This is a genomic window from Cellulosimicrobium composti, assembly GCF_009711085.1.
Lineage (GTDB): Bacteria > Actinomycetota > Actinomycetes > Actinomycetales > Cellulomonadaceae > Cellulosimicrobium > Cellulosimicrobium composti.
The window spans coordinates 57,672-115,342 of the sequence record NZ_WMKA01000003.1; the positions used below are offsets into that span (position 1 = coordinate 57,672).

At 74.2% G+C, this 57,671-nt stretch carries 45 protein-coding genes (2 of these 45 cut by a window edge); 20 read left to right on the top strand and 25 right to left on the bottom strand.

Annotated features, from left to right (window positions below):
* From araA to GJV82_RS02025, 8 genes are all read right to left on the bottom strand, one after another.
* Window positions 1-1,093: the 5' portion of an L-arabinose isomerase gene (araA, locus tag GJV82_RS01990; protein ID WP_024838817.1), read on the bottom strand. Its footprint begins 416 nt before the window's first position; only the first 1,093 of its 1,509 coding nucleotides appear in the window; the start codon lies at window positions 1,091-1,093; its stop codon lies off the left edge, out of view.
* Window positions 1,094-1,217: 124 nt separating this feature from the next.
* Window positions 1,218-1,958, bottom strand: a complete 741-nt coding sequence (locus GJV82_RS01995) for an L-ribulose-5-phosphate 4-epimerase (RefSeq protein ID WP_024838818.1) — start codon at window positions 1,956-1,958, stop codon at window positions 1,218-1,220.
* Window positions 1,955-3,607 carry a xylulokinase gene (locus GJV82_RS02000; RefSeq protein ID WP_155098060.1) on the bottom strand — a complete coding sequence of 551 codons (1,653 nt, stop codon included), beginning with the start codon at window positions 3,605-3,607 and terminating at the stop codon, window positions 1,955-1,957. The genes GJV82_RS01995 and GJV82_RS02000 overlap by 4 nt, the downstream gene beginning before the upstream one ends.
* Before the next feature lie 124 nt (window positions 3,608-3,731).
* On the bottom strand, window positions 3,732-4,784 hold the full coding sequence (locus GJV82_RS02005; RefSeq protein WP_155098120.1) for a LacI family DNA-binding transcriptional regulator: 1,053 nt from the start codon (window positions 4,782-4,784) through the stop codon (window positions 3,732-3,734).
* A gap of 35 nt (window positions 4,785-4,819) precedes the next feature.
* The gene (gene proC / locus GJV82_RS02010) at window positions 4,820-5,710 is read right to left on the bottom strand and encodes a pyrroline-5-carboxylate reductase (protein ID WP_155098061.1); all 891 of its coding nucleotides are present in this window, start codon (window positions 5,708-5,710) and stop codon (window positions 4,820-4,822) included.
* A 161-nt stretch (window positions 5,711-5,871) separates the two neighbouring features.
* The gene (locus tag GJV82_RS02015; protein ID WP_155098062.1) at window positions 5,872-6,645 is read right to left on the bottom strand and encodes a hypothetical protein; all 774 of its coding nucleotides are present in this window, start codon (window positions 6,643-6,645) and stop codon (window positions 5,872-5,874) included.
* Between the two features lie 164 nt (window positions 6,646-6,809).
* Entirely contained in the window at window positions 6,810-9,971 is a 3,162-nt protein-coding gene (locus tag GJV82_RS02020) for a family 43 glycosylhydrolase (protein WP_155098063.1), read from the bottom strand.
* A gap of 479 nt (window positions 9,972-10,450) precedes the next feature.
* The gene (locus GJV82_RS02025; RefSeq protein WP_155098064.1) at window positions 10,451-10,972 is read right to left on the bottom strand and encodes a potassium channel family protein; all 522 of its coding nucleotides are present in this window, start codon (window positions 10,970-10,972) and stop codon (window positions 10,451-10,453) included.
* Between the two features lie 87 nt (window positions 10,973-11,059).
* Here GJV82_RS02025 and GJV82_RS02030 point away from each other — a divergent pair, with 87 nt between their 5' ends.
* From GJV82_RS02030 to GJV82_RS02040, 3 genes are all read left to right on the top strand, one after another.
* Complete coding sequence (locus GJV82_RS02030; protein ID WP_318657178.1) at window positions 11,060-12,523, top strand: DNA repair protein RadA; 1,464 nt, start codon at window positions 11,060-11,062, stop codon at window positions 12,521-12,523.
* 160 nt (window positions 12,524-12,683) lie between these two features.
* A complete protein-coding gene (disA, locus tag GJV82_RS02035) occupies window positions 12,684-13,769 on the top strand; it encodes a DNA integrity scanning diadenylate cyclase DisA (protein WP_024838825.1) in 1,086 nt (361 codons plus the stop codon).
* 43 nt (window positions 13,770-13,812) lie between these two features.
* Entirely contained in the window at window positions 13,813-14,535 is a 723-nt protein-coding gene (locus GJV82_RS02040) for a class I SAM-dependent methyltransferase (RefSeq protein ID WP_318657179.1), read from the top strand.
* A 128-nt stretch (window positions 14,536-14,663) separates the two neighbouring features.
* On the opposite strand, the gene GJV82_RS02045 is transcribed toward GJV82_RS02040, so the two are convergent.
* Complete coding sequence (locus GJV82_RS02045; RefSeq protein ID WP_225873017.1) at window positions 14,664-19,319, bottom strand: galactose-binding domain-containing protein; 4,656 nt, start codon at window positions 19,317-19,319, stop codon at window positions 14,664-14,666.
* Between the two features lie 624 nt (window positions 19,320-19,943).
* Window positions 19,944-20,702: a hypothetical protein gene (locus GJV82_RS02050; protein WP_155098066.1), complete on the bottom strand. Its 759-nt coding sequence runs from the start codon at window positions 20,700-20,702 to the stop codon at window positions 19,944-19,946.
* 171 nt (window positions 20,703-20,873) lie between these two features.
* Between GJV82_RS02050 and GJV82_RS02055 the strand changes: the two genes are divergently transcribed.
* The gene (locus tag GJV82_RS02055; RefSeq protein WP_155098067.1) at window positions 20,874-21,881 is read left to right on the top strand and encodes an HhH-GPD family protein; all 1,008 of its coding nucleotides are present in this window, start codon (window positions 20,874-20,876) and stop codon (window positions 21,879-21,881) included.
* A 6-nt stretch (window positions 21,882-21,887) separates the two neighbouring features.
* Here GJV82_RS02055 and GJV82_RS02060 read toward each other — a convergent pair whose 3' ends face one another.
* The 4 genes from GJV82_RS02060 to GJV82_RS02075 all read right to left on the bottom strand — a co-directional run bounded on the left by GJV82_RS02060 (window position 21,888) and on the right by GJV82_RS02075 (window position 27,324).
* A complete protein-coding gene (locus GJV82_RS02060) occupies window positions 21,888-23,855 on the bottom strand; it encodes a glycoside hydrolase family 127 protein (protein ID WP_155098068.1) in 1,968 nt (655 codons plus the stop codon).
* Between the two features lie 107 nt (window positions 23,856-23,962).
* Window positions 23,963-24,856, bottom strand: a complete 894-nt coding sequence (locus GJV82_RS02065) for a carbohydrate ABC transporter permease (protein ID WP_081772128.1) — start codon at window positions 24,854-24,856, stop codon at window positions 23,963-23,965.
* Between the two features lies 1 nt (window position 24,857).
* Complete coding sequence (locus tag GJV82_RS02070; RefSeq protein ID WP_155098069.1) at window positions 24,858-25,871, bottom strand: carbohydrate ABC transporter permease; 1,014 nt, start codon at window positions 25,869-25,871, stop codon at window positions 24,858-24,860.
* Window positions 25,872-26,007: 136 nt separating this feature from the next.
* Entirely contained in the window at window positions 26,008-27,324 is a 1,317-nt protein-coding gene (locus GJV82_RS02075) for an ABC transporter substrate-binding protein (protein ID WP_155098070.1), read from the bottom strand.
* A 324-nt stretch (window positions 27,325-27,648) separates the two neighbouring features.
* Here GJV82_RS02075 and GJV82_RS02080 point away from each other — a divergent pair, with 324 nt between their 5' ends.
* Entirely contained in the window at window positions 27,649-28,680 is a 1,032-nt protein-coding gene (locus tag GJV82_RS02080) for a LacI family DNA-binding transcriptional regulator (RefSeq protein ID WP_115941996.1), read from the top strand.
* Here the strand turns inward: GJV82_RS02080 and GJV82_RS02085 are convergent.
* Entirely contained in the window at window positions 28,673-29,263 is a 591-nt protein-coding gene (locus GJV82_RS02085) for an amino-acid N-acetyltransferase (RefSeq protein WP_318657180.1), read from the bottom strand. The two genes, GJV82_RS02080 and GJV82_RS02085, sit on opposite strands and share 8 nt — an antisense overlap.
* Window positions 29,264-29,335: 72 nt before the next feature.
* The gene (locus GJV82_RS02090) at window positions 29,336-30,286 is read right to left on the bottom strand and encodes a sugar-binding transcriptional regulator (RefSeq protein ID WP_024838837.1); all 951 of its coding nucleotides are present in this window, start codon (window positions 30,284-30,286) and stop codon (window positions 29,336-29,338) included.
* 230 nt (window positions 30,287-30,516) lie between these two features.
* Here GJV82_RS02090 and GJV82_RS02095 point away from each other — a divergent pair, with 230 nt between their 5' ends.
* The 3 genes from GJV82_RS02095 to glpK all read left to right on the top strand — a co-directional run bounded on the left by GJV82_RS02095 (window position 30,517) and on the right by glpK (window position 34,863).
* Window positions 30,517-32,265 carry a glycerol-3-phosphate dehydrogenase/oxidase gene (locus tag GJV82_RS02095; protein ID WP_155098072.1) on the top strand — a complete coding sequence of 583 codons (1,749 nt, stop codon included), beginning with the start codon at window positions 30,517-30,519 and terminating at the stop codon, window positions 32,263-32,265.
* A 187-nt stretch (window positions 32,266-32,452) separates the two neighbouring features.
* Window positions 32,453-33,199: an MIP/aquaporin family protein gene (locus tag GJV82_RS02100; protein ID WP_155098073.1), complete on the top strand. Its 747-nt coding sequence runs from the start codon at window positions 32,453-32,455 to the stop codon at window positions 33,197-33,199.
* A 146-nt stretch (window positions 33,200-33,345) separates the two neighbouring features.
* Window positions 33,346-34,863, top strand: a complete 1,518-nt coding sequence (gene glpK, locus GJV82_RS02105; protein ID WP_024838840.1) for a glycerol kinase GlpK — start codon at window positions 33,346-33,348, stop codon at window positions 34,861-34,863.
* Window positions 34,864-34,960: 97 nt separating this feature from the next.
* On the opposite strand, the gene GJV82_RS02110 is transcribed toward glpK, so the two are convergent.
* Window positions 34,961-35,545, bottom strand: coding sequence for a hypothetical protein (locus GJV82_RS02110; RefSeq protein WP_155098074.1), 585 nt, complete (start codon window positions 35,543-35,545; stop codon window positions 34,961-34,963).
* A gap of 11 nt (window positions 35,546-35,556) precedes the next feature.
* Entirely contained in the window at window positions 35,557-36,705 is a 1,149-nt protein-coding gene (locus GJV82_RS02115; protein WP_155098075.1) for a zinc-dependent alcohol dehydrogenase, read from the bottom strand.
* 169 nt (window positions 36,706-36,874) lie between these two features.
* Here GJV82_RS02115 and GJV82_RS02120 point away from each other — a divergent pair, with 169 nt between their 5' ends.
* On the top strand, window positions 36,875-37,384 hold the full coding sequence (locus GJV82_RS02120) for a pyridoxamine 5'-phosphate oxidase family protein (RefSeq protein ID WP_024838843.1): 510 nt from the start codon (window positions 36,875-36,877) through the stop codon (window positions 37,382-37,384).
* A 46-nt stretch (window positions 37,385-37,430) separates the two neighbouring features.
* Window positions 37,431-38,744: an alpha/beta fold hydrolase gene (locus GJV82_RS02125; protein WP_404812912.1), complete on the top strand. Its 1,314-nt coding sequence runs from the start codon at window positions 37,431-37,433 to the stop codon at window positions 38,742-38,744.
* A gap of 42 nt (window positions 38,745-38,786) precedes the next feature.
* Here the strand turns inward: GJV82_RS02125 and GJV82_RS02130 are convergent, their stop codons facing one another.
* Window positions 38,787-40,304 carry an XRE family transcriptional regulator gene (locus GJV82_RS02130; protein WP_155098076.1) on the bottom strand — a complete coding sequence of 506 codons (1,518 nt, stop codon included), beginning with the start codon at window positions 40,302-40,304 and terminating at the stop codon, window positions 38,787-38,789.
* A 115-nt stretch (window positions 40,305-40,419) separates the two neighbouring features.
* On the opposite strand from GJV82_RS02130, the gene GJV82_RS02135 reads away from it, so the two are divergent.
* The 3 genes from GJV82_RS02135 to GJV82_RS02145 all read left to right on the top strand — a co-directional run bounded on the left by GJV82_RS02135 (window position 40,420) and on the right by GJV82_RS02145 (window position 43,846).
* The gene (locus GJV82_RS02135; RefSeq protein ID WP_155098077.1) at window positions 40,420-42,357 is read left to right on the top strand and encodes a phosphoenolpyruvate carboxykinase (GTP); all 1,938 of its coding nucleotides are present in this window, start codon (window positions 40,420-40,422) and stop codon (window positions 42,355-42,357) included.
* A gap of 149 nt (window positions 42,358-42,506) precedes the next feature.
* Entirely contained in the window at window positions 42,507-43,142 is a 636-nt protein-coding gene (locus tag GJV82_RS02140) for a PRC-barrel domain-containing protein (protein WP_024838847.1), read from the top strand.
* A complete protein-coding gene (locus GJV82_RS02145; RefSeq protein WP_024838848.1) occupies window positions 43,139-43,846 on the top strand; it encodes a hypothetical protein in 708 nt (235 codons plus the stop codon). The genes GJV82_RS02140 and GJV82_RS02145 overlap by 4 nt, the downstream gene beginning before the upstream one ends.
* A gap of 192 nt (window positions 43,847-44,038) precedes the next feature.
* On the opposite strand, the gene GJV82_RS20600 is transcribed toward GJV82_RS02145, so the two are convergent.
* The gene (locus GJV82_RS20600) at window positions 44,039-45,061 is read right to left on the bottom strand and encodes a DMT family transporter (protein ID WP_318657181.1); all 1,023 of its coding nucleotides are present in this window, start codon (window positions 45,059-45,061) and stop codon (window positions 44,039-44,041) included.
* A gap of 82 nt (window positions 45,062-45,143) precedes the next feature.
* Here GJV82_RS20600 and GJV82_RS02155 point away from each other — a divergent pair, with 82 nt between their 5' ends.
* From GJV82_RS02155 to GJV82_RS02165, 3 genes are read left to right on the top strand one after another with little or no spacing between them, the layout of a single operon-like run.
* Entirely contained in the window at window positions 45,144-46,061 is a 918-nt protein-coding gene (locus GJV82_RS02155) for a LysR family transcriptional regulator (RefSeq protein ID WP_155098078.1), read from the top strand.
* Window positions 46,062-46,108: 47 nt separating this feature from the next.
* The gene (locus tag GJV82_RS02160; RefSeq protein ID WP_024838851.1) at window positions 46,109-46,528 is read left to right on the top strand and encodes a YciI family protein; all 420 of its coding nucleotides are present in this window, start codon (window positions 46,109-46,111) and stop codon (window positions 46,526-46,528) included.
* Window positions 46,525-47,871 carry an RNA polymerase sigma factor gene (locus tag GJV82_RS02165; protein WP_404812913.1) on the top strand — a complete coding sequence of 449 codons (1,347 nt, stop codon included), beginning with the start codon at window positions 46,525-46,527 and terminating at the stop codon, window positions 47,869-47,871. The genes GJV82_RS02160 and GJV82_RS02165 overlap by 4 nt, the downstream gene beginning before the upstream one ends.
* A gap of 4 nt (window positions 47,872-47,875) precedes the next feature.
* Here GJV82_RS02165 and GJV82_RS02170 read toward each other — a convergent pair whose 3' ends face one another.
* A complete protein-coding gene (locus GJV82_RS02170; RefSeq protein WP_318657182.1) occupies window positions 47,876-48,271 on the bottom strand; it encodes a YybH family protein in 396 nt (131 codons plus the stop codon).
* Window positions 48,272-48,418: 147 nt separating this feature from the next.
* Here GJV82_RS02170 and GJV82_RS02175 point away from each other — a divergent pair, with 147 nt between their 5' ends.
* Complete coding sequence (locus GJV82_RS02175) at window positions 48,419-48,880, top strand: tRNA (cytidine(34)-2'-O)-methyltransferase (RefSeq protein WP_155098125.1); 462 nt, start codon at window positions 48,419-48,421, stop codon at window positions 48,878-48,880.
* A gap of 68 nt (window positions 48,881-48,948) precedes the next feature.
* Here GJV82_RS02175 and GJV82_RS02180 read toward each other — a convergent pair whose 3' ends face one another.
* Together GJV82_RS02180 and xylA are read right to left on the bottom strand one after the other, a co-directional pair.
* Window positions 48,949-50,553, bottom strand: a complete 1,605-nt coding sequence (locus GJV82_RS02180; protein WP_024838855.1) for a xylulokinase — start codon at window positions 50,551-50,553, stop codon at window positions 48,949-48,951.
* Between the two features lies 1 nt (window position 50,554).
* The gene (gene xylA / locus GJV82_RS02185) at window positions 50,555-51,736 is read right to left on the bottom strand and encodes a xylose isomerase (protein ID WP_318657183.1); all 1,182 of its coding nucleotides are present in this window, start codon (window positions 51,734-51,736) and stop codon (window positions 50,555-50,557) included.
* A gap of 98 nt (window positions 51,737-51,834) precedes the next feature.
* On the opposite strand from xylA, the gene GJV82_RS02190 reads away from it, so the two are divergent.
* Window positions 51,835-53,064, top strand: coding sequence for an ROK family transcriptional regulator (locus GJV82_RS02190; protein ID WP_115941984.1), 1,230 nt, complete (start codon window positions 51,835-51,837; stop codon window positions 53,062-53,064).
* A gap of 3 nt (window positions 53,065-53,067) precedes the next feature.
* Here the strand turns inward: GJV82_RS02190 and GJV82_RS02195 are convergent, their stop codons facing one another.
* Together GJV82_RS02195 and GJV82_RS02200 are read right to left on the bottom strand one after the other, a co-directional pair.
* On the bottom strand, window positions 53,068-54,594 hold the full coding sequence (locus GJV82_RS02195; protein WP_155098080.1) for an alpha-N-arabinofuranosidase: 1,527 nt from the start codon (window positions 54,592-54,594) through the stop codon (window positions 53,068-53,070).
* A gap of 94 nt (window positions 54,595-54,688) precedes the next feature.
* Window positions 54,689-55,768: a LacI family DNA-binding transcriptional regulator gene (locus GJV82_RS02200; RefSeq protein WP_318657184.1), complete on the bottom strand. Its 1,080-nt coding sequence runs from the start codon at window positions 55,766-55,768 to the stop codon at window positions 54,689-54,691.
* Window positions 55,769-55,945: 177 nt separating this feature from the next.
* Between GJV82_RS02200 and GJV82_RS02205 the strand changes: the two genes are divergently transcribed.
* Window positions 55,946-56,884, top strand: coding sequence for a carbohydrate ABC transporter permease (locus tag GJV82_RS02205; RefSeq protein WP_155098081.1), 939 nt, complete (start codon window positions 55,946-55,948; stop codon window positions 56,882-56,884).
* 4 nt (window positions 56,885-56,888) lie between these two features.
* Window positions 56,889-57,671: the 5' portion of a carbohydrate ABC transporter permease gene (locus tag GJV82_RS02210; RefSeq protein WP_155098082.1), read on the top strand. Its footprint extends 159 nt past the window's final position; 783 of the gene's 942 nt are visible here — the first part of the coding sequence; it begins with the start codon at window positions 56,889-56,891; its stop codon lies beyond the right edge, outside the window.

Sequence of the window (57,671 nt, forward strand, 5' to 3'; positions counted from 1 at the left end):
GGGGCGTCGAGGTCGTCAGCGACGGGCAGACCTCGAGCATGTGCGCCCCGAGGATCTTCTCGCTCCCCGGCGTGAGGTCGTACGTGTAGTCCTCCATGAGGGACGCGCCGCCGGGCAGGCCCGCGCCCATGACCTTCGCCGCGCGCACGAGGACGGCCGTCTTCCAGTCCCCCTCGGCGCCGAACCCGTAGCCCTTGGCCATGAGGCGCTGCACCGCGAGGCCCGGCAGCTGGCGCAGGTCGCCCAGGTCCTCGAAGTTCGTCGTGAACGCCTTGGCGCCCACCGACGCGAGGAACGTCTCGAGCGCGATCTCCTGGCGTGCGGCGTAGCGCAGCGACGCGTGCCGCTCCCCGTCCTTGCGCAGCTCCGGGGCCACGTCGTAGAGGTCCTCGTACTCCGCGACGAGCGCGTCGACGTCGGCCTCGGACACCTCGTCCACGGCCCGCACGAGGTCGTTCACGCCCCACGTGTTCACGCTCACACCGAAGCGCAGCTCCGCCTCGGTCTTGTCGCCCTCCGTCACCGCGACGTTGCGCATGTTGTCGCCGAAGCGGACGAGGCGCAGCTCGTGCGTCGCGGCCCAGCCCGCGGCGCCACGCACCCACGACCCGACGCGCGCCGTGACCGCCGGGTTCGTCACGTGCCCGACGACGGTCGTGCGCGCGACCCCGAGGCGCGTCGCGACGTACGCGTACTCCCGGTCGCCGTGCGCCGCCTGGTTGAGGTTCATGAAGTCGAAGTCGATCGTGTCCCACGGCAGCTCGACGTTCGCCTGCGTGTGCAGGTGCAGGAGCGGCTTGCGGAGCTGGTCGAGGCCCGCGATCCACATCTTCGCGGGGCTGAACGTGTGCATCCACGTCACGACGCCCAGCACGCGGTCGTCCGCGTTGGCGTCGAGCATCGCGCGCCGGATCGCGTCGGCGTCCTTGAGCACGGGCTTCCAGACCACGGTCGCCGGGACGTCCGGCGACGCGTCGAGGAGGCGCGCGACCTCCTGCGACTGCTCGGCGACCTGCCGCAGCGTCTCCTCTCCGTACAGGTCCTGGCTGCCGGTGAGGAACCAGATCTCGCGGTCCGCGTAGGGCTTGCTCATGTCAGGTCCATCTCTCGTGTCGTGGGCGGGGTCCGCACCGCTGCGGGCCCGTCCGGGCTGGTCGTGCTGCGGTCGTGCCGTGCGCGTCGGTCCCGGTCGGCCGGCGGGCCGGACCCGGCCGGGGTCAGTGCTGGTCGGGCACCGTGTGCTGCCCGTAGACGTTCTGGTACCGCTCGTACAGCGCGTCGACGTCGTGCTGCGCGATGCGCGTGGGCTCGCCGAGCTGACGGCTCACGTGCACGGTGCGCGCGACCTCCTCGCACATCACGGCCGCCTTCACCGCCGCGCGCGCGTCGGCGCCGATCGTGAACGGGCCGTGGTTGCGCATGAGGACGGCGGGGCTGCGGGACTCGCGGAGCGTCTCCACGATCCCGCGACCGATCGAGTCGTCGCCGATGAGCGCGAACGGCCCCACGGGGATGTCGCCGCCGAACTCGTCGGCCATCATCGTCAGCACGCACGGGACGGGCTCGCCGCGCGCCGCCCACGCCGTCGCGTACGTCGAGTGCGTGTGCACGACGCCGCCCACCTCGGGCATGTGCCGGTACACGTAGGCGTGCGCGGCCGTGTCCGACGACGGCGACCGGTCGCCCTCGACGAGCGTGGCGTCGAGGTCGCACACGACCATCGCGCCCGGGGTGATGTCGTCGTACGCGACGCCGGACGGCTTGATGACGAGCAGGTCGCCCGAGCCGTCGGGCCGCGTCGTGTCGCGGACCCGCTCGGAGACGTTGCCCGCGGTCCACACGACGAGCTCCCAGCGCGGGAGCTCCGCGTGCAGCGCGGCGACGCGCTCCTTGGCGGCGTCGACGGCGTCGCGCAGGTGGGCCGGGACGGCCGGCGCGGCGGTGGTCGGGGTGGTCATACGAGGTCCTCTCCGTCGGTCCGGGTCGGCAGCGCCGCCACGGCGGCGCGCTCGACGGCGAGCCCCGCGGCGTACCGCTCGAGGTAGGTCGTGAACCCCGCGACGTCGGCGGGGTCGGGGTCGACGGTCACGGTCTCGGCGGACGCGAAGACGTGCTCGCGCAGGTACGTCCCCAGGTCGGCCGTCGCGTGCGGGGCACCGGCGGCGCGGTCGCGCGCGTAGCCCGCGAGGACCGCGATGCCCCAGGCGCCCCCTTCGCCCGCCGACCGGCCGACGCTCACGGGCGCCCCGATCGCTGCGGCGAGGAGACGCTGGGCGACGCCCGCGGTGCGGAACATGCCGCCGTGGGCGAGCATCCCGTCGATGCCCACGCCCTCGTCGGCGAGCACGCGCATGCCCAGCGCCAGCGTGCCGAACGCGCCGTAGACCTGCGTGCGCGCGAAGTTGGCGAGGGTGAGGCGGCTCCCGGGGGTGCGCACCACGAGCGGACGACCCTCGTCGAGGCCCGTGATGGGCTCGCCGGCCAGGTAGTTGTACGCGAGCAGGCCGCCGCCGTCGGTGTCGCCGTCGAGCGCGGCGCGGAAGATCGCGCCGAACACGTCGTCCGGCGTCGCGGTGGCGCCGACCGCCGCGGCGAGCTCGCCGAGCAGCCCGGCCCATGCGTCGAGCTCGCTCGCCCCGTTGTTGCAGTGGACCATCGCGACGAGGTCGCCCGCGGGCGTCGTCACGAGGTCGAGCTCGTGGTGCACGGCGGCGAGCGGTCGCTCGAGCACGACCATCGCGAAGATGCTCGTCCCCGCGCTGACGTTGCCCGTGCGCGGCGCCACGGCGTTGGTGGCGACCATGCCCGTGCCCGCGTCGCCCTCGGGCGGGCACAGCAGGACGCCGGGCTCCAGCGACCCCGTGGGGTCGAGCCAGGCCGCACCCTCGGCCGTCAGGCGACCCGCGTCCTCACCCGCGACGAGCACGTCGGGCAGCAGCTCGGCGAGCTTGGGCCCGTCGCGGTGCGTGGCGGCGCGCTCGTCGACGAGCGCGAGGCGCGCGTGGTCGTAGTCGCGCGTCCCCGGGTCGACGGGGAACATGCCGGACGCGTCGCCCACGCCGAGCACGTGCCGCCCGGTGAGGCGCCGGTGCACGTACCCCGCGAGCGTGGTGAGGGACGCGACGCGGTCCGCGTGCGGCTCGCGGTCGAGGATCGCCTGGTACCAGTGCGCGACCGACCACCGCAGCGGCACGTTGTACCCGAGGAGCTCGGTGAGCTCGGCCGCGGCCGGGCCGGTCGAGGTGTTGCGCCACGTGCGGAACGGGACGAGCAGCTCGCCGTCGGCGTCGAACGCGAGGTAGCCGTGCATCATCGCGGAGACGCCGAGCGCCCCGTACGTCGTGGGCCGCACGCCGTACTGCGCCTCGACGTCGTCCACGAGGCGCGCGTAGCAGTCGCGGAGCCCCGCCTCGACGGCCTCGAGCGAGTACGTCCACGTGCCGTCCTCGAACTGGTTCTCCCAGGCGTGGCTCCCGCTCGCGAGCGGCGTGCCGTCCTCGTCCACGAGGCACGCCTTGATCCGCGTCGAGCCGAGCTCGATCCCGAGCGCGGTCGTTCCTGCCACGACGGCCGCGCGCCGGCGGCCCACCTCGTCCTGCTGCACCATCGCTGCTACTCCTCGTCGCGGCATCGCGCCTCGGTAGGTCGGTCTGTCCCTGGAATGGAATGTTAGCGCTCACAACCGACGAGGCCAACTCCCCCCCGCGCGTGCCGTCGCCCAGGTGGCCCGATCAGCCCCGCGGGGTCGTCGTGCTCTCGCGCACCATGAGCTCGGGCGGGATCGACACGGGCCGGACGGTCGCGCCGGAGAGGGCGTCGATCATCATCGCCATGCAGCGCCGGCCGAGCGACCCGAACGGCTGGCGCACCGTCGTCAGGGGCGGGATGAAGTGCCCCGCGCCCGCGACGTCGTCGAACCCGACGACCGACACGTCGGTCGGCACGCGCACGCCCTGCTCCCAGAAGGCCCGGAGCAGGCCCAGCGCGAGCTGGTCGTTCCCCGCGAACACGGCCGTCGGCCCGTCGCCCGCGCGCAGGCCGTCCGCGAGCTCGCGCCCCACGGCGTACCCGCGGTCCGACGACCAGTCGCCGCGCACGGGGTCGGGCACGGGCGCGCCGTGCTCCTCGAGCGCCGCGCGCCAGCCGGTCTCGCGCTCGCGGGCGTCGAACCAGTCGAGCGGCCCGGACACGTGCAGCACCGTGCGGTGACCGAGGCCGAGCAGGTGCTCGGTCGCCAGGCGCGCGCCGAGTCGCTGGTCGACCGCGATGGGCAGGATCGCGCCCGGGGCGCCGAGCGCGCCGGTGCTCGGCAGCACCCGGTCCGCCGGGTCGCCGTCGCCGGGCCGGTCGCGCGCCGCGATCATGATGACCGGCACGGGGGCCCGGAACGAGTCGACCGCCGCCGCGACGTCCGTCTGCGGCGCGATGACGACGATGCCCTCGACGCTCTGGTCCATGAAGTGCTCGAGCACGCGGTGCATCGTGTCCGCGTCGTAGCGCCGGATCGTCGCGACGCTCACGAAGTAGCCCTGCTCGCGCGCGGCCTCCTCGACGGCGATGAGGGTCGACGTCGGGCCGTACAGCGCCGAGCCCGTGGTGACCACGCCGATCGTCCCCGACCGCATGGTCACGAGCGCGCGCGCCGCGCTGTTGCGGCGGTAGCCGAGCGTCGCGATCGCGTCGAGCACGCGGTCGCGCGTCTCGGGGCGCACGCTCGGGTGGTCGTTGAGCACGCGCGAGACCGTCTGGTGCGAGACCCCGGCGAGCCGCGCGACGTCGGACATCGCGGGCGGGCGCGTGCGCGCCGAGGGGCCGTCGCTCACCGGTCGGCCCCCCGGGCCTCGTCGCCGGTCGCCCCGGGCGGCGCCGGCGGGCCCGCGAGCGCCGCCGCGAGCTCGACCGACCGGTCGCGCGCGGCCTCGAGCGCGTCGAGGAACGCGGCGCGCACCCCGCCGGCGTCGAGGCGTCGCAGCGCCGCGACGGTCGTGCCGCCCGGGGAGGACACGCGCTCGCGCGCGATCGCGGGGTGCTCGCCGGTCTCGCGCAGCATGGTCGCGGCGCCGTGCACCGTGGCCGTCGCGAGCTCCAGCGCCGTCGCCCGCGTGAGCCCGAGCAGCACGCCCGCCTCGGCGAGCGCGTCGATCACGTAGAACACGTACGCCGGCCCGGAGCCGGAGAGCGCGCCGACCGCGTCCTGGTCCTTCTCGGCGACCCGCACGACGAGGCCGGTCGCGGCGAGCAACCGCTCGACGAGCGCGACGTCGGCGTCGTCCGCGGCGCTGCCGCCGCTCACCGCGCTCACGCCCGCGCCCACGACGGACGGGGTGTTGGGCATGACCCGCACGACCGCGGTGCCCGCCGGGAGCCGCTCCTCGTAGAACGACGTGGGGAGACCGACGACGACGCTCACCACGACCGTCCCCGCCCCCACGGCGCCGGACACCTCGTCGAGCAGCGCCGCGACGTCCTTCGGCTTGACCGCGACCACCACCACGCCGGCCCCGCGCACGGCCTCGACGTTGTCCTGCGTCGTGGCGACGCCGTGGCGCGCCGCGAGCTCGTCGCCGCGCTCGGCGCGGCGCACGGTCGCGACGACGTCGGCGGGTCGCCACCCGGACGCGAGGGCGCCGGCGAGGACGGTCTCGCCCATGACGCCTGCGCCGAGCACGGCGAGCCTGGGCACGGTCGACGAGGTCGACGGGTCGGTCATGGACGATCAGCTCCCGGTGGTCGGTGAGGGCATTCTTGCGCACCTGGGTGCCCGGCGGCGCCGCGGGGTCGCAGGCGTCTCGCCCTGCGTCGCACGCGGGGCGTCCCGGACGCGTCCCGGTGGCGTCGGAGAGGGGCGTCGCAGGGGCGTCGCAGGGGGCGTCAGAGGGGGTACGCGGCGTAGACGTCGGTGACGACGTCGGCGGGGCCCGTCGCCTGGAGCACGGCGGTGCCGTTGCGCCACGTGACCGTGGCCAGGCCGTCGCCCGCGGGGGTCACGGCGTACGTGCCGGCGCGCTCGCCGGCGACCTCGACGTCGCCCGTGTCGGTCGGCTCGCCCGCCGCGGCGACGAGGTCGGCCGCGGCCGTCTCGGCCTCGGCCACCGTCGCCCACTGGCCCGCGACGACGGTGACCGTCGTCGCGTCGTCGCCCTCGCCGTCGGCGTACACGAGCTCGTACGCCTCGAGCGCGCGCGCCGGCGTCCACGCCTCGGTGGCCGGGTCGGCGCGGAGCACGAGGTCGAGCACGGTGTCGGGGAGCGCCGTCGCGAACGCCGACGTCCCGGTGCGGGCGACGGGCTCGAGGGTCGGCGTGGGCGCCTCGGCCGTCACGGTCACGGTCGGCGCGGGCTGCGGTGCCGCGTCCGCTCGCGCGAAGCCCGGCCACACCCACGCGAGGAGCGCGGCCACGAGCCCGACCACGAGGAGCAGCCCGACGAGGACGACGAGGCGCCGCCGCCGGTAGACCGCGGCCGACGCGGGCCGGGAGTGCCGACGGTCGCTCGCGCCGACGGCGTCGGTCGGACGGCGGGGGCCGGGCGGGGTCGCGCCCCGGCCCGCCCGCGCCCGGTCCGCCGCGCTCGCACGGTCCGTCGCGCTCGGGCGCGCAGGTGCGGGCGCACGTCCCGCGGGGCTCGGCCCGGGCGGCTGGCTCATCGCGCGCACCTCCAGTGCTGTCGGTCCTGCGGGCCCGCTGCCACGGCCCGGGCCTGCGGCCAAGCGTAGGACGCGCGCGTGCCCGACACCCCGCGCCGGCGCGGGGTGTCGGGCACGCGCCGTGCGGCTTCACCCGCCCTGCGTCCCGGTGCCCGGCGGACCGGTCACCCGCAGGCGACCGCGCCGTGCTCCGCCGAGACCTGCGTCGTCACCTCCGCCCCGTCGGCCGTGCCCGTCGCGCGGACGGTGACGGTGCCCGCCGCGACGTCCGCGGCCCGGACCGCGAACGACTGGTAGGCGTTCTTCCCCGGCGCCACGCCCGCGACCTCGCGCGTGCCCCACGGCGTGTCGAGCACCACGTCGACGGGTGCGTCGTGGCCGTTGGCGGCGACCACGGCGACGTACGCCTTCCCCGCGAGGCAGCGCGCCTGCGCAGTGGCCGTGACGGGGAGCCCCGGCCCGCCGGTGCCCGGGTCGTCGGCGAAGACGCGCCACTCCGTGACCGCCACGGCGGAGTACGTGGTGCCGTTGCCGTTCGCCGTGAACGTCGCGCGCAGGCGCGACGTCGTGACGGGCTCGAACGTCACGGTGTTGAACGCGGTCGTGCTGGTCCCGTAGCCGGACGGGTCCGCCACGGGCTCCCACGCCTGCGCCGCGTCGTCCCAGTACTCGAGCAGCCAGGAGTCCGGGCGCACGACGCCGTCGCCGCTGCCCGGGTTCGAGTCCCGCCAGAACTTCAGCTCGGCACCCGTGAGGCGGACCGGGCGGGACCAGTCGTACCGGACCCACTGGGTGGCCGGGCGGCTGCCCGACCACGTGCCCCAGATCTGGGCCTGGCTCGGGTCGGCCGGGTCCGCGCCGTCGTTGAGCGCGCCCAGGCTGTTCCAGCCGGCGGTGTACGACGCGCTCGCGGTGGCGATCGGCGCGACGTTGCCCGTGAGCGGGCCGGAGATGTCGGCGGGGATCGTCACGGACCGCGGCGTCTCGGCGTTCCCCGCCACGTCGACGGCCCGGAACGACACGCGGTGCTGGTTCGTGTCGGGTGCCGCGACCGGCCCCTCGTACGCCTGCCACGCGCCCGTGCCGATCGCGTACTCGACGCGCGCGACGCCGGACGTCGCGTCCGTCGCGGTGACCGTCACCGTCCGGGCCGCCTCGTCGAGCGTCCCGCTGCTCACGGGGGCGACGCGGTCGATCCGGACGTCGAGCGCCGACTCCGCGGAGACGTTGCCCGCGCGGTCGGTCGCCGTCGCGAGCACCCGGTGCTCGCCGTCGCCGGCCACCGCGACCTCGGTCGTGCGCGTCGGCTCGGTGGTGACCGGGGCGCCGTCGTCCACCGTGGTGGCGAGGACCACGCGGCCGCCCGAGTCGTCGACGGCGTCGACCCGCACGCGCACGTCCGAGCGGAACCAGCCGGCGCTGCCCGCGCTGCCCAGCGGCGTGAGCGTGAGGGTCGGCGCGGTCCCGTCGCCCTCGGCCGCCCCCGCCGGGATCACCGTGACGTCGACGCTCACGCGCCCGCCCGCGTAGCCGAGCACCGAGCCCTCGACCGCGAACGTGCCCGGCGCGGCGACGTCGTCGGCCCTGACCTCGTCCCAGAACGCGGGGGCCTGGAGGGTCTCGCCGCCCGGGAACGTCACCGGGACGGTGCCCGGCAGGTCGGTCTCGCCGACCTCGACCGTGACGCCGGGCGGGTCGACGGCGGCGGGCTGCTCCGCGAGGACCTTCCACTCCTCGACCGCGACGGCCGAGTACGTGCTGCCGTTCGTCGAGGCGTCGAGGACCGCGCGCAGCTGCGTCGTCGTGACCGGGTCGAACGTCGTCGTCTGGAAGCCGCTCGTGCCGGTGCCGTACCCGCTGGGGTTCGACACGTCGACCCACGTGCCGCCGCCGGACGCGTCCCAGTACTGGATGCGCCACGAGGCGGGCGCCGCGACGCCGACCCCCGTGCCCTGCGGCTGGTCGTTCCAGAACTCGATCTGCGAGCCCGCGAGACGCATCGGCTGGTCCCACGTGTACTGGACCCACTGCTGCGGCGGGTTGCTCCCCGTCCACGTGCCCCACATGTCCGGGGGCAGCGGGTTGGGCCGCACGATCTCGTCGTTGAGCGCCTTCTTCCAGTACTGCGTGGGCACGGGCTCGTTCGACACCGTGACCGTCGCCTCCTGCGCGACGTTCGCCCGCGGGGTCGCGTCCTTGGCCTTCGGCGGCGTCGTGACGACCTGCTTCATGCGCGGGGGCGACTGGGTGTCGTCCCACTCGACGCGGTCGATCGCGACCGAGCGGCGGAAGTGGTTGCCGCCCTCGGCGTCGGCCGTGTGGTACGCGATCCACCACTCGCCGTCGAGCTCGACGATGCCGGGGTGGCTCGTCGTCGACGACACCGGCGCGAGGATCGTCCCCCGGTACGTCCACGGGCCCTGCGGCGACGTCGCCGTGCCGTACGCGATGCACGCGTGGTAGTTCGCGGGCGTGCACGACGACGTCGGCCCGGCGTTGTTGCCGGCGTACGCCAGGTAGTAGGTCCCGTCGCGCTCGAACGCCCACGCCGCCTCGAAGAAGCCGGTGAGACCGGTGACCGTGCGGACCTGCCCGACCGGGGTCTTCATGTCCTGCGCGAGCTCGAGCATGCGCAGGTTCGAGAAGCTGCCCCACCAGACGTAGACGCGGGCGTCGTCGCCCTCGCCGTCGACGAGCACCGTCGGGTCGATGTTGTGGATCGTGTTCGGCGTCGGCACGCGCTGGGAGATGATCGGTCCGCCCACGTGGTCGGTCCACGGACCGGTCGGGGTGTCCGAGACCGCGACGCCGATGCCGAACGCGTCGCTCGCGGGGCTGTCCGCCTCGTTGACCGGCACGTACCAGTAGTAGCGGCCGTCCACGCCCCGGACGACCTGGCCCGCGTACGCGCGGCCCGGCGTGGCCCAGTCGAAGACCTGCTCGGGCCGCATGAGCGACGGGTGGTGGGTCCACTCGCCCGCGTCGACGTCGCTCGTCACGAACGCGCCCCACTCGTTCATGACGAAGTCGTTGCGCGTCGGGCCGGCCTCGTCGTGCCCGGTGTAGACGTACAGCTGGTCGGTCGCGGTGTCGTTGCCGGGAGCGCCCGCTGGGACGACGAGCGGCGCCGGGTCGGCCGAGTAGTAGCTGCCGTCGCCGAGGATCGGGTTCTGCGTGCTCGTGAACGTGTACGGGTCGGCCGCGGCCGCCGGCTCGGCGGTCGCCGCGAGCCCGGTGAGCGCGAGCGCCGCGCTCAGCGCGGTCGCGACCGGTCGCCGGGCGGGGCTGCGCCCGCGCGACGGCCGGGTGGTGGGTCTGTCGGTCATGGCCTGGTCTCCTGACGGTCGGGGCCGCGCACGGCGCGGGCCGGCGGGTCGTGCGGGGAGGTCGTGCGCCCCGGGAGTTCCCTCGGCTCCCGGGGCGCACGGTCGTGGGGCCCGTGCCGGCGGGCGTCCGACCGCGTGCGGTGCGGTCGGGGACGGCGGCGACGCCCCCGCCGGGCGGGGGTCGGACGCGTCACCGCCGTCGCGTCACCGCCGTCGTGGCGGCACCGCGGGTACGTCGGGGGGCCGTGGTCGCGCTCGCGTCGTCACGGGCGTGCACCTCTCGTCGTCGAGCCGGTCGTCCGCTGCCGACCATGCCATATCCGGAAACATGATCGCAATGGTTTTCGGTGAGGCTGGCGGAGGTTTCGGCGCCCGCGGCCGCAGACGGCTCGGTGACTCGCCGGAGAACCGCAGGACGGCGCGCCGCGTCGGCCGTGACGGGGCGCCGGGCCCGCGCGCGCCGCGGAAACGTCGAGCCGCTACTTTTCGGGATGCGGCGACCCCTCGCGCCGCCCGACGCGAGCCTGCGCGCGCGACGTCGCGATGGAGACGAGCACGCCGACGACGACGAGGTCGAGCGCGATCTGCACCATCGTGACGATCTTCGCCGCCTCGCCCGTCGGGTGGACGTCGCCGAACCCGACGGTCCCGAGCGTCACGACCGCGAAGTACAGCGCGTCCGTCCGGTTCTCGATCCCGACGAACTGGTCGGCCATGAGGTAGTAGGCGAGCGCGAAGAACGTGACGACCGGCAGGAGCAGGCCCATCACGGATTGCACGCGCACGCTCGGCGTCGTCCATGCGCGCAGCTGGCGGCGCACCTGGACCACGAGCAGCGCGCACAGCAGGCCGAGCCCCGCCGCGAAGACGACGACCTGCACGACCTCGGGGGCCGCGTCGCGCGGGAGCGGGACGCCGTAGTACACGGTGAGGCACGCCGTCGTCGACGCGACCGTGAGGACGAGCGTCCACCACGGGCTGTCGTGCGGGAGCCGGCGCATGGCTCCAGCATCCCGCGCGGCCGTGCGCCCGGCGCGGCGGGCGCGGCGGGCGCGGGCGGTGTCGGGGGTCGTGGCTAGGTTGGGCGCGTGACCTCCTCGACCGCCCAGGCCCGCTCCGCGGCCGGCAAGCGCGCCCGCCCCGCCTACCGCTGCAGCGAGTGCGGGTGGACCACCGCCAAGTGGGTGGGCCGCTGCGGCGAGTGCCAGGAGTGGGGCACGGTGACGGAGGACGCGCCGGCCGCTTCCGGGCCGCGCACGACGGCCGTGACGCCGAGCCGCTCCCCCGCGCGCCCCATCGGCGAGATCAGCGTCGAGGCGGCCCGCGCCACCCCGACCGGCGTCTCCGAGTTCGACCGTGTCCTCGGTGGCGGCATCGTCCCGGGCGCCGTCGTGCTCCTCGCCGGGGAGCCCGGCGTCGGCAAGTCGACGCTCCTGCTCGCGGTCGCGAGCAACGTCGCCGCGGGCGGCTCGGACCTGCCGACGGTGCGGCCCGCCGGCGAGCGCGCGCCCGCCGAGGCCCGCCGCCCGACGCCGTCCCCGCGCCGCGTCCTGTACGTCACGGGCGAGGAGTCGGCCGGGCAGGTCCGGCTCCGGGCGGAGCGCGTCGGGGCGCTCGCGCCCGGACTGCTCCTCGCCGCGGAGACGGACCTCGCCACCGTCCTCGGCCACATCGAGGCGACGGAGCCCGACCTGCTCGTCGTGGACTCGGTGCAGACGATCGCGTCCGCGCTCGTCGAGGGCGCGCCCGGCGGCGTGAGCCAGGTGCGCGAGGTCGCCGCGTCGCTCATCGCCGCGGCGAAGGCGCGCGACCTCCCGGTGATCCTCGTGGGCCACGTGACCAAGGACGGCTCGGTCGCCGGGCCGCGCACGCTCGAGCACCTCGTCGACGTCGTGTGCCAGTTCGAGGGCGACCGCCACTCGCGCCTGCGGCTCGTGCGCGCCGTGAAGAACCGCTACGGGCCCACGGACGAGGTCGGCTGCTTCGACCTCACCGAGAACGGCATCGTCGGGCTCGCCGACCCGAGCGGCCTGTTCCTCTCGCACACGGGTGCCGGCGTGCCCGGCACGTGCGTGACCGTCACGCTCGAGGGCCGGCGGCCGCTCGCCCTGGAGATCCAGTCGCTCGTCGTGCCGAGCTCGCTGACGAACCCGCGCCGCACCACGAGCGGCGTGGACTCCAGCCGCCTCGCGATGATCCTCGCCGTCATGCACCGGCACGCGGGCGTCCGGCTCGTCGACCAGGACGTGTACGCGTCGACCGTCGGCGGGGCCAAGGTGACCGAGCCCGCCGCCGACCTCTCGATCGCGCTCGCCGTGCTCTCCGCGCGCGAGGACGAGGCCCTGCCGCAGGGCACGGTCGCGTTCGGCGAGGTCGGGCTCGCGGGGGACATCCGGCCCGTCACCGGCCTGGACCGCAGGCTGGCGGAGGCCGCGCGGCTCGGCTTCACGCGCGCCGTCGTGCCGCGCGGGTCGTTCCCCCGCCCCGTCGAGGGCATGACGATCCTGCCGGCGCGGCACCTGGGCGAGGCCGTCGAGCTCGCCCGCACCTGACCCGTCCGCCCGTCGGGACGATCGCGCGCGAGCGCCCCGACGGGCGCCCGGGTCGGCGAACGGAGCACACAGACGACGCCGTGACCGGATCGTGACCTGTTTGTGACGCAACCCCGCGGGTTCCCGCGGCTGGGACGACCGCGCAGCGTAGGATTCCTCCGTGGCCAACTCCCCCGCGCACCCCGACGAGATGCTCCGGGAGACCCTTGCCGCCGTGGCACCCGGGACCGAGCTCCGCGACGGCCTCGAACGGATCCTGCGCGGCCGGACGGGCGCGCTCATCGTGCTCGGGCTGGACAAGGTCGTCGAGGAGATGTGCTCGGGCGGGTTCCAGCTCGACGTCGGCTTCTCGGCGACGCGCCTGCGCGAGCTGTCGAAGATGGACGGCGCCGTCGTGCTCGACCGCGACGCCAACCGCATCCTGCGCGCCGCCGTCCAGCTCCTGCCGGACCCGACGATCGAGACGACCGAGTCCGGCACGCGGCACCGCACCGCGGAGCGCGTGGCCAAGCAGAGCGGGTTCCCCGTCATCTCCGTGAGCCAGTCGATGCGGATCGTCGCGCTCTACGTCGGCGGTCAGCGCCACGTCCTGGAGGACTCCGACACGATCCTGTCGCGCGCCAACCAGGCGCTCGCGACGCTCGAGCGCTACCGCGCGCGCCTCGACGAGGTGTCCGGGACGCTCTCCGCGCTCGAGATCGAGGACCTCGTCACGGTGCGCGACGTGTGCGCGGTGGTGCAGCGGCTCGAGATGGTCGCCCGCATCTCCGAGGAGATCGCGGGGTACGTCATCGAGCTCGGCACGGACGGGCGCCTCCTCGCGCTCCAGCTCGACGAGCTCATCGGCGGCATCGGCTCCGACCGCGAGTTCGTCATCCGCGACTACGTGGACCTCGGGCGCAAGGACCGCTCGCTCGCGGACGTCCAGAAGGCCCTCGGGGGCCTGGACTCGACGCAGCTCCTCGACCTCGGCCAGATCGGCCGCGTGCTCGACCTCCCCGGGGGCGGCGACGCGCTCGACGCGGCCGTCGCGCCGCACGGCTACCGGCTCCTGTCGAAGGTGCCGCGCCTGCCGGCGACGATCATCGACCGGCTCGTGGCGCACTTCGGCGGGCTCCAGAAGCTCCTCGCCGCGAGCATCGACGACCTCATGACGGTCGACGGCGTCGGCGAGCAGCGCGCCCGCGCCGTGCGCGAGGGCCTGTCGCGCCTCGCCGAGTCGAGCATCCTCGAGCGCTACGTCTGACCTGCCGGACCGTCCGCACGACGAGACCGCACGGAGGGGGACCGTGGACCACGTCGACGAGTGGTCGGCCCTGGCCGACGCCTGGGCGCGCTGGTGGGCGCCTGCCGCCGCCCCGGCCCAGCACGCGATCCTCGACGCGGCTCGCGTCGGGCCCGGCACGCGCGTGCTCGACGTCGGGTGCGGCACGGGCGAGCTCGTGGCCATGGCCGTCGAGCGCGGGGCCGAGGCCGCCGGGTGCGACGCGGCCGAGGGCATGATCGACGTCGCCCGGCGCCGGAGCCCGGACGCGGACCTGCGCGTCGCGCACGCCGAGCGCCTCCCGTGGCCCGACGACTCCTTCGACCTCGTGGCGCTCGTCAACGCGCTCGCGTTCACCGACGTCGCGCAGACGCTCGTCGAGTGCCGCCGTGTCGGCGCCGCCGTGGCCGTCGCGACGTGGGCCGAGGACGACCTCAACGAGCTCACGGTGCTCGAGCGCGTCGTCGCGGGCGAGGACCACGAGCCGAGCGACGAGACGCGCGAGGAGGGGCACGTCGGGGCGCTCCTGGCCGAGCACGGCTTCACCCTGGAGACCGAGCAGCTCGCCCCGGCGCCCATGGTGCTCGCCGACGCCGACGAGCTCGTCGCCGCGATCATGTTCGGCGAGTCCGACGAGCTGCGCGCCGAGCTGCGCCCCGACGTCCTCGCGGCCGCCCGGCCGTTCCGCCGGCCCGACGGCTCGTACCTCCTGCGCAACGCCTTCCGCTGGGCCCTCGCCCGCCGCTGACGCGATCCCGGCTGCCATACGGCCCACCCGCCGAACACGGGGTTGATGTCGTCATCCCGTCGATAACGACATCAACCCCGTGTTCGCGACCGCGGAGCCCCGTGTTCGGGGCAGCGGTACCTGGCGGCTCAGCCGCAGGTGCGCGCGTCGTACTGCTCGGCGACCGTCGTCGACCTCCCCTCGGCGTCGGTGGCCACCACCGTGACCTCACCGGCCTCGACCGACGCCACGCGCGACGCGAACGACTGGTAGGCGTTCGCGCCCGGCTCGACGCCGTTGACGGTCTTCGTGCCGAACGGCGTGTCGAGCCGGACCGTGAGCGGCACCTCGTCGTCGTTCTGCGCACGGACCGCGACGTAGACCTTGCCTGCGAGGCAGCGGGTCTCGGCCGTGACGCTCACCGCCGGGCCCGCCGGGACGCCGTCGCCCACGGTGAGGGTGAGCGTCGTGGACGTCGTGCCCGCCGTGCTCACGTAGTCCGGCAGGACGAGGTCACCCCGGATCACGTACACGCCCGGCGTCTCCACGACCGACTCGTCGTAGTCCCACTCGACGCCGATCGCCTGGTTGTCGCGCGATCCGTCGTTGTAGGAGACGAGGACCTTCGTGGGCAGCCAGGGCTGCTCGCCGACGTCGACGCTCTGCTCGAACTGCTCGGCGCCCTGGATCGAGATGCCGCCCTGCGAGCTCTCCGGCCGCACGTAGACCTGCGCCTCGGCGATGAGGCCGTACGTCGTGTTCGTGCCGTAGACCGTGAAGGGCTCGACGTTGGTCTCCGCCACCATGGCCGGCGTGATCGGCTGCCACGTGAAGTCGACCGCGCCCCGGCGCCCGCTGGAGTAGACGACGTCGAGCGACGCCGGCAGCTCGGGCACCTCGCCCGTCACCGTGCGGAGGATCACCGGGCTCGCGACGGAGTCCACGGTGTCGCCGTTGACGCGCCAGCGCAGGATGCCGGTCCCGGCACCGCTGCCCTGCACGCCGGTGATGCGCACGCGCAGGTAGCTCGCCTCGACGGGCTCGAACTCGAGATGGTTGTACGCGTTGCGCTGGAGCGCGCCCGCGTACGTGGAGCCGCCGGTGAGGGTGACGGGCGTCCAGCTCGTGCCGTCCTGCGAGTACTCGACGGTGTACGTGTCCGCGCGCGGCATGCGCGTCCCGCCGTTGTCGTCGTACCAGTAGATGTCGGTCGACGCGACGAGCACCGGCGACTGCCACGCGTACCGGATCCACGCCGCGGTCTGCGGGCTCGTCCCGTTGGCCGGCTGACCCCACGTGCCCCAGCCCTGACCCGTCCCGGGGTTCGAGCTCCCCGGGGTCGACGACTCGTTGACGCGCAGCGGGTTCTCCCACGACGCCGACCCGCTCGTCGTGATCGTCGCGAGCGCACCGAACTCGGCGGACGTCGCCTTCTCGGTGAGCTCGACCTCGACGTCGCGCTCGGTCGTGAGCTCGCCGTCCGACGCCGTGAGGCGGAAGACGTACTCGCCCGCGACCGTGCCCGTCACCGTCGTGGTGAGGGAGCCGGCGTCGCCGAAGATGACGCCCGCGCCGTCGGGCGCCGAGACCGTCGACCACCCGTACTCGATCGTGCCGTCCTCGGGGATGCCGTCGTCGGTCACGGTGCCGACGAGCGTCGTGGACAGGTTGCCGTCCTTCGACCGGTCGACGGTCACGCCGACCGTCGGGGCGTCGTTGACGACCTCGGGCACGTCGCGGCCCGAGTCGAACACCTGGATCTCCGAGATCGCCGTCCAGAACGACGGCGTGTTCGTGAACGCGACGCGGACCTTGTCCGTCGTCACGGCCTCGAAGAGCGCCTCGTTGAACTTCGGGCCCGGGATCTTCGGCGCCTTGAAGGTGTCGGGGACCGACGTCCAGCCGCCCGAGCCGTCGGGCACCTGGATCGAGTACCGCAACGGCTCGCGGTACCCGCCGGCCTGCCGGTCGCTGACGAACCAGACCTTGACGTTGTCGAACGTCGTGGGCTCGCCGAGGTCGAGCTCGACGTAGCCCGTGTCGCCCTCGGTGCCGTAGTTGCCCCAGTAGGGCTCGTTGGCCGTGCTGCCGTCGGTGACCGCGGCGAGCGACACCGGCCGCTCGGTCTCCTTGATCGCGCCCGTCGTGTAGTTCATCGAGCCCGTGCTCCAGCCCGGGGTGTGGAACTGGCGCCACGGCGTCGGGCGTGCGCCCTGCTGGGTGGCCGACGACGACAGCTCGGCGCCGCGCGCGAGGTTGCCCGCGTCCTCGGTGAGGTCGATGCCCGCCGTCCTGAGGTACGCGACGACGCGCTCGTCCTCGATCGGGGTGTCCACGGCCGTGGGCACGTCGGCGCCCTCGTCCGCGACGACCTCGACCGCGAGGCCCGCGTCGGACTCGACGACCTCGTTCGCCGCCGGGTCGTAGACGAAACGGCCGAGCGCGTCGGCAGCGGCCTTGCGCTCCCCGTCGACGAACAGGCTGTACCCCGCCCCGAGGCCGTAGTGCGACCCGTCCTCGTCCCACACGATCGTCACGTCGTGGCCGTGGTAGCGCAGGTTGTTGACCATGAAGTGCTCGTACCCGAGGTCGATCGGCCAGAGCTCGATCTTGTCGTCGGACCGCGGCTGGATGCCGCCCATGTCCTCGACGTAGATGTAGTTCATGTTGCCGAGCATCACGTGGTTGGGGTTGTTGCGGTTGAACGTGCGCGTGCTCGGGTTCCAGTTCGAGTAGTACTCGGCCTGGTTGGGCACGAGCGCGTTGCCGTTCGGGTAGATGCTCCACGCCATCCAGTCGAGCAGCTTCGCGGCGTACTCGGGGGTGATGTACGTGTGGTCGGGGTCGTAGTGCCGCAGCGCGGAGCGCACGCCGCGGTACTGGACCGTGAAGTTGATGTTGGAGAAGTTGTTGGAGCCGCCGATCCCGAACTTGGCCCGGTCGTACTGGTTGGCCGTGTAGAACGGGAAGATCGGGAAGTTGTCGCCGTACCGCAGGAAGCGGAAGCCGTCGACGTACTGGTCGGCGTCCTCGAACGGGATGAGGTTCTCGGCGTAGATGTCGTAGAGGTTCGACTCCTTCGCCGGGATGAGGTCGCGCTCGGCGGCGCTGAGCGGGTTCTGGGCACCGCCGGACGTCGCACCGTGCGACGTGCCGGCGAGGAACATGCGCATCTCCTCGCTCCACAGGCGGCCGAGGATCGCGTCGCGGATCTCGTCCGCGGTCTCGCCCATCTCCGCGACCTTCGCCGGGTCCGCCCCGGCCATCGCGTAGAGCTGGCGCGCCGCGTCGAACGCGCCCCACACGTAGGCCGACTCGGGCCGCTCGATCGTGCGCGCACCCGGGGCGCCCGCGTTCACCTTGGGGTACCCGAAGCTGATCGCGTCGGCGTCGTTGCCGGGCATGTAGTTGGTGTCGTACGCGATGAGCCCGTCACCGTTGCCGTCGTAGTGCTCGAGCTGCCCCGTGCCGTCGCCCTCGAAGTACGTCGCGAAGCGCTCGGCGACCGCCGGACCGCCGCCGTGCACGTTGTACGCCTCGAGGCCCGCGGTGCCGAGGTACTGCGAGTAGTGGTTGTTCCAGCTCGTGTGCCCCGGGCTGTCGAGGAACGCGGACGCCCCGGACAGCTCGCCGATGTTGAGGATCTGCCCGTAGCCGAGGTACGGGTTGCGGATCCACTTGGTGTCCTGCAGGTGCATGGGCTGCGTGAGCGCCACCGCGTTCTGGTAGAGGTTCACGCCCTCGATCGTCGTCGGGTACTGGTAGACGTAGCCCGGCTCGTTCGCGTCGAGGCTGTTGTACCGCTCGCCCCACCAGCGGTACACGATCGCCTTCTCGACCGCCGGGTCCGGCACGTCGATGTAGGGGATGTCCTGCGCCCACTGCCGGTTGAACGCCGTCACGCCCGTGCGGAACGCGTCCGCGGGCGCGAGCTCGGCGTACTCGTGGAAGCTCTTCACGGACTCCGGGAGCGTGTCGCTGGAGAGGACACCGACGACGGAGAGGTCGACCGAGCCCCCGGCGGGGACGGTGACCTCACGGTCCAGGTTGGTGCCCGAGCGCTCGAACCCGGGTGCCTTGAGCCCGATCGTCACGTCGGCCCACGGCGTGTCGACGAGCCCGTTGTTCGCGCCGCTCGTCAGGGTGCGCGTGCCCGTCAGCTCGTCCGCGGACTCCGTGGACGTCGTCGCGAGCGGCGACGACGCCCGGACGGTGAACGTCACGTCGCTCGTGCCCGGGTTGCTGAACGTGATGGCGGACAGCGCCACGTTGTCGTACGTGATGAGCTTCTTGAGGTCCGCGACGACGCCCGTCGACCCGACGGTGTAGCGCGCCTTCGCGTGGCTCGGCGCGTTGAAGCGCTGGGCCCCGACCTCGGTGACCGTCTGCCCCGGCACCGTCACGGTGTAGAGGTTGCCGAGGTTGTTGGGGCCGCCCGCGAACGCAGACCCGGCGAAGCCCATGACTCCCCAGTTGCTGTTGCCGCGCATGTGCAGCGAGCGCCCGCGCGTCTGCAGCACGTTGTTGCCGGACGTGCCGCTCACCCCGAGCACGCGGTCGAGGTAGTAGTCCGTGCCTCCCGCGGCGAGGTCCTTGTCGAAGATCGACCCGTGCATCGACCCGGCGGTCCACGGCACGCCGGGCTCGAGCGCCGCGGCGACCGGACCCAGGTTCGAGTAGACCGGGTCACCGATGTCCATCGAGTCGGTCGTGCCGCTCGTGTAGACGCCGATGTCGCTCTCGTTGCCCGGCACGACGTCGGCCTGCGCCGCCGGTGCCACCAGGGCGACGCCGGTCACGGCCATCGCCCCTGTCATCGCCGAGGCGACGACCCTTCTGAACGCTCTCCCCGACATCACCAAGTCCTCTCCATCGGGAACCGGAACCGTCTCGGGACGACGTCGCGGACGCGCGTCGCGCGGGCGGACCGCCTCGTCCGCCCGCCCTGCCCGGGACGCATGACCTCGTTCGTCGTCCTGCTCGCGCCGCACCGCGGAGCGCTCGTGCCGGGGCGAGCGCCCCGGCGCCCTCCGCGGTGAGGTCGCCAGTCGCGAGCCAGTCAACCAGCCGGATCGCTCGACCGCAATGGTTTTCGGTCTCGACTTCGGGAGGCGAAACGTCGAGACCGTCGGGCCTCGAGCGGACACTTTCGTTGGTATGCCGGTGTTCTTGGTTCCTGCGACGCAATCTCACTCTCAGGCCGATGGAGGTGGGAGGCAAACCTCCGAAAGCGAGTGGTCATCGCTTTCACACCGTCCGGTGAGGTCAGGCGCCGGGCGGGTGAACGGGCCACGATCGACGCACCGCCGGCGTCGCCCGCTCCGGCGGGTGCGGCGGCGCCAGCGGGTGCGGCGACCCCGACGGGCGGCGGCGTCACCTCCGGCGCGCGGCCCACCCTCGGCGGCCGAAGTCACGCCCGACGGGCGAGATCACCCCTCGGTGGGCGCGGTCGCCTCCTCCGGCGCGGTCGCGCCGTCCGCCGGGGTCGCGCCGTCCGTGGCCGGCGGCGTCGTGGCCTCCGGGTCGGGCGTGGGTTCGGGCGGCGGGAGCAGGGTGAACGTCACGGGCTCGCTCGTCGCGCCCTCGACGCCCGCGATGCTCAGGACCGCGGTGTAGGTCCCGGGCCCGACCTCCGGCTGGTCGGGGGCGCAGCCCTCGACGGACCGGTGCCGGTCCCAGCGCACGAGCCGCGACGGGTCCTCGTCGCCGGTGCTCATGAGCAGAAGGCGCTCCGTCGAGCCGCAGTGCGCGGACGACCAGACGAGCTCGTCGCCCGCGTAGACGAGCACCTGGCGGCCGGCGTCCGAGCCGTCGACGAGGCACGGACGGCCGCCCGACTGCCGGACGGTCACGTCGAGCTGGACGGCGCGGCCGGGCTCGTACTCCGTGGCGCTGGCCGCGAGCGCCAGCTCGAGCGACGCGGCCGTGCAGTCCTGGGGCGGTCCGGGGGCGTCGGGCGTGGGCGGCGCCGACTTCCCCTCCTGGGCGACGGCGTCGCGGTCGAGGAGCGGCACGACGGCGCGCACGACGACCTGCCCGAGCAGGACGAGCCCGACGACGAGGGCGGCGAGCAGGAGGAGCGCGACGAGACGGCGCCGCAGCAGGGCCCCGCGGGTGGGCCTGCGGCCGGGCCCGGTGCGCGGGCTGCTGCTGGGCCGGGGGGCGCGGTCGGTCCGCGGCGTGCTCACGGGTCCTCCGTCGTGGTGGTGCTGGTCGTCGCCCACGGTATCCGCGGGGGCAGCCGCCTCGGCCGGTGCCGCGCCGACGACGGCCCAGGTCGGGGCAGAATGGCCCGTGCCCCCGCTCCCCCGCCGCTCCCCCGAGGTGCCGCGCGCCCACCGAGAGGACGACCGTCTCCCATGACCGCGGTGCGCCCCGCCCGGACGGCCGCTGCCCCGTTGTCCGCCGCCGCGACGTCCGCCGCCGCGACGTCCGACGCCGCGTCGCCGGCCCCCACGACGCCGGACCCGGCGACGCCCGACGCGTACGCCGGGCTGCGCGACGCCGTCGGGCGCTGGTTCGCCGAGACGGCGCGCGACCTGCCGTGGCGCGCCGCGGACCGCACGGCGTGGGGCGTCCTCGTGAGCGAGGTCATGCTCCAGCAGACCCCGGTCGTGCGCGTCGAGCCCGTGTGGCGCGCGTGGATGGACCGGTGGCCGGAGCCGGCGGACCTCGCGGCGGCGCCGACGGCGGACGTGCTGCGCGCCTGGGGGCGCCTCGGCTACCCGCGCCGCGCGCTGCGCCTGCAGGAGTGCGCGCGCGCTGTCGTCGAGCGGCACGGCGGCCAGGTGCCCCGCGGCGAGGCGGCGCTGCGCGCGCTGCCGGGCGTCGGGGAGTACACCGCCGCGGCGGTGACCGCGTTCGCGCACGGGCGCCGCGCCGTCGTCGTCGACACGAACGTGCGCCGCGTGCTCGCGCGCGCCGTCGGGGGCGTCGCGCTGCCTGCGCCGTCGTACACGGCGGCCGAGCGCGCGACCGCCGCCGCGGTGGCGCCGCCCGGGGACGAGGACGCGGTGCTGTGGGCCGCCGCGTCGATGGAGCTGGGCGCGCTCGTGTGCACCGCCCGCGGTCCCCGGTGCGGGGCGTGCCCGGTGCGCGACGCGTGCGCGTGGCGGCGCGCCGGGCGGCCCGGCGACGAGCACGCCGACCGCCGCCGCACCCAGGCCTGGGCGGGCACCGACCGCCAGGCGCGCGGGCGCGTCATGGCGGTCCTGCGCGACGCGCCCGGGCCCGTGCCGCGCGCGGTCGTGGCCGGCGCGTGGCACGACGCCGCCCAGCTCGACCGCTGCGTCGCGAGCCTCGTCGAGGACGGGCTCGTCGAGCAGGTGGACGGGCCGGGCGGCGCGCTCTACCGGCTCCCCGCCTGACCCGCGTCAGACGGTCGGCAGCCAGACGCGCATCGTCGACGGCCCGCGCTCGGCCCACTCGTGGTACGGGACGAGGGGCACGTCCACGGCCGTCCCGGCCGGGTCCGCGCCGCCGGCCGCCCGGGCCGGGGCCCCGTCCTCCAGGGGCGCGTACGGCCACGGCGCGCTCGGCGGGTCGACGAGCAGCCCGCGCACGACGACGCGCCCGTCCTCCTCGCGCGGCGGCACCGAGGGATCCACCCGCAGGTCGGCGACGTCGCGGCCGTCCGGCAGGTCGACCGACTCGACGCACAGGACCTCGGGGCCGCGCTGCACGGCGACGCACCCCCGCACGGCGTCCACGCGCTCGTCCGGCACGAGGAACCGCGGCGCGACGTCGAGCTCGAGCGTGACGACGCTCCCCGGCCGCAGGTCCGGGACCGCGACCGTGCCCACGGGCGCGCGGCGCGCCGGCCCGTCGTCGACGACGAGCACCGCCGATCCCGACCACGCCGGGACGCGCAGCGTGAGCGCCCAGCGTTCGGGCGCCTCCGTGACGCGCACGCGGACGCGCCCGTCCGCGGGATAGCCGGTCTCGACCTCGAGCGCGACGGCCTCGCCCGAGGGCAGCGTCGCGCGCACCTCGCTCGGCGCGTACTGGTGGAGCTGCACGCCGCCGTCGTCGACGGTCGCGACGTACCCGGCGAGGCTCGCGAACGTGCGCGCGACGTTCGGCGGGCAGCACGACACCTCGAACCACGGCGCGCGCAGCGACGACTCGGCGCGCTTGCTCACCTGGTCCGGCGCCGCGGGCTCCCCCGGGACGCGCTGGTGCAGCGTGTTGGCGTAGTAGAAGGCGCGGCCGTCCCGCGCGGGCGACGTCGCGACGACGTTGAACAGCGCGCGCTCGACGGCGTCGGCGTACCGGGGGTCGCCCTGCGCGAGCAGGAGGCGCCAGGCGACCATGACCGACCCGATCGACGCGCACGTCTCGGAGTACGCGCGGTCGGGCGGCAGCACGAAGTCGTCGCCGAACGCCTCGTCCTGGTGGTGCGACCCCTGCCCGCCCGTGACGTACGTGCGCGTGGCCTGCGTGCGCTCCCACTGCCGCGCGACGGCGGCGACGAGCGCGTCGTCGCCGGTCTCCACGGCGACGTCGACGGCGCCCGCGGCGAGGTAGTTGGCCCGCACGGCGTGCCCGCGGAAGACGGTCGCCTCCCGCACCGGGACGTCGTCCTGGTAGTACGCGCGGCCCCACTCGATGTCCGCGAGGGTGCCGTGCCCGCGGCGCTCGACGAAGAGCGCCGCCTGGCGCACGTACCGCGGCTCGTCGAGGGCGCGCCCGAGCTCCGCGAGCGCCACCTCGACCTCCGCGTGGCCGCACACCCCCCGGCGGCCGTCCGGCCCGAACGTCTCGCACACGTGGTCCGCGGAGCGCCGTGCGACCTCGACGAGCAGGTCGTCCGGGTGCCCGGTGCGCACGCGGGCGACGGCCGCCTGCATGAGGTGCCCCTGGACGTAGAGCTCGTGGCCCCACTCGAGGTCCGAGTAGCGCGCGGGCTGGCCGGGGTTGCCGAACCGCGTGCACACGTACCCGTCGGGGGCCTGCGCCGCGGCGACGCGCCGCACGATCGCGGCGAACCGGCGCTCGAGCGCGTCGTCGGGGCGGCGGCCCAGCTCCCACGCCATGGCCTCCAGGAGCTTGTAGACCTCGGAGTCGGAGAACTCGCGGCCCCGGCGGGTCGTCGAGACGTCGCCGCGCGCGACGGCGTCGAAGTTGCCCAGCCAGCCCTCGTCCTCGAGCCACCGCTCGATGTGCGCGAGGGTCGCGGTCCGGTTGACCTCCTGCCGCTCGGCCCAGAACCCGCCCGTGATGCGCACCTGCGCGAGCCCGAGCGGCTGCAGCCTCCCCGTCGCGGGGACGACGGGGCGGCCCCCGTCCGTCGGGCGGGCACCGGTCCCCGTCGACCGGGGCACGGTGGGGGTCGTGGTCATGGCTGCACCTCCGGGGGCGACGGCGTCGCCTCGTCGTTCGTGGGGGACGCCGCGGGGCGTCGGGGTGTCGGTGGGTCGGGCCGGGGCGGGCTCGCGCGCGTGGGTCGTCATCCCTTCAGCGCTCCGGACATGAAGCCGCGCACGTAGTGGCGCTGCAGGAGCAGGAAGAGCACGACGCACGGGACGGCGAGCACGACGACGCCGGCCTGGGTGGCGCCGTAGTCGACGATCCCCATGACCTGCTGGCGCATGTTCGCGACCGCGAGCGGCAGGGGCGCCTTCGTCGAGTCGGTGATGAGGATGAGCGGCGCGACGAAGTCGTTCCACGCGGCGAGGAACGCGAACAGCCCGACCGTGATGAGCCCCGGCTTGACCGCGGGAACGAGCACGCGGCGCAGGGCGCCGAACGACGAGCAGCCGTCGACCATCGCGGCCTCGTCGAGCTCGCGCGGCACCGACTCGAACGAGATGCGCATCATGAACGTCGCGAACGGGAGCTGGAACATGGTCAGCACGAGCGCGAGCCCGAGCAGCGAGTTCTGCAGGTGCAGCGTGTTGAGCAGCACGTAGAGCGGGATGAGCAGGGTCGCGTACGGGACCATGAGGATCGCGAGCGTCACGAGGAACAGCACGTCGCGCCCCGGGAACCGGAACCGCGCGAACGCGAACCCGCCGAGCAGCGAGACCACGAGCGTGAAGAGCACGGTGAGACCCGAGACGACGACCGAGTTCAGCAGGTACTGGCCGATGCCCGCCTGGTAGCGCGCGAGCGTCACGTAGTTGCCGAACCCCCAGCCGTCGACCTGCGCGCTGCCGGGCTGCGGCGAGAACGACGCGACGCCGGCCCACACGAGCGGGAAGAGGAAGACGATCGCGAGCCCGCCCGTGAGGACCCAGTAGGGCGTCCGGGTGAGGACGCCGGCGATGCGGGCGCGCGGCGCCGCGGCGCCCGGGCGCGCGGGGCTCGTCGAGGGGACGGGTGCGGGTGCCGTGACGGCCATGTCACTTCTCCTCGGGGGCGCGCATGCCACGGACCTGCGCGATGTTGATGACGACGAGGGCCGCGAGCACGATGATCGACAGCGCGGCGGCCACGCCCAGGTCGTTCTGACCCTGGAAGGCGACGTTGTAGATCAGCTGGACGACCGTGATGGTGCTGTTGTCCGGCCCGCCCTTGGTGAGGATGTAGAACTGGTCGAACGCGAGCAGCGACCCCGTGACGCACAGGATCGTGCACAGCGCGAGCGACGGCCGCAGGAGCGGGAGCGTCACCCGCCCGAACGTCTGCCAGCGGCTCGCGCCGTCCATGCGCGCGGCCTCGTACACCTCGTGCGGGATGCCCTGGAGGCCGACCATGAGCAGGAGCATGTAGAAGCCCGCGAACCGCCAGACGATGAGGAACACGGTCGACCACAGCGCACCGTCGGGCGACCCGAGGAACGAGATCGGCTCGTCCACGATCCCCAGCCGCTCCAGGAGCGGGGAGATCGGCCCGACCTGCGGCGAGTACAGCGCGTAGAAGAGGAGCGACGCGGACGCGAGGCCCAGCGCGCTCGGCACGAGGATCGACGTGCGCAGGAAGCTCTTCCACCGGCTCGACTCCTGCACGAGGAGCGCGAACCCGAGCCCCAGGGCGATGAGGAGCACGGTCGCGATGACGGTGTACTTCACCGTGAAGACGACGGAGTCCCAGAAGAACCGGTTCTCGACGGCGTCGCGGAAGTTGTCGGGGAAGTTGACGCCGCGGTTGCCCGCGAGGAGCGGCCAGTCGGACGCCGACATCTGGCCCACGAGGAGCACGGGCAGCACGAACAGGACGAGGACGAACGCCGCCGTCGGGGCGGCGTAGGCCCAGCCGCGGGCGGCCTGCGAGCGCCCGGGCCGCCGGCGACGGCGGTCGGCGCCCACGGCCCGCGCGGTGCGGGGCGGCCGGTCGTCGCTCGCGGCGGGGCCCCGCGCCGCCGCGCCGTGCGGCGCGGGCGAGGGCGGCGTCGAGGACGCGGACTGCACGGACATGGCTGGTCTCCAGGAACGGGTGCGAGGGAAGGCCGGACGGGGCTCGCCGCCGCGCCGGGTGCGGGCGGCGGCGAGCCCTGCGGTCCCGCGTGAGCGGGCTCGGGAGGTTCTCCAGGGGCGCCGGGAACCTCGCCGGTCACTGGGACAGGACCGCGGTGATCTCCTCGTTGTCCGGCTCGATGCTCGACGCGTCACCGAACACGGCGTTGCGCACGAGCGTGAGCCAGGGGCTGTTCGGCGCGTTGAACGCCTGCTGGAAGTTGCGCGCGACGGGCGTGCGGCCCGTGCTCGCGACCTCGTTGATCGTCACGACGCGCGGGTCGGCGGACGAGTACTCGTTGTCCACGAGGTCGGCGCGCGAGACCACGTCGCCGTTCTTGGCGAGGACCTCGACCTGGGCCTCCTCCGAGAGCATCCACGACAGGAAGCTCCACGCCTGGTCGGCCTTGTCGCTGTCCTTCGAGATCCCGATGCCGTCGCCGCCGACGAACGTCGACCCGCCGCCGCCGGGGCCGGGGATCGGCGCGACGCCGACGTCGACGGTCTGGTCGGCCGTGGACAGGAGCGTCGCGGGGTACGGCATGACCCCGACCTTGCCCTCCTGGAACGGGGCGACCCACGTCGCGCCCGTCTCGTCGCGCGTGCCCGCACCGACCGCGTCGGAGTCGACGAGGTCCTTGTAGACGGCGTAGACCTCCTGCGCGGTCTCGCTCGCGAGGAGCGACTCGGTGCCGTCGGCGCTCAGCACGTCCTCGTCGGCCGCCCAGACGGACGGGAACCAGGTGAACACGAGGCAGCCGCCGCAGTTGCCGCCGAAGAACGTGCCGTCCACGCCGCCCCCGAGCGCGTCGACCGCCTTCGCCTGCTCGGCGAACTCCTCGAGCGACGTCGGCGGGGCCTCGGGGTCGAGGCCGGCCTGCTCGTAGAGCTCCTTGTTGTAGAACAGGACCGAGACGTCGAGGACGAACGGGAGCACGTACTCCGCGTCCTCGTACGTGCCCGCCTCGAGGTGGCCCTGGTTGATCTCGTCCGCGAAGTCGAGCTGGTCGATGCGGTCGGTGACGTCCTGGAAGAGGCCCTGCTCGACCCAGTTCGGCACGTACACGATGTCGGCCGCGAACAGGTCCGGCAGGCCCCCGCTGCCGGCGGCGGCGCCGACCTTCGCCACGTAGTCGTCGTTGGGGACGATCGTCAGCTCGACCTGGTTCTCGTGGCTCTCGTTGTACGCGTCGACCAGCAGCTTCGCCTGCTTCTCGAGCGGTGCGCGCGTCCACAGCGTGAGCGTGCTGCCGTCGTCGACGCCCTCGACGCCGCCGGATCCCGTGCCGCCCGTCGCGGCGTCGTCGCCGCCGGATCCGGACCCGCCGCACGCGGCGAGCCCGAGCGCGACGAGGCCGGCGAGCGTCGTCGTGGCCACGGACCTCCGCCAGGAGGTCCCGCGGTGGTTCTTCATCTCGTGTCTCCTCGTACTCGTCTTCGAGCCGTTGCACCTGCGCCCCGTGCCCGCGCTGTGGGCGAACACGTTTTCGGTCGACGTGTCGCGCAGCGGCGCGCTCCACGTGGCCGTCCGTCCCCTCAGGCGGCTAGTGTTCGATGTCCTGGCGTCGACCGTGAGCCGTGTGCTCGCGTCGCCGCTCGCACCGAAACCAACCGAAAAGGTTTTCTGAATGTATGGCAGGGCGATAGCCTCGTCAAGCGGGGCACCGGGTTACAGTTCGATCACGGCTCGATCGTCGGAGACGCCGCGGAGCGCGCCGGCAGGAGGGGGAACGGCCTCATGACGACCCAGAGCGGGAGCGCCTCGCCGCGTGCGGCGACCCTCACCGACGTCGCGCGCCTGGCCGGCGTCTCGATCGCGACCGCGTCCAAGGCGATCAACGGCCGCGACCAGGTGAAGGCCGAGACGCGGCTGCGCGTGCTCGAGGCCGCCGAGCGCCTGTCCTTCGCACCCAACGCGCTCGCGCGCGGCCTCCTCAAGGGTCGCACCGGCACGGTCGGGCTCCTCACGAGCGACCTCGAGGGCCGCTTCTCCATCCCCGTGCTCATGGGCGCCGAGGACGCGTTCGGCGCGGGCCGCGTGTCCGTGTTCCTGTGCGACGCGCGCGGCGACGCGATCCGCGAGCAGCACCACGTGCGCGCGCTGCTCTCCCGGCGCGTCGACGGCCTCATCGTCGTGGGCTCGCGCACCGACCCGCGACCCCCGCTCAGCGCCGACGTCCCCGTCCCGGTCGTGTACGCGTACGCGCCCTCGGAGGACGCGTCCGACGTGTCGATCACGGCGGACAACGTGGGCGCGGGACGGCTCGCCGTCGAGCACCTGCTCTCGTGCGGGCGCCGGCGCGTCGCGCACGTCTCGGGCGACCCCGGCTACAAGGCCGCGCAGGACCGCGCCGCCGGGGCCGCCGCCGCGATGACCGCCGCGGGCCTCGAGCTCGTGGGCGGGCAGACGTTCTTCGGCTCGTGGAGCGAGGGGTGGGGCCGCGGGGCGGCACGCATGATCGTCGAGCAGCACGGCGACGTCGACGCGTTCTTCTGCGGGTCGGACCAGATCGCGCGCGGCGTGCTCGACGCGCTGCGCGAGCTCGGCCGGGACGTCCCCGGCGAGGTGTCGGTCATCGGGTTCGACAACTGGGAGGTGCTCACCACGAACGCGCGCCCCCAGCTCACGAGCGTCGACATGAACCTGGAGCGCCTCGGGCGCGTCGCCGCGCAGCGCCTGTTCGCCGCGATCGACGGCACCGTGCGGCCCGGCGTCGAGGAGTTGCCGTGCCGCGTCGTGACGCGCGCGTCGACCGTGCCGATCAGCTGAGCGGCGCGCCGACGGCGCCGACCTCGTCCGGGCGGTCGGGGTCGTCGAGGTCGAGCAGCATGCGCGTGTTGCCGAGCGTGTTGGGCTTCACGCGCGCGAGGTCGAGGAACTCGGCGACGCCGTCGTCGTGCGAGCGCAGCAGCTCCGCGTAGACGTCGTGCGAGACGGGCGTCCCCTCGATCGCGCGGAACCCGTGGGCGCGGAAGAACTCGACCTCGAACGTCAGGCAGAACACGCGGCGCAGGCCGAGCGCGCGCGCCCGGGCGAGGAGCTCGACGACGAGCGCGTGCCCCACGCGCCGACCCCGCCAGGCCGGGTCGACGGCGAGCGTGCGGATCTCGGCGAGGTCGTCCCACATGACGTGCAGCGCCCCGCACCCGACGACGCGCGGCCCCCCGGCGCCGTCGTCCGTCGCGGGCTCCTCGGCCTCGGCGACGACGAACTCCTGCACGGCCTCGTAGTACCCGACCATCTCCTTGGCGAGGAGGATGCGCGCCTGCGCGTACGGCTCGACGAGCGCGCGGACCGCGCGCACGTCCGCGGGCAGGGCAGGACGGACGCGGACGGCGGAGGTCGTGGGCACCGCGTCACTGTACGCCGGATCGGCGCTCGATGCATACTCATGCAGACGAGCGCATAGATCCCCGCCCGAGGGTCATGCTCCCGCGACGAGCCGCGACGCCGTGATCTCGTCGACCACGAGGTCCGTCACGACGCCGGCGCGCAGGGCCGCGCGCAGCGGCGCCACCTTGTTGTCGCCCGCGACGGCGCACACGCGCCGCGGGACGCGCCGCAGCTCCTGCGGCGCCGGTCCCGTCGCGCGCTCGTTGAGCGCGATGTCGCTGTACGTGCCGTCCGCGCGCAGGAAGACCGTGCACACGTCCCCCACCACGCCCTCCGCGTCGAGCACCGCGATGTCCTCCGGCTCGAGGTAGCCGGCCGAGTACACGTGCGAGGGCACGCCGCCCGCGACCGCGCCGACGGAGAACAGGGCGATGTCCGCGCGGTGCTGCACGTCGAGGACGCGGCGCACCGACCGCTCGCGCCACATCGCCTGCTTCGTCTCCGCGTAGTCGAAGAACGCGGGGACTGGGAAATGGTGCACGTGCGCGTCGAACGCGGTGCCGAAGCCCGCGATGAGGTCGCCCGCGTAGTGCACGCCCGACGTGCGCGTGTTCGCCGCCCCGTTGAGCTGCACGACCGCGCTCCCGCGCGTGGGCTTGCGCGGCAGGTGGCGCGAGACCGCGGAGAGCGTCGTCCCCCACGCGATCCCGAGGATCATGTTCGAGTCGAACCACGTCGACAGCAGGCGGGCGGTCGTCAGCGCGACCTGCTCGAGCCGCTCGACCTGCGGCGCCTGGTCAGGCACGGGCACGACGTACGCGTCGATCCCCCACGTGCTCGCGAGGTGCTGCCCCAGCCCCGGGCCGCGGCTCCGGGCGGGGCGCAGCGAGATCTCCACGAGCCCCGTGTCGCGCGCCCGCTTCACGAGGCGCGACACCGTCGACCGCGAGGTGTGCAGGTGCTTCGCGATCGCCTCCATCTTCATGTCCTGGAGGTAGTACATCGACGCCGCCCGCAGGACGTCCTGCTCCCGATCAACCATGACGGCCTCCTTCCGCTCACCACCATTCTGCACGTTTGTGCACCACGGTTGCGCGTCCGTTCGCCGCGTGGTCGTCTGGAGGGCGTGCCAGCGCGCCGGGAACCCGGCGTGCGCACCGGCGGCTCCCGCTCGCGCACCCTGGTCGGGCGTGGGACCGTCGCTGTGAGCGCACCGTGGGCGCACCGTCCCGCGGCGTGCCCGCAGGCCCGAGGGACGAGAGAGGAACACGGATGGCATCCACGAGACTCACCGCGGAGGCGCGCCGACAGGCGCTCGCCGCGCTCGAGGCCAGCACGACCCCCGACGCCGAGCTCGACGTCCTCGTGATCGGCGGCGGCGTCACGGGCGCCGGGATCGCTCTCGACGCCGTGACGCGCGGTCTGTCGACCGCGATCGTCGAGGCGCAGGACTGGGCCGCAGGAACGTCGAGCAGGTCGAGCAAGCTCGTGCACGGCGGCCTGCGCTACCTGCAGATGCTCGACTTCCACCTCGTGAAGGAGGCGCTCACCGAGCGCGACCTGCTGCTCAAGGACATCGCCCCGCACCTCGTGCGGCCGGTGCCCTTCCTCTACCCGCTGGAGCACCGCGTGTGGGAGCGCGCCTACGTCGGCGCGGGCATCGCCCTCTACGACACGCTCGCGAGCGTGGCCCCCGGCAAGCGCGCGATGCCGCTGCACCGGCACCTGTCGCGCAGCCGCATGGAGAAGAAGTTCCCCGACCTCGCGCACGACGCCGCGGTCGGTGCCGTGCAGTACTGGGACGCGTCGGTCGACGACGCGCGCCTCGTCGCGACGCTCGTGCGCACGGCCGCGTCGTACGGCGCGCACGCCGCGTCGCGCACCCAGGTCGTCTCGCTCACCAAGGGCTCGACGGGCGCCGTGAACGGCGCGGTCCTCATGGACCTCGAGACGGGCAAGGAGATCACGGTCCGGGCCCGCTCCGTCATCAACGCGACCGGCGTGTGGACCGAGGACACCGAGGCGCTCGCCGGCAGCGAGGGCGGGCTGCGGGTGCTGGCGTCCAAGGGCATCCACATCGTCGTCCCGCGCGAGCGCATCAAGGGCCAGGTCGGCCTGATCCTCCAGACCGAGAAGTCCGTCCTCTTCGTCATCCCGTGGTCGCGCTACTGGGTGATCGGCACCACCGACACCCCGTGGGAGCAGGAGCTCCAGCACCCCGTCGCGACGTCGGCGGACATCGACTACGTGCTCGAGCACGCGAACGCGGTGCTCGCGCACCCGCTGACGCGCGACGACATCATCGGCACGTGGGCGGGCCTGCGACCGCTCCTGCAGCCCGGCACCAAGGAGGGCACGAGCTCGGCGAAGGTCTCGCGCGAGCACACCGTCGCCTCCCCGACGCCCGGCCTCACGGTCATCGCGGGCGGCAAGCTCACGACGTACCGCGTCATGGCGAAGGACGCGGTCGACTTCGCGATCGGCCAGCGCGCGAGCGCCCTGCCCTCGATCACGCACAAGATCCCGCTGCTCGGGGCCGTCGGCCTCGACGCGGTGCGGCGCCAGGCGCGGCCCTGGGCCTCGCGCTACGGCTGGACGCCCGCGCTCGTCGACCACCTGCTGCACCGGTACGGGTCGAACCTGCGCGAGATCGTCGAGCTGTGCGAGGCGCGGCCCGACCTCGCGAAGCCGCTCGAGCACGCGCCGGCGTACCTGCGCGCCGAGATCGCCTACGGCGTCTCGCACGAGGGCGCGCTGCACCTCGAGGACCTCCTCCTGCACCGCACACGTCTCAACTACGAGGTCCCCGACCGCGGTCTCGCGGCGCTCCCCGAGATCGCCGGGATCGCCGGGGAGCTGCTCGGGTGGGACGACGCGACCCTGGAGGCGGAGATCGCGAGCTACACCGACCGCGCGAACGCGGAGGCCGCCGCCGAGCAGGAGACCGACGACGCGTCCGCCGAACGCGTCCGGCTGCAGGCCGACGACGTGTCGCCGCTGCAGCCGCTGCGCACCACCTGACACCTGAACACCGCGCGGGGTCCCGGGCGTCGTCCGCACGGACGGCGCCCGGCCCGGGCCCCGCACACGAACCTCACGGGACGCACGCCGACGGCGGCCGGCCCGAGGACCCGGCGCTCAGGCGCGCCGGGACGGTTGAGACAGAGAAGTCCACCACGAAAGAGAGAGCACGATGGATCAACTCCTCATGAACGCCTTCTGGTCCGAGGTCCTCGGCACGGCGACACTGATCCTCCTCGGTGCGGGCGTCGTCGCGAACGTCATCCTCCCGAGGACCAAGGGCTTCAACGGCGGCTGGCTCCTCATCAACTGGGGATGGGGCCTCGCGGTCTTCGCCGGCGTCTACGTCGCGCACAAGTCGGGCGCGCACCTCAACCCGGCCGTCACGATCGGCCTCTTCGCGGCGGACCAGCCGTTCGCGACGATCACCGGGCCGGAGGGCGTCGTCACCGCGACGATCGAGCCGACCGTCGGCAACATGTTCATGTACTTCGGCGCGGAGATGCTCGGCGCGTTCATCGGCGCGATCCTGGCCTTCCTCGCGTACAAGAAGCACTTCGACGAGGACGCCCCGGGCGCGACCAAGCTCGCCGTGTTCTCGACCGGTCCGGAGATCCGCTCCTACTGGTGGAACTTCCTCACCGAGGTCATCGCGACCTTCGTGCTCGTGTTCTTCGTCGTCGTCTCGGGCAAGACGCCGTCCGGCCTGGGGCCGCTCGCCGTCGCGCTCATCGTCGTCGGCATCGGCGCGAGCCTCGGTGGCCCGACCGGGTACGCCATCAACCCGGCTCGTGACCTCGCCCCCCGCATCGCCCACGCCCTGCTGCCCATCAAGGGCAAGGGCTCGAGCGACTGGTCCTACTCCTGGGTCCCGGTCGCCGGTCCGCTCGTCGGCGGCGTGCTCGCCGGCCTGCTGGGCGCCGCGTACATCTGATCCGCGCGTGGCCGGGACCGCGGGTCCCGGCCACGCGACCCGCGCCGTCGGGCGTCGCACGGGGGCCCGACCGTCCGACGGCGCGCCGTCCCACCCACCCACGACCTACCTGCACACCCACACCGACGTGAAGGACTGAACGCACCATGGCCGACTACGTTCTCGCCATCGACCAGGGAACCACCAGCTCCCGGGCCATCGTCTTCAACCACTCCGGGGAGATCGTCTCCACGGGTCAGCTCGAGCACGACCAGATCTTCCCCCGCGCCGGGTGGGTGGAGCACAACCCCGAGCAGATCTGGAACAACGTGCGCGAGGCCGTGGGCCTCGCGCTGACGCGGGCGAACGTCACCCACCACGACATCGCGGCGGTCGGCATCACCAACCAGCGCGAGACCGCCGTGGTGTGGGACAAGACCACGGGCAAGCCGGTGTACAACGCCATCGTCTGGCAGGACACGCGCACCCAGAAGATCGTCGACGAGCTGGGCGGCTCGGACGGCCCCGACAAGTACAAGTCGATCGTCGGTCTGCCGCTCGCCACGTACTTCTCGGGCCCGAAGGTCAAGTGGATCCTCGACAACGTCGAGGGTGCGCGCGAGAAGGCGGAGGCCGGCGACCTGCTGTTCGGCAACACCGACACGTGGACGCTGTGGAACCTCACGGGCGGCGTCAACGGCGGCGTGCACGTCACGGACGTGACCAACGCGTCGCGCACCATGCTCATGGACCTCGACACGCTGAGCTGGCGCGAGGACATCGCCGCGGACATGGGCATCCCGATGTCCATGCTCCCGGAGATCAAGTCGTCCTCCGAGGTGTACGGCGAGGGCCGCCAGCAGGGCCTCCTGCCGGGCGTGCCGATCGCGGGCATCCTGGGCGACCAGCAGGCGGCGACGTTCGGCCAGGCGTGCTTCGAGGTCGGCCAGGCCAAGAACACGTACGGCACGGGCAACTTCATGCTGCTCAACACGGGCACCGAGAAGGTCATGAGCCAGAACGGCCTGCTCACGACGGTCTGCTACAAGATCGGTGACCAGCCCGCCCGCTACGCCCTCGAGGGCTCGATCGCCGTCACCGGCTCGCTCATCCAGTGGCTGCGCGACAACCTGGGCATGTTCGAGGACGCGCCCGACGTCGAGTGGCTCGCCGGGAAGGTCGAGGACAACGGCGGCGCGTACTTCGTGCCCGCGTTCTCGGGCCTCTTCGCCCCGTACTGGCGCTCGGACGCGCGCGGCGCGCTCGTGGGCCTCACGCGGTACGTCAACCGCAACCACATCGCGCGCGCCGCTCTCGAGGCGACGGCGTACCAGACGCGCGAGGTGCTGGACGCGATGAACGCGGACTCGGGCGTCGACCTCACCGAGCTCCGCGTCGACGGCGGCATGGTCGCCAACGAGCTGCTCATGCAGTTCCAGGCGGACCAGCTCGGCGTGGACGTCGTACGCCCGAAGGTCGCGGAGACCACGGCGCTCGGTGCCGCGTACGCCGCGGGCATCGCGGTCGGGTTCTGGAAGGGCGAGCAGGACGTCATCGACAACTGGGCCGAGGACAAGCGCTGGAGCCCGTCCATGGAGTCCGGTGAGCGCGAGCGCCTCTACCGGAACTGGAAGAAGGCCGTGACGAAGACCTTCGAGTGGGTGGACGAGGACGTGGAGCAGTAGTCCTCGTGCCGCGGCCCGCGCGGGCCGCGTCGTGACCGCCCGGAGGGGTGGGGTGCCCGGGCACCCCACCCCTCCGTCGTGCCCGGGCCCGCACGCCTCAGCGCCGTGCGCGCCGCACGAGCGCGCGCACCGCCCACGCGCCGGCGCCGACGGCCGCGACCCAGGGTCCCGCCACGACGACCGGGTCGAGCACCTGGTGCCGGACGTCGACGCGCCCCCGGCGCGACGCGATGCCGTGGGCGCGCGCCTCGGCGAGCACCCCGGTCTCGGTGACCGGGTCGTCGGGGCGCCGCGAGGCGAGGGACCGCACGTGGCTCTCGACGGCGTCGACGCGGTCGCCGAGGAGGAGCAGGAACCAGTGGGCCGCGCGGCCCTCGCTGAACCGCCGGTACGCGAGGCGGCGCACCGCGCCCGACGCGCCGTGCAGGGGCGCGGACGTGCCGAACACCGGCGTGAGGCGTGCGTGCTCGACCGACCGCTCGCGCGGGCGCAGCTCGGGCTGGGCCTCGGGGAGGTCCCAGTGCGCGCCCGTGACCGCCGGGTCGTACACCTCGCGCGGGTACGACGGCCGGTCGGCGGGGTCGAGGTCCGCACCCCACCCGGGGATGCGCGTGCGCAGGGCGTCGCGGTCGACGGGCCGCCGCGCGGGCCCGGCCACGTAGGGCGTCTCGGCGTCGGTCATGGTGCGCCTCCTCAGTCCTCGTCGACCACGATCACGGGCTTGATGCACCCGTCGAGCTTCGCGGAGAAGATGTGGTACCCCTCGGCGACGTCCTCGAGCGGCACGCGGTGCGTGACGATGTCGCGCGGGGTCAGGTACCCGGCGCGCACGTGCTCGAGGAGCCGCGGCCACTGCCGCTTCACCGGGGCCTGGTTCATGCGGAGCGTCAGCCCCTTGTTCACCGCGTCGCCGAACTTCACGGACGTGAACAGCGGGCCGTACGCCCCCATGACGGACACGGTGCCGCCCTTGCGCACGGCGTCGATCGCCCAGTTCAGCGCGACGGGCGAGCCCGCCTGGAGCTTGAGCTTCGCGCCCGTGACGTGCTGGAGCAGGTTCCCGTCGGCCTCGGCCCCCACGGCGTCGATCACGCGGTCGGCCCCGAGCCAGTCGGTCGCCTTCTTGAGGTGCAGCACGACGTCGTCCACCTCGGTGAAGTTCAGCGTCTCCGCGAACGCGAACTCGCGGGCCTTGGCGAGCCGGTAGTCGAGGTGGTCGACGACGATGACGCGCGACGCGCCCATCAGCCATGCCGAGCGCGCGGCGAACAGCCCGACCGGCCCCGCGCCCAGCACGACCACGACGTCGCCCTCGGCGATCTCCGCGAGCTGCGCGCCGAAGTACCCGGTCGCGAGCGCGTCCGTGCACAGCAGCGCGTCCTCCGGGTGCAGCCAGTCCGGGACGACCGACGGCCCGACGTCCGCGAACGGGACCCGCACGTACTGCGCCTGGCCGCCGTCGTACCCGCCGGTCGTGTGCGAGTAGCCGTAGATGCCGCCCACGGCCGTCGCGTTGGGGTTGACGTTGTGGCAGTTCGAGTACAGCCCGCGCGCGCAGAAGAAGCACGAGCCGCAGTAGATGTTGAACGGCACCATCACGCGGTCCCCGACGCTGAGGTTCCGCACCGACGGCCCGACCTCCTCGACGACGCCCACGAACTCGTGCCCGAACGTGTGCCCCACGCGCGTGTCCGGCATCATCCCGTGGTACAGGTGCAGGTCGGAGCCGCAGATCGCGGCACGCGTGACCCGCACGACGGCGTCGTTCGGGTGCTCGATCACCGGCTCGGGCTTCTCGTCGACCCGCACCTTGTACGGGCCGCGGTAGGTCATCGCGCGCATTCGTGACTCCCTCGGGGATCGACGTGAGACACCCCAGCCTGCACGCACCGTCCGCACCCGCATCTCCGGGGCGGGCTCGCCGTCGCGCCCGGCCCGGGGGCGAGCGGCCGGGGACGTGCCTAGCGTCGGACGAGGCCGCGCCCGGCGGCCGCCGACGACGGGAGACGACATGACGGACACCCACCAGGACCTTCCCCACGCCGGGTCCGAGGAGGTCGCGACGGTCCGCGACCTCATCAAGGACGAGCGGATCGCGATGCTCACGACCGTCGCGCAGGACGGGAGCCTCGTCAGCCGGCCGATGGGCGTGCAGGCCGTCGACTTCGACGGCGACCTGTGGTTCTTCGCCGCGGCGGACTCGCACAAGGTCGCCGAGATCGCGCGCGACTCGGCCGCGAACGCCGCGTTCTCCGGTTCGAGCTCGTGGGTCTCGCTGTCCGGTCGCGCGACGCTCGTGCACGACCCCGACACGATCCGCGAGCTGTGGAACCCCGTCGCGGACGCGTGGTTCCCCGACGGTCCGGACACCCCGGGCGTCGTGCTCATCCGCCTGCACGCCGAGACCGCGGAGTACTGGGACTCCCCCGGCGGCCGCGTCGCGACGCTCTTCAGCCTCGTCAAGGCGAAGGTCACGGGGAAGCCGTACGACGGCGGCGAGAACGAGACCGTCGCGCTCTGACGGCCGGGCCGACCGCGGGTCCCCGCGCCGCGGCTAGGGTGGCCGGGTGAGCGTCGTGCGCGAGACCAGCTACACCGTCCCCGGCATCCACGTGACCGACCGCGAGCTCGAGGTGCCGCTCGTCTGGGACGACGACGCGGACCCGCGCCGTCTCACCCTGTTCGTGCGCGAGCTCGTCGACCCGGTGCGGCGCCGTGACGACCTCCCGCTGCTCGTGTTCCTCCAGGGCGGCCCCGGGGGCAAGGGGCCGCGCCCGACGGGGCGCGACGGGTGGGTCGCGACGGCGCTGGAGACGCACCGCGTGGTGCTCCTCGACCAGCGCGGGACGGGCCGCTCGTCGGCCGTGCGGGGCGCCGCGCTCGCGGCCCGTGGCACCGGCGCCGCCCAGGCCGAGTACCTCTCCCGCTTCCGGGCGGACGCGATCGTCGCGGACGCCGAGCACGTGCGCCGCACCGTGTACGGCGGGCGGCGCTGGACGTCGCTCGGCCAGTCCTACGGCGGCTTCCTCACGATGACGTACCTGTCGCGCGCGCCCGAGGCGCTCACCGCGTGCTACGTCACGGGCGGGCTGCCGGGCCTCACGGCGGACGCGCGCGCGGTGTACCGCCGCACCCAGCCGCGCGTCGTCGCGAAGAACGCCGCCTACCGGGCGCGCTACCCCGACGACGCGGCCCGCCTCGCGCGCGTCGCGGACCGTCTCGCCGCAGGAAACGTGCGGCTGCCCGACGGCGACGTGCTCACCGTGCGGCGGTTCCAGTCGCTCGGCATGGACCTCGGCATGAAGCCCGGCCCCGAGCGCATCCACTGGGTCGTCGACGAGGCGTTCGACGCCGGCGCTCCCGACGAGCTCACGGACACGTTCCTCGCGGACGTCGCGGCGGCGACGTCGTTCCGCACGAACCCGCTGTACGCGGTGCTGCACGAGTCGATCTACGCGCAGTCGGGCACGGGGCCGACGGCGTGGGCGGCCGAGGCGGTGCGGGCCGAGGACCCGGCGTTCGACCCGGGGGCCCGGCCCCTGCTGCTCACGGGCGAGATGATCTACCCCTGGATGTTCGAGGAGGTCGCGGCGCTGCGACCGTTCCGCGCGGCCGCGGAGGCGCTCGCCGCGCGCGACGACTGGCCCGACCTGTACGACCTCGACGTGCTCGCGCGCAACGAGGTGCCGGTCGAGGCGGCGGTGTACGCGGACGACATGTTCGTCGACGCCGGGCTGTCCCTCGAGACGGCCGCGCACGTGGGCAACGTCGCCACCTGGGTGACGAACGAGTTCGAGCACGACGGCCTGCGGGCCGGCGACGTGCTGGCGCGCCTCGTCGAGCGCCTCGCCGCCCGCGGCGGTCCCCTGCCCGTCGCCTGAGCACCGACGCGCCCCGGGGACGGGCACGCCCCGGGCGTCCGCTCAGCGGTCGGACGACGGGGCGTGCTTCGCGAGGAACGCGTAGACCTCGGTCGCGTCCACGCCCGGGAAGGCCCCGGACGGCAGCGCGGAGAGCACGTGCTGGTGCATGCGCGCGCTCGGCCACGACGCGTCCTCCCAGCGTGCCGCGGCCTCCGCCGCCGGGCGACGGCAGCACGACTCGTCGGGGCACGTCGACTGGCGCCGCACGGGCGTGTCGCGGCCGCGGAACCACTTGGCCGACGCGAACGGGACCCCGACGGCGATCGAGAACTGGCCGGTCGTCGTCGTGCCGGTCTGGGTTGAGCACCAGAACGTGCCTGCGGGCGTGTCGGTGTACTGGTACGACTCCTGCGCGCGGTCGCGCCGCGCGAACGCCTCCCGGACGGCCCACTTCCGGCACACCATCTGCCCCTCGATCGCGCCCGTGACGTCAGCCGGCAGGGGTAGGCCGTCGTTCTCGTAGCCGCGGAACAGCGCGCCGTCGTCGCCCACGCGCAGGAAGTGCACCGGGATGCCGAGGTGCACGGTCGCGAGGTTGGTGAAGCGCTGCGCCGCGGCCTCGTGCGTGACGCCGAACGCGTCGCGGAAGTCCTCGACCGCGAGGTCCTTCTCGCGCTTGCGCCGCTCCAGGAAGTCGACCGCGGCGCTCTGCGGGATGAGGCAGCACGCCGCGAAGTACGTGATCTCGACGCGCTGGCGCAGGAACTCCGCGTACGAGCGCGGGCGCTCGTGCCCGAGGACGCGGTGGGCGATCGCCTGGAGCGCGAGCGAGCGCAGCCCGTGACCCCCGGGGATCGACGCGGGCGGGAGGTAGATGCGCCCGTTCTCCAGGTCGGTGACCGTACGGGTGGAGTGCGGCAGGTCGTCGACGTGCCAGATGGTGAAGCCGAGCTGCTCGGCCATGCGCGCGACCGTGCGGTGCGTGAGCGCCCCGACCGTGTACCCGGCCTTGCGCGCCATCTCCTCGGCGAGCGCCTCGATCTCCGGGTAGTAGTTGTCGCGCGCCTGGCGCTCGAGGCGCAGCTCGGTGTTCGCGCGGCGCGCCTCCTCGGGGGTCGCGACGGCCTCCGTGGCGCGGCGCTGGAGCTCGGCGTGGAGCCCGACGAGGTTCTCCAGCACCGGCAGCGGGAGCTTCTGGCTCGCCTTGACGGGGGGCAGCCCGAGGCCCGCGAACAGGGGGCCGCGCTGCGCGCGGTCCAGCGCGATCTCGAGCGCGGCGCGGCGGGACGGGGGCTCGTCGGTGAGGAGCTCCGTGAGGGAGACGTCGAGCGCCTGGGCGAGCTGTTGCAGGAGCGACAGCCGGGGCTCGCGCCGCCCGTTCTCGATCATCGACAGCAGGCTCGGGGCCGTCCCGACGGCCTCGCCGAGCGCGTCGAGCGTGAGGCCGCGCGCGGTGCGGAAGTGTCGCACGCGGCGGCCGAGCGTGATGAGGTCCGCCTGCGGCTCGGTGGGCGAGTCCGCGGGGCGTGGGGAGCGGCCGTTCGGGCGGGGGCGCGTCGGCGGCGTCGTGCTCGGCATGTCCTTGACAGTACGTCAAGATCCTTCGTTCTTCACAGCGCCCCGGCAAGAAATCCGGACCGAAGCAGCGCGAACCTGGGGGTACAGCACGCCCACCGCCGAGCGAGGAGAACCCATGACCACCGCCGCAGGCTCGCGCCCCACCCGCCGCACGCGCCACGCCGCCCTGCTCGACGACGTCGACTCCGACGTCTCAGGGCTCGCGACGACCCACGCGGCCGCAGGAACCGACGGGCCGGACCCGCGCCCGCGCGACGCCCGCGCCTGGGTGCGGGAGATCGCGAACCTCACCGAGCCGGACGCGATCGTGTGGTGCGACGGCTCCGCGGAGGAGAAGCAGCGCCTGATCGACCTGCTCGTGGACGCCGGCACCCTCCTCCCGCTCGACCCCGAGCTGCGCCCCGGCAGCTACCTCGCGCGCTCCGACCCGAGCGACGTCGCGCGCGTCGAGTCGCGCACGTTCATCTGCTCGCGCGAGGAGGTCGACGCCGGCCCGACCAACAACTGGCGCGAGCCGGACGTCATGCGCGCCGAGCTCCGCGGTGTGTTCGAGGGCTCGATGCGCGGTCGCACCATGTACGTCGTGCCGTTCTCGATGGGGCCGGTGGGCGGCCCCATCTCCCAGGTCGGCGTCCAGGTCACCGACTCGCCCTACGTCGTCGTGAGCATGGGCACCATGACGCGCGTCGGGACCGCCGTCATGGACCTCATCGACGCCGGCGCCGCGTTCGTCCCGGCCGTGCACTCGGTGGGCGCGCCGCTCGTCGACGACACGGGCGCCGTCCGCGAGGACGTGCCGTGGCCGTGCAACGACACGAAGTACATCGTCCACTTCCCCGAGACCCGGGAGATCTGGTCGTTCGGGTCCGGGTACGGCGGCAACGCGCTGCTCGGCAAGAAGTGCTTCGCGCTGCGCATCGCGTCCGCGATGGCGCGCGACGAGGGCTGGCTCGCCGAGCACATGCTGCTCATCCGCGCGACGTCGCCCGAGGGCCGGGCCTACCACCTCGCCGCGGCTTTCCCGTCCGCGTGCGGCAAGACGAACCTCGCGATGCTGCGCCCCACGATCCCCGGGTGGACCGTCGAGACCATCGGCGACGACATCGCGTGGCTGCGCCCCGGCCCCGACGGCCGCCTGCGCGCGATCAACCCCGAGGCCGGCTTCTTCGGCGTCGCGCCCGGCACCGGCGTCGAGACCAACCCCGCCGCCGTCGAGACGTTCGCGCGCGACACGATCTTCACGAACGTCGCGCTCACCGACGACGGCGACGTCTGGTGGGAGGGCCTGACACCCGAGCCGCCCGCGCACCTGATCGACTGGACCGGCCAGGACTGGACGCCCGACTCCGGCCGACCCGCCGCCCACCCCAACTCGCGGTTCACCGTCTCCGCCGCGCAGTGCCCCACGATCGCCGACACCTGGGAGGACCCCGAGGGCGTCCCGGTCGACGCGATCATCTTCGGCGGGCGCCGTGCGACCAACGTGCCGCTCGTCGCGCAGGCGTACGGGTGGGAGCACGGCGTCTTCATGGGCGCCACCATCTCCTCCGAGCAGACCGCCGCCGCCGAGGGCACCGTCGGCGCGCTGCGCCGCGACCCGTTCGCCATGCTCCCGTTCTGCGGCTACAACATGGCCGACCACTGGGCGCACTGGCTGCGCGTCGGGGCGTCGCTCGACCCCGACAAGCGCCCCAAGATCTTCCAGGTCAACTGGTTCCGCAAGGACACGGACGGCCGCTACCTGTGGCCCGGGTTCGGCGAGAACTCGCGCGTCGTCGCCTGGATCGCCGCGCAGGTGGACCGCGCGCGCGGCGTACGCACCGACTGCGGCGCCGTCACGAGCCCCGTCGGCCTGCTGCCCGCGCCCGGTGCGCTCGAGCTCGGCGGGCTCCAGATGGACGACGGCGACCTCGACGCCCTGTTCGACGTCTCGCCCGAGCAGTGGCTCGCCGAGGCCGACCTCACCGCGGAGTTCTTCGACACGTTCGGCAACCGCGTGCCGGACGAGCTCTGGGCACAGCTCGCCCGGCTCCGCGACCGGTTCGGGGCCTGACGCACCGTCCGCCTCGCGTCACGTCGCCCGCCCGGGGTGCCGGGCGCGGGGCGGGCCCGCCCACGTGCGTGCGCCCGCGCGCGCTCGCACGATGGACGGGTCGGCTCCAGCAGACGGGCCTCGGTGCAGCACCGTCCGAAGGACCCACCATGATCAGCACGGACCAGATCGAGAGGCTGCTCTCCGGCGGCACCGTCGTCTCGCAGGCCGGTGAGAAGCTCGGCAAGGTCGGCCAGGTCTTCCTGGACGACCGCAGCGGCGAGCCCGAGTGGGTGACGGTCAGGACCGGCCTGTTCGGCACCGCCGAGTCCTTCGTGCCCCTCACGGACGCGGAAGTCCGGGGCGACGAGATCCGCGTCCCGTACACCAAGGAGACGGTCAAGGGCTCGCCCCGGGTCGACGACTCCGAGGGCCACCTCTCGCACGAGGAGGAGGTGGAGCTCTACCGCTACTACGGCCGCGCGTCCGCGGCGGACGACGGCGCCTCCCCGCACGAGGCGGGCTCCCCCGGCCTCGACCGGGAGGGCGACGACGCGGACCGCGGCGTCGGCAGGCACGCCGCCGGCCCGCTGCGGGACGACGCGTCGTCCGCCTCCGAGGACCAGCGGGGGGACCGTGGAGCCGGCGGGGAAGGCACGTACCGGCTCCGCCGCTACGTGGTCACCGAGTACGTCGCCGAGACCGTGCCGGGCGAGGAGGTGCCGCCTCCGCCCGAAGCCCCGGGCGAGGGCGTCGGCGGCCCGTCGTCGCACGGCACGAGCGTCCAGGAAGGGCGTCCGTCATGAGCACCAGCTACGGGGCGACCCCGCCCCCGGACGACCGCGCGGGCCGCGACCCCCGCGGTGGGGACCCGCGAGGCACCGACCCTCGCGTCACGGATACCGGCCGCACGGACCCTCGTGGGGCCGACGAGGCCCTCGCCCGTGACCGCGACTCCGTCGTGGCGCGGGAGAAGGAGGAGTACGGCGGCATCAAGATCGGCTCGGCCTTCTTCGGGTGGCTCACCGCCACCGGGACGGCCGTCCTGCTCACGGCCCTGGCCGCCGCGGCGGGCGCCGCCTTCGGGCTGTCGGGCACGACCGACGCGCAGGAGGCCGTCGAGCAGGCGACCGAGAACGCCGGGACGATCGGCGTGGTCGGCGGCATCGTGCTGGTCGTCGTCCTGTTCGTCGCGTACTTCTGCGGCGGGTACGTCGCGGGCCGCATGGCGCGCTTCGACGGCGCGAAGCAGGGCCTCGCGGTGTGGCTGTGGGCCGTGGTCATCGCGATCGTGCTCGCCCTGCTGGGGCTCGTAGCGGGCAGCCAGTTCAACGTGCTCTCGCAGCTCAACGCGTTCCCCCAGATCCCGGTGAGCGCCGGCGACCTCACGACCGGCGGCGTCGTCGCCCTCGTCGCGGCCGCCGTGGTGAGCCTCGTCGGCGCCGTCCTCGGCGGCATCGCCGGCATGCGCTTCCACCGCAAGGTGGACCGGGCCGGCCTGGACGTCTGACGGCGGACGGGTCCGTCCCGCCGGGTCACGCCGGTCCGGGCCCTGCGCGCGGTCGCGCAGCCGCGCGCCGCGTCCCGGTGGGGCAGGGCCCGGACGTGCCGACGTCCCGGCTGCGGCACGCAGCTCGGGACGTGTGCAGGACTGGTCACGGCTGCGGGGGCGGCCACCACCAGCTCTGCGTGATCAGGCGACTCAATGCACGCCGTGCGCGCCAGGGAGCGGGCGACGCCGCGGCAGGGTCGCGACGGCGACCCCGGCGAGGCACAGCGCGCCGCCCGCGAACACGACCGGGGCGGGGACCTCGCTGAGCACGAGCCAGGACAGCAGGACGACGATCGGCGGCACGAGGTACGTCGTCGCGGCGGCCCGGCCGGCGCTGAGGCGGGTGAGCGCGTATCCCCACGTGGTGAACGCGACGGCCGTGGGGCCGAGGCCGAGCAGCACGACGGCCCACGTCGAGGACGCGGGGGCGGACGCGCCCTGGGCCGCGAGGGTCGGGGCGAAGGGCATGAGCGCGACGGTCCCCGCGAGGCACCCGACCCACGTCATCGTCGGCGCGTCGACCCGTGCGAGCAGCCGCTTCTGCGACGTCGCCGCCCCCGCGTAGAGGGCCGCCGCCGCGAGCCCGAGCGCGACGCCGAGCGCGTCCCGCTCCCCCGACGACGTCGCCGCGGCGATGATCGCGACCCCGGCGAACGCCGCGGCCATGCCGAGCAGGAGGCGGCGCGGGAACCCCTCCCCGAGCAGCACCCCGGCGAGCACCGCGACGAGCACGGGGGCGACGTTGACGAGGAGCGCCGTGGTGCCCGCGTCGAGGTGCTGCTCCGCGGCGTTGAGGGCGAGGTTGTAGAGGCTGAACCACCCGACGCCCCATGCGAGCACGGCGGCGAGCACGCGCCCGCGCGGGAGCACGGGCCGGGCGCCGCTGCGCCACCACCGGACCGCGACGATCGCGGTGAGCCCGAGGCTCCCGGCGACCTGGCGGCCGAGCGCGAGGGCGCCCGGCGCGTAGTCGTGCCCGGCGGCTCGGACGCCGATGAACGCGGACGCCCAGAGCAGCACCGTCACGGCGACCGCGGCGGGCACCGCGAGGCGCGCGGCTCCCGTGCGCGCGGGACTGGCGTCGGCGGCGCCGGACGCCGGGCCGGACGCGGGACCGGACGGCGTCGGCGTGTCGCGCGTCGGGGCGGAGGGCGGGGCCTCGGGGGTGCTCACCCCACCATCGTCGCCCCAGGTCACGCTTCAGCACCAGCACGCCTTCCTACCGTTCGATTCAGTGTCGCTGTACGGTGGACGGATGCTGGACGTCCACCGCCTGCGGATCTTCCGCTCCGTCGTCGCTAGCGGCTCGGTCCAGGCCGCCGCCGCCGCGCTCGGGTACACGCCGTCGGCCGTGAGCCAGCACGTCGCCGCGCTCCAGCGCGAGACGGGCCTCACGCTGCTCGAGCGCGCGGGCCGCGGCGTGCGGCCCACCGCCGCCGGGATCGCGCTCGCCGAGCAGGCCGACGGCGTCCTCGCGCGGCTCGGCGAGGCCGAGTCCGTCGTCGCGGACCTCCGGGCGGGGCGCACCGGCTCGCTGTCTCTCGCGTACTTCGCGTCCGTGGGCGCCGCCTGGCTGCCGCGCGTCGTGCGCCGCCTCACGACCGACTTCCCGGGCGTCCGGCTCGACCTCACGCTGCGCGAGACCATCCCCGACGACCCGGACGAGCGCGCCGACGTGCAGATCGTCGTGGCGCCGGTGGGCTTCGACCCCGGGAGCGGCTTCCGGGCGCGCCACCTCCTCGACGACCCCTACGTCGTCGTGCTGCCCGACGACCACCGGCTCGCGGGGCGCGCCGAGGTCGAGCTCGCCGAGCTCGCCGTCGAGCGCTGGGTCGACAACGACTTCGCGCGCGGCTGGTGCCGCCGCACCCTCGTCGAGGCGTGCACGGCCGCCGGGTTCAGCCCGCCGTTCCACGTCGAGGCGCACGACTACCCGACGGCGATCGCGTTCGTCGGCGCCGGGGTCGGCGTCACGGTCCTGCCCGAGCTCGGCGCCGCGCACCTGCCGCCGGGCCTCGTCGCGGTCCGGGTGGTGCGCCCCACCCCGGTGCGGTCGATCCACGCCGTGCTGCGCGACGCCGTCGTGAGGACGCCCCCGGCCCGGGCCGTCCTCGACACGCTCCGCGAGGTCGCGGACCCGCGTGTCGATCTCGTGGGTTCCCGTTCGACCTGAGGATGAGAGGGCCGGGAGGTCCGGCCCACCGACACCAGGAGACGACGATGAAGTACATGCTCATCATGCGTGGCAGCGACGAGAGCCAGGCGGCGTTCGAGGACGTCTCGTTCGAGGAGATGCTCGAGACCGTCGGCCGGTTCAACGACGAGCTGATCCGGGCAGGTGTGCTGCTCGCGGCCGAGGGCCTGGACGACCCCGAGCAGGGCGTGGTCGTCGACCTCTCGTCCGGCGTGCCCGTCGTGACCGACGGCCCGTACGGGGAGACCAAGGAGCTGTTCGGCGGCTACTACGTCCTCGACGTCGCCTCGAAGGAGGAGGCGGTCGAGTGGGCCAAGCGGCTCCCCTACTCCGGCCCCGGGGCGAAGGTCGAGATCCGCCGCGTGACGACGATCGACGAGTTCCCGCAGGACAACGAGTGGATCCGCAAGGAGCGGGCGTGGCGCGAGGCGACCGGCCAGCTGTGAGCGCGCCCGACGGGGGCGCCGGCCCGGGTGCCGGTCGGAGTCAGCCGACCGACCCGGGCCGGCGCGCCGTCGAGGCCGTGTGGCGCATCGAGTCGGCACGGATCGTCGGGGCGCTCGCCCGGTACACCGGCGACTTCGCGCTCGCCGAGGACGTCGCGCAGGAGGCGCTCGCCGAGGCGCTCGTCGCGTGGCCCCGCGAGGGCGTGCCGCGCAACCCGTCGGGATGGCTCCTCACGGTCGGCCGGCGCCGCGCCATCGACGCGTTCCGCCGGCGCGCGGCCCTCGACGAGCGCTACGCGACCCTGGCCCACGGCCTGGGCGAGGGAGCCGTCGTCGCGGGCGGCACGGCGTCGGACCCCGCGGCCGACGCCGGCGCCGACCTGCTGTGGGACCCCGACCAGGTCGACGACGACGTGCTCGCCCTCATGTTCGTCGCGTGCCACCCGGTGCTCTCGCCGGAGGCGCGCGTCGCGCTCACCCTGCGCGTGGTGGGCGGCCTCTCGAGCGACGAGATCGCGCGGGCCTTCCTGGTCCCCACGGCGACGGTCCAGGCCCGGATCACGCGCGCCAAGAAGACGCTCGCCGCGGCGGGCGTCCCGTTCGGCGTGCCCCCGGCCGACGAGCGGCGCGAGCGGCTGGGTTCCGTCCTGCACGTCCTGTACGTGATCTTCACCGAGGGGTCCACGGCCACGAGCGGCGAGGACTGGCTGCGGCCCGACCTCGCGCACGAGGCGCTCCGGCTCGCGCGCGTCCTCGCGGGCGTCGTCCCCGACGAGCACGAGGCCCACTCGCTCGTCGCGCTCCTCGAGCTCACGGCCGCGCGCTTCCCCGCACGCACCACCCCCGACGGCGACCCGGTGCTGCTCGCCGACCAGGACCGACGGCGCTGGGACCGGTCCGCGATCCGGCGCGGCCGGGCGGCGCTCGCGCGCGCCGACGCGGTCGGGGCACCGGGCCACGGCCGCGTCCCCTACGGGCTGCAGGCGGCGATCGCCGAGTGCCACGCGGTGGCCGCCTCGGTCGAGGAGACCGACTGGGACCGCGTCGTCCTCCTCTACGAGGCGCTGGGACGGCTCGCTCCGTCGCCCGTGGTCGAGCTCAACCGGGCCGTGGCCGTCGCGATGGCGCGCGGCCCGCGAGAGGGGCTGCGGATCGTCGACGAGCTCGTCGCGACCGACCGCCTGCCCGGGTTCCACCTCGTGCCGAGCGTGCGCGCCGAGCTGCTCGGGCGCCTCGGCCGCGTCGAGGAGGCGCGCGCGGAGTACGCGCTCGCGGTGCGGCTGTGCCCGAACGCGCGCGAGCGAGACCTGCTGCGCCGCAAGGCGGCCGCGCTCGGCGCGTGAGGCGCTACGACCCGTCGGACGCCGTGTACGACCTGCCGGGCCAGTACGGCCACTCCTCGAAGTGCTCGACGCGCCCGTCCGGGGCGAACCGCAGCACCCACAGGTCGCGGTACTCCTGCTCCTCGGGCGCGAGGTAGCGGACCTCGAGGCGCACGACGGCGTCGCGTCCCTCGACCGCGACGGGCTCGGCGGTCACGGTGAAGGTCGCGCCCCGGTCCGCGGTCCAGAAGCCGCGGATCGCGTCGTGCCCGCGCAGGGGCGCGACGTCGTAGGGCGAGCGCAGGTAGGTCGCGTCCGGGGTGAAGAGCCTCTCGACGGCGTCGGCGTCGCTCGCGCGCCACGCCTCCTCGTACGCCGCGACCCACGCCGTCACGGCGTCGCGCGGGGCGGTACCGGTCACGGGCCCTCCTCGGTCGGTCGTCGTCGACCCGTCCGACGCTACCCCGGCCCGGGCGCTGCGAGAATCGGAGGCGTGAACGACTCCCCCGACCCCGCGACCGACTGGCGACCGCACGTCGCGGACCCGGCGGCCCGACCGCCGTCGACCCTGCCGCACCTCGTGTTCTTCGAGCCGCGCATCCCCGGCAACACGGGGAACGCGATCCGCCTCGCCGCGGTCACGGGCGCGCGCCTGCACCTCGTGGAGCCGCTCGGGTTCGACCTCGACGAGCCCAGGCTGCGCCGCGCGGGGCTCGACTACCACGACCTCGCGAGCGTCGAGGTGCACGCGGACCTCGACGCCGCCCTCGCGACCCTGCCGGGACGGGTCCTCGCGTTCACGACGCGCGCGACGACGTCGTTCACCGACGTGACGTACCGGCCGGACGACGTCCTGCTGTTCGGCCCGGAGCCGACCGGCCTGCCCGACGACGTGCTCGCCCACCCGCGCCTCACCGACCAGCTGAAGATCCCCATGCTGCCCGGGCGCCGCTCGCTCAACCTCACCAACGCGGCGTCGATCGCGGTGTACGAGGCGTGGCGCCAGACCGGCTTCGCCGGGGGCGGCTGAGCACCACCGGCTCCGCGCACGCGAGAGCCGCGCCCGAGGGACTCGGACGCGGCTCTCGGCGGTGCGGGTCAGACGAGGTCGCGGACCGCCGCGTACTGCTCGCGGATCGCCGGGACCGGGTCGGCCTCGACCACCGTGGCCGACGACGCGGCCCAGGTGGGCGGTGCGACGTCGCCCGGGTCGGCACCCGCGGACCGTGCCGCGTGCGCGGCGAGGACCCACGCCGCCTGGCGCGCGGCGCCGTCGGCCACGTACTCGCCGGGCTCGGGCACGGTGACCGGCAGCCCGAGGACCTGCGGCGCGATGCGCCGCACCGCCTCGGACTGCGCGCCGCCGCCGATGAGCTGCACGCGCTCGACCGTCACGCCCAGGGCGCGCAGCGCGTCCAGGCCGTCGGCGAGCCCGCAGAGCATGCCCTCGACGTAGGCGCGCGCGAGGTGCTCCGGCGTCGACGTGCCGAGCCGGATCCCGTGCAGCGTGCCCGTCGCGTCGGGGCGGTTCGGCATGCGCTCGCCCTCCAGGTACGGCACGAGCACGAGCCCGTCCGCGCCGGGCGGCGCCTGGAGCGCGAGGCGCGAGAGGCCCGCGTGGTCGACCCCGAGCACGGCGCGCGCGGCGTCGAGCACGCGGCTCGCGTTGAGCGTCACCGCGAGCAGCAGGTACCGGCCGGTCGCGTCGGAGAACCCGTTGACCAGGCCCGACCCGTCGGCCGTGCGGTCGTCCGTCACGGCGGACACGACGCCCGACGTGCCGATCGACACCGCGACGTCGCCCGCGACCATGCCGAGGCCGAGCGCGGCCCCCGCGTTGTCGCCCGCGCCGGGGCCGAGGAGCGCGCCGCCCTCGACGGCCGACCCGGCGACCGAGGGGTGCGCGACGCCCGCGGACGCGGACGGCGCGACCACGCGCGGCAGCACGACGTCGGTGCGCCCGAACGCGCGCTCCAGCAGGTCGAGGCGGTAGGCGCCCCGCCCGTCGTCGCCGTCGTCGCGCGTCGCGTCGTAGTACCCCGTGCCCGACGCGTCGGACGCGTCGGTGACGAGCGCGTCGAGGTCCGGGCCGAGCGGCGCGGACGGGTCGCCCGCCGGGCCGTAGCCCGCGATGCGCCACGTGAGCCAGTCGTGCGGCAGCGCGACGGCCGCGACGCGCGCGGCGTTCTCCGGCTCGGCGTCGCGCAGCCAGCGCAGCTTGGTCACGGTGAGCGACGCCACGGGCACGGAGCCGATCGCGTCGGCCCACGCCTGCGCGCCCGCCTCGTCCGCGGACACGACGCGGTCGTGCGCGTCCGGGACGTCCTCGGCGAGGCGGGCCTCGCCGAGCTCACGGATCAGGTCGCGCGCCGCGGGCGCCGAGCGCGTGTCGTTCCACAGGAGCGCGTCGCGCACGACGTTCCCGTCGGCGTCGAGCGCGACGAGCCCGTGCTGCTGCCCGCCGACGGCGAGCGCCGCGACGTCGTCGAGCCCGCCCGCGGCGGACGCGGCCTCACGGAACGCGTCCCACCACGCGTCGGGGTGCACCTCGGTGCCGTCGGGGTGCTTCGCGGACCCGGTGCGCACGAGCGCGCCCGTCTCCGCGTCGCGCACGACGACCTTGCAGGACTGCGTGGACGTGTCGACACCGGCGACGAGCGTGCGCTCGCCGCCGGCGTCCGACGTCCTGGCGTCGGCGGCCACGTCAGCCGATGAGGTGCTCGAGCGCGAGCTGGTTGAGGCGCACGAAGCCGAAGTCGCGGTTCGCCGCGGCGTCGACGTCGAACTCCTCGTACGCGCTGCGGTCCGCGAGCAGGTCCGCGACGGTCTCGCCGTCGCCGAGCGTCGGCTGGCCGAGCTCGAACACGCCGGAGTGCGCGAACGCCTCCTGGACGCGGCTGTCGGCGCGGTACGCCGCGGCCTTGCGCGCGAGCAGGCGGTACGTCTCCATGTTGGCGCGCGCGGAGTCCCACACGCCGACCTCGTTCTCGGTGCGCGACGGCTTGTAGTCGAAGTGGCGCGGGCCCGTGTAGGTGGGGCCGCCGTTCGGGAAGCCGTTCTCGAGCAGGTCGACCGTGAAGAACGCCGAGAGCAGGTCGCCGTGCCCGAACACGAGGTCCTGGTCGAACTTGATCGAGCGCTGGCCGTTGAGGTCGATGTGGAAGAGCTTGCCCGCCCACAGGGCCTGCGCGAGGCCGTGCGTGTAGTTGAGGCCCGCCATCTGCTCGTGGCCCGTCTCCGGGTTGAGGCCCACGATGTCGCCGTTGTCGAGCTTCGCGATGAGCCCGAGCGCGTGGCCGATGGTCGGCAGGAAGATGTCGCCGCGGGGCTCGTTCGGCTTGGGCTCGAGCGCGATCTTGAGGTCGTAGCCCCTCTCCTTGATGTACGCCGCGGTGAGGTCGATGCCCTCGGCGTAGCGCTCGTGCGCGGAGTGCAGGTCCTTGGCGCCGTCGTACTCGGTGCCCTCGCGGCCGCCCCACATGACGAACGTCTTGGCGCCGAGCTCGGCGGTGAGGTCGACGTTGCGCAGCACCTTGCGCAGCGCGTAGCGGCGCACGCCGCGGTCGTTGGACGTGAGGCCGCCGTCCTTGAACACGGGGTGGCTGAACAGGTTGGTCGTCACCATCTCGATGACGAGGCCGGTGTCCTCCGCGGCCTGGCGCACCGCGGCGAGGCGCTTGGAGCGCTCCTCGTCGTCCGCGCCGAACGGGACCACGTCGTCGTCGTGGAACGTGAAGCCCCACGCGCCGAGGTCCGCGAGGCGGCGCACCGACTCGGCCGGGTCGAGCGCCGGGCGGCTCGCGCTGCCAAACTGGTCCTGCGCCGTCCAGCCCACGGTCCACAGACCGAAGGAGAAGTTGATGTCCTGGGTGGTCTCGTCGGCCACGGTGTCTCCTCGTCGAGAGGGCCGGGAGGACGACGTCGACCCGGCCTATTTATGTCTTACGGCTGAACTTATCCGCCCGGGTCGGTAAGGTCAAGACCGTGAACCGCAGCGCCGCGACCCGGTCGGGTCCTCCAGCAGCCCGGCAGGCCACGCTGCGCGAGCACAACCTCGCGCTCGTCGCCCGCGCGGTCTTCGAGGCGTCGCGGCCCTGCTCGCGGGCCGACATCGCCGCCGCGAGCGGCCTCACCCGCGCGACCGTCTCGACGCTCGTCGACCGCCTCGTCGCCGCGGGCATCGTGGCCGAGCTCCCGCCCGCCACGCCCCAGCGCGCCGGCCGCCCCGCGGTGCCGCTGGCCCCCGCGCCGCGCTCCCTCGTGGGACTCGGCCTCGAGGTCAACGTCGACTACCTCGGCGGCCGCGTCCTCGACCTCACCGGCACCGTCGTCGCCGAGCACGTCGACCCCGACGACCTGCACGACAGCGACCCGGCCGAAGTCCTCGGACGGCTCGGACGCATCGCGCAGGACCTCCTCGCGTCGGTCCGCGCCGAGGGCATGACCGTCGCGGGCGCCCGGCTCGCGCTGCCCGGCCTCGTCGACACGCGCGCGGGGCGGCTCGAGGTCGCGCCCAACCTCGGCTGGTCCCACCTCGACCCCGTGCAGCTGCTCGGCCTCGACCCTGACGTCCCCGTCGAGATCGGCAACGAGGCCAAGCTCGCCGCGCTCGCCCAGGCGGGCCGCGGCGTCGTGCTCGACGACGCGACCGGCACCGCGCCGTCGACCTTCCTCTACGTCTCGGGCGACGTGGGCATCGGGTCCGCGATCGTCGTCGACCGGCGCCTCTTCCACGGGCAGCACGGGTGGACGGGCGAGGTCGGGCACGTCGTCGTCGACCCGGGCGGGCCGCGCTGCCGCTGCGGCGCGACGGGCTGCCTCGAGCAGTACGCCGGCAAGGACGCGCTGCTGCGCGGCGCCGGCCTGCCGGTCGACGCGGACACCGGCGCGCTCGTCGCGGCGCTCGACGCCGGCGAGCCCCGCGCGCTCGCCGCGGTCGAGCGGGCCGGGACCGCGCTCGGGAGCGCGCTCGCCGGCTACGTGAACCTCGTGGACATCGACACCGTCCTGCTCGGCGGCATCTACCCCGCTCTCCTGCCGTACCTGCGCGCCGCGGCCGAGGCCGAGCTGCGCGCCCGCGTCCTCGCCGCACCCTGGACCGACGTCGTGCTGCTGGCGGCCCCCGTGGGCGACCACGCGGCGCTCACGGGCGGCGCGCGCGAGGTGCTGCGCCACGTCGTGGAGGAGCCGAGCGCCTGGGTCGGCGAGGACTGACCCTCAGGCCGGCACGACCCCGAGCGCGGCCCACGACAGCGCGGGCAGCGTGAGGCGCACCTCGCCGTCCTCGACCCGGACGTCGAGCTCGCGCAGGCCCACGGGCTGCGCGTCGCGCGTGTTCGTCACGAAGCGGTCGTGGCCCTCGGGGACCGTGAGCACGACGGCGTCGTGCGCGCCCCGCAGCGCGCCGTGCGCCCCCGCGAGCGTCACCTCGACCGGGTTCTCGGGGTCGCGGTTGACGCAGAACACCTCGACGCGGTCGCCCGCCGTCGTCGCGGCGACGTCGACGACGGGCACGTCCCCGTACGCGTCGGTCGGGACGGTCGGGCACTCGGCCGCGACGCGCAGCGCCGCCCCGCGGGCGCGCGCCGCCGTGACGGCGAACGGCCAGAAGATCGTCTGACGCCACGCGTCCGCGTCCGGCTCGGTGCGGATCGGCGCGATGACGTTGACGAGCTGCGCCTGGTTGGCCATCGTCACGCGGTCGGCGTGCCGCACGAGGGAGTTGAGCAGGCTCCCGACCACGACCGCGTCGGCCACCGCGTACTCGTCCTCGATGATGCGCGGCGCGACGTTCCACGCGCCCGTGAGCAGCGGCTCCTTGTCCTGCTCGTTGAACCGGTCGAGGTACCAGACGTTCCACTCGTCGACGCTGATGCCGAGGCGGCGGCCCTGCATGCGCTCGCCGAGCGCGGCCTCCTCCTCGTCGAGGATCGCGGCGACGGTCTCGATGTACCGGTCGAGGCCGACGCCGGACGCGAGGAACGACGCGAGGTCGCCGGGCTTCTCCTCGTAGTACGCGTGCAGCGACACGTGGTCCACGAGTCCCGCCGTGAGGCGCACGACCTCGCGCTCCCACTCCCCGAACGTCGGCTGGTCCGCCGACGACGACCCGGCCGCGACGAGCTCGACCGTCGGGTCGACGAACCGCATGAGGCGCGCCGTCTCCGCGGCGAGGCGCCCGTACTCGTGCGCGGTCTTGTGCCCGATCTGCCAGTCGCCGTCCATCTCGTTGCCGAGGCACCACAGGCGGAAGCCGAACGGGTCGGCCGCGCCGTTCGCGCGGCGCTGGTCCGACAGCGCGGTGCCGCCCGGGTGGTTGCAGTACTCGAGGAGCTGGGCCGCCTCGGCGGCGCCGCGCGTGCCGAGGTTGACGGCCATCATGACCTCGAGGCCCGCACGCTCGGCCCAGCCCGCGAACTCGTGCAGGCCCACCTGGTTCGTCTCGATGCTGTGCCACGCGGCGTCGAGCCGCACGGGCCGCTCGTCGCGCGGACCCACGGAGTCCTCCCAGCGGAACCCGGAGACGAAGTTCCCCCCGGGGTAGCGCACGACGGTCGCGCCGAGCTCGCGCACGAGCGCGAGGACGTCGCCGCGGAACCCGTCGGCGTCGGCGGACGGGTGCTGCGGGTCGTGGATGCCCCCGTAGACGCACCGGCCCATGTGCTCGACGAACGTCCCGAACACGCGCGGGGACAGGTCCCCCACGACGTCGGTCGGGTCGATCCGGATGCGTGCGTGCGTCATGGTCCTCGTTTCCGGGGTGCTCGTGCCGGCGGGGTCGGGCGGGTCGGGTCGGTCGGGTGGGTCGGGTCGGTCGGGTGGGTCGGGTCGGTCGGGGTCAGGCGGACGGTGCGGCGGGGGGCCGGGCGGTGCTCGCGCGCTCCACGAGCCGCGTCGGGACGAGGCGCGTCCCCGTCTCGACGACGCCCTCGCGCACCTGGCGCAGCACCTGGTCGACGAGCCGGCGCCCGACCTCGGCGAAGTCCTGGTGGACGGTCGTGAGCGGGGGCAGGAACTCGCTCGACTCCGGCAGGTCGTCGAACCCGACGACGCTCACGTCCTGCGGCACGCGGCGGCCGGAGTCGTGCAGCGCGCGCACGAGGCCGAGCGCCATCTGGTCGTTCGCGGCGAACACCGCCGTGAGGTCGTCGCGGCGCGCGAGGCGCAGCCCGGCCTCGTACCCGGACGTCGCGGACCAGTCGCCGCGCTCGATCGGGGGCACCGCGCGGCCGACCTCCTCGAGCGTCGCGCGCCACGCCGACGCGCGCCGCTCGGCGGCGAAGGACGCCGCAGGCCCGGCCAGGTGGTGCACGGTCTCGTGCCCGAGGCGGAGCAGGTGCTGCACGGCCTGGCGCGTGCCGTCGGCCTGGTCGGTGTCCACGACGGCGTACTTCTCGCCCGCGTCGGAGTCGGCGACGACCACGACGACGCCGGGCGGGAGGCTCACCTGCGCGACGTCGAGGAGGTGCACCTCCATGAGCAGGATGATCGCGTCGACCGCGAGCTCCCCGAGGCGCGTGAACGCGCCGTGCACGCCGCTCTGCGTGGGGGCCGCGACCGGGATGACGGTGATCGCGTAGCCCTCGGCGGCCGCGGACGTCGCGATCGCCTCGAGCGTGCGGACGTTGCCCGTGGTCGCGAGCGAGAAGAGGATCACGCCGATGGTGCGGAAGGACCCGCTCTTGAGGGCGCGCGCCGCGCTGTTGGGCCGGTAGCCGAGCTCGGCCATCGCCGCGAGCACGCGGGTGCGCGTCGCCTCGACGACCCCGGGGTGGCCGTTGGACACACGGGAGACGGTCTGCGCCGAGACGCCGGCGACGCGCGCGACGTCGGCCATCGACACGCGCCGCGCCGTGCGGAGGGCGATCCCCCCGCGGCGCGTCAGGGCGGTCGTCTCGTCGTCGAGCCCGTCGGTCATGGCGTCCTCGTCCTCGTCAGGTCGGCGCAGCGCCTGCGCCGGACCGGCGTCCTGGCCGGTCAGGGACCAGGGTAGGCGATGTTTGCGCAAACACCGAACGTCGTGCCATGCTCATGTTTACGCAAACACGCGGCGACGCCCGATGTCGCCGTCCCCCGATGGCGAGGACCACAACGCATGACGACGACGTCCCTCCCCGTGGCAGGGCACAAGCCACCGGTCGGCGCCCCCTCGTCCCCACCGGCGCGGCGCCGACGGCGCTCGTGGGCCGGCTGGGGCTTCGTGGGCCCGTTCATGGCGGTCTTCGCGCTCGTGTTCCTCGCGCCCATCGCGTACTCGATCTACCTCAGCCTGTTCCGCACGCAGATGGTGGGCGGGACGCGGTTCGTCGGCCTCGAGAACTACGGCCGGGCGTTCTCCGACCCGCAGTTCTGGGAGGCGCTCGGGCGCGTCGCGCTCTTCCTCGTGGTGCAGGTGCCGATCATGCTCGGCATCGCGCTCCTCGTCGCGCTCGCGCTCGACAGCGGCCGGCTCTACGGCAAGGCGTTCTTCCGGATCTCGATCTTCCTGCCGTACGCGGTGCCCGCGGTCGTCGCCACCCTCATGTGGGGCTTCATGTACGGCACGCGGTTCGGGCTCGTGGGCAACATCAACGACGCGTTCGGGATCTCCCTGCCCAACCCGCTGTCGCCGGACCTCGTGCTCGCGTCGATCGGCAACATCGTGACCTGGGAGTTCGTGGGCTACAACATGCTCATCTTCTACTCCGCGCTGCGCGTGATCCCCACGTCGCTCTACGAGGCGGCGGAGCTCGACGGCGCGGGCCAGTGGCGCGTCATCACGGCCATCAAGCTCCCGGCGATCCGCGGCGCGCTCGTCATCGCGACGATCTTCTCGATCATCGGGTCGTTCCAGCTCTTCAACGAGCCGAGCATCCTCCAGGCGCTCGCGCCCAACGCGATCACGACGTACTTCACGCCGAACCTCTACGCCTACTCGCTGTCCTTCTCGGGCCAGCAGTACAACTACTCGGCCACGGTCGCGATCATCATGGGCGTCGTCACGATGATCGTCGCCTACGTGGTCCAGCTCCGCGGCATGCGCAAGGAGGCCTGAGACCATGACCGCCGCGACCCCCACGTCCGCCGCCCCGGCCGCGCGGACCGCCGCGCGCCCCGTGCGCCTGCGCACCCCGCGCCGCCGCCCCCACTCGGCCGACCACCCGCGCCGCAGCGTGCTGCTCACGGTGCTCACCGGCGTCGTGCTCGTGTACTCGCTCGTCCCGCTCGTGTGGCTCGTCGTCAACGCGACCAAGACGCAGCCCGACCTGTTCGACAGCTTCGGCCTGTGGTTCGGCGGCGAGTTCGCGCTGGTCGACAACGTCGTGCAGACCCTGACGTACGACGACGGGATCTTCGTCCGCTGGCTCGGGAACACCCTGCTGTACGTGGTCGTCGGCGCCGGCGGGGCGACGTTCCTCGCCGTCATGGGGGGCTACGCGCTCGCCAAGTTCGACTTCCCGGGCAAGCGCGGCGTGTTCGCCACGGTGATCGGCGCGGTCGCCGTGCCCGGCACCGCGCTCGCCGTCCCGACGTTCCTCATGTTCAGCCAGATGGGCCTGACGAACACGCCGTGGGCCGTGATCATCCCGTCGCTCATCTCGCCGTTCGGTCTCTACCTCATGTGGGTGTACGCGGCCGAGTCGGTGCCCCAGGAGCTCCTCGAGGCGGCCCGCGTCGACGGGGCGAGCGAGGCGCGCACGTTCTTCCAGGTGTCGCTCCCGCTGCTCGCCCCCGGGATCGTCACCGTCCTGCTGTTCACGATGGTCGCGACCTGGAACAACTACTTCCTGCCGCTCATCATGCTCAAGGACCCCGACTGGTACCCGCTCACGCTCGGCCTC

Bases quoted from the DNA above. Each gene is read 5' to 3' on its own strand.
- GJV82_RS02045 (WP_225873017.1), bottom strand. From the start codon at position 19,319: ATGGCCGTGACCGGCGTCGCCCTGGTGGCACCGGCGGCGCAGGCCGAC.
- GJV82_RS02130 (WP_155098076.1), bottom strand. From the start codon at position 40,304: ATGCCGAGCACGACGCCGCCGACGCGCCCCCGCCCGAACGGCCGCTCC.
- GJV82_RS02090 (WP_024838837.1), bottom strand. From the start codon at position 30,286: ATGGTTGATCGGGAGCAGGACGTCCTGCGGGCGGCGTCGATGTACTAC.
- GJV82_RS02080 (WP_115941996.1), top strand. From the start codon at position 27,649: ATGACGACCCAGAGCGGGAGCGCCTCGCCGCGTGCGGCGACCCTCACC.
- GJV82_RS02110 (WP_155098074.1), bottom strand. From the start codon at position 35,545: ATGACCGACGCCGAGACGCCCTACGTGGCCGGGCCCGCGCGGCGGCCC.
- GJV82_RS02070 (WP_155098069.1), bottom strand. From the start codon at position 25,871: ATGTCCGTGCAGTCCGCGTCCTCGACGCCGCCCTCGCCCGCGCCGCAC.
- proC (WP_155098061.1), bottom strand. From the start codon at position 5,710: ATGACCGACCCGTCGACCTCGTCGACCGTGCCCAGGCTCGCCGTGCTC.
- GJV82_RS02205 (WP_155098081.1), top strand. From the start codon at position 55,946: ATGACGACGACGTCCCTCCCCGTGGCAGGGCACAAGCCACCGGTCGGC.
- GJV82_RS02075 (WP_155098070.1), bottom strand. From the start codon at position 27,324: ATGAAGAACCACCGCGGGACCTCCTGGCGGAGGTCCGTGGCCACGACG.
- GJV82_RS01995 (WP_024838818.1), bottom strand. From the start codon at position 1,958: ATGACCACCCCGACCACCGCCGCGCCGGCCGTCCCGGCCCACCTGCGC.
- GJV82_RS02155 (WP_155098078.1), top strand. From the start codon at position 45,144: ATGCTGGACGTCCACCGCCTGCGGATCTTCCGCTCCGTCGTCGCTAGC.
- GJV82_RS02140 (WP_024838847.1), top strand. From the start codon at position 42,507: ATGATCAGCACGGACCAGATCGAGAGGCTGCTCTCCGGCGGCACCGTC.
- GJV82_RS02005 (WP_155098120.1), bottom strand. From the start codon at position 4,784: ATGTCCGACGTCGCGCGGCTCGCCGGGGTCTCGCACCAGACGGTCTCG.
- glpK (WP_024838840.1), top strand. From the start codon at position 33,346: ATGGCCGACTACGTTCTCGCCATCGACCAGGGAACCACCAGCTCCCGG.
- GJV82_RS02115 (WP_155098075.1), bottom strand. From the start codon at position 36,705: ATGCGCGCGATGACCTACCGCGGCCCGTACAAGGTGCGGGTCGACGAG.
- GJV82_RS02000 (WP_155098060.1), bottom strand. From the start codon at position 3,607: ATGGTGCAGCAGGACGAGGTGGGCCGCCGGCGCGCGGCCGTCGTGGCA.
- GJV82_RS02135 (WP_155098077.1), top strand. From the start codon at position 40,420: ATGACCACCGCCGCAGGCTCGCGCCCCACCCGCCGCACGCGCCACGCC.
- GJV82_RS02120 (WP_024838843.1), top strand. From the start codon at position 36,875: ATGACGGACACCCACCAGGACCTTCCCCACGCCGGGTCCGAGGAGGTC.
- GJV82_RS02100 (WP_155098073.1), top strand. From the start codon at position 32,453: ATGAACGCCTTCTGGTCCGAGGTCCTCGGCACGGCGACACTGATCCTC.
- GJV82_RS02145 (WP_024838848.1), top strand. From the start codon at position 43,139: ATGAGCACCAGCTACGGGGCGACCCCGCCCCCGGACGACCGCGCGGGC.
- GJV82_RS02025 (WP_155098064.1), bottom strand. From the start codon at position 10,972: ATGCGCCGGCTCCCGCACGACAGCCCGTGGTGGACGCTCGTCCTCACG.
- GJV82_RS02095 (WP_155098072.1), top strand. From the start codon at position 30,517: ATGGCATCCACGAGACTCACCGCGGAGGCGCGCCGACAGGCGCTCGCC.
- GJV82_RS02160 (WP_024838851.1), top strand. From the start codon at position 46,109: ATGAAGTACATGCTCATCATGCGTGGCAGCGACGAGAGCCAGGCGGCG.
- GJV82_RS02065 (WP_081772128.1), bottom strand. From the start codon at position 24,856: ATGGCCGTCACGGCACCCGCACCCGTCCCCTCGACGAGCCCCGCGCGC.
- GJV82_RS02020 (WP_155098063.1), bottom strand. From the start codon at position 9,971: ATGACCGACAGACCCACCACCCGGCCGTCGCGCGGGCGCAGCCCCGCC.
- GJV82_RS02060 (WP_155098068.1), bottom strand. From the start codon at position 23,855: ATGACCACGACCCCCACCGTGCCCCGGTCGACGGGGACCGGTGCCCGC.
- GJV82_RS02195 (WP_155098080.1), bottom strand. From the start codon at position 54,594: ATGACGCACGCACGCATCCGGATCGACCCGACCGACGTCGTGGGGGAC.
- GJV82_RS02055 (WP_155098067.1), top strand. From the start codon at position 20,874: ATGACCGCGGTGCGCCCCGCCCGGACGGCCGCTGCCCCGTTGTCCGCC.
- GJV82_RS02015 (WP_155098062.1), bottom strand. From the start codon at position 6,645: ATGAGCCAGCCGCCCGGGCCGAGCCCCGCGGGACGTGCGCCCGCACCT.
- GJV82_RS02200 (WP_318657184.1), bottom strand. From the start codon at position 55,768: ATGACCGACGGGCTCGACGACGAGACGACCGCCCTGACGCGCCGCGGG.